This window comes from Microbacterium paraoxydans (genome assembly GCF_019056515.1).
In the GTDB taxonomy this organism is placed as follows: domain Bacteria; phylum Actinomycetota; class Actinomycetes; order Actinomycetales; family Microbacteriaceae; genus Microbacterium.
Window position 1 is genome coordinate 1,636,038 of the sequence record NZ_CP064873.1, and the last position, 54,337, is coordinate 1,690,374.

Here is a 54,337-nt window from a genome sequence, read left to right on the forward strand (position 1 = left end):
CGCCGCGGCCGCACGCGAGGGTGCGCGCGGGGACGGCCTCAAGGGCCTCCGTGTCGGCGTCATCCGCGAGCTTCCCGACAGCGGCTTCCAGCCGGGGGTTGCGGCCTCCTTCCGCAGCGCCCTGGCCCTGCTGGAAGCGCAGGGTGCGGAGATCGTCGAGATCGGTGCACCGCACTTCGAGTACGGCGTCGCCGCCTACTACCTGATCCTCCCGGCCGAGGCCTCGAGCAACCTGGCCAAGTTCGACTCGGTCCGCTTCGGTCTCCGGGTCACCCCGGCGGGCAACCCCACGGTGGAGGACGTGATGTCCGCCACGCGCGACGCCGGTTTCGGCGACGAGGTCAAGCGCCGCATCATCCTCGGCACCTACGCGCTGTCGGCGGGATACTACGACGCGTACTACGGCAGCGCGCAGAAGGTCCGCACGCTGATCCAGCAGGACTTCGCCGCGGCCTTCGCCGATGTCGACGTCATCGCCACGCCGTCGGCCCCGACCACGGCCTTCAAGCTCGGCGAGAAGATCGACGACCCGCTGCAGATGTACCTGAACGACATCACGACGATCCCGGCGAACCTCGCCGGCGTCCCCGGCATCTCGATCCCCAGCGGTCTCTCGGACGACGACGGGCTGCCCGTCGGCATCCAGTTCCTCGCGCCGGCGCGGGAGGACGCCCGCCTCTACCGGGTGGGTGCCGCCCTCGAGACGCTGCTCGTGGATTCCTGGGGCGCGCCGCTGCTGTCCCGTGCCCCCCAGCTGGAAGGAGGCGCGCGCTGATGGCCGCCGCCACGCTCATGGACTTCGACAAGGCGCTCGAGCTGTTCGAGCCCGTCCTCGGTTTCGAGGTGCACGTCGAGCTCAACACGAACACGAAGATGTTCTCCGACGCTCCCAACCCCGCGAACGAGGCGTACCACGCGGCGGAGCCGAACACGCTGATCGCCCCGGTCGACCTGGGACTGCCCGGTGCCCTGCCGGTCGTCAACGAGACGGCCATCCGCTCGTCGATCAGCCTCGGCCTCGCGCTCGGCTGCTCAATCGCGGAGTCCAGCCGGTTCGCCCGGAAGAACTACTTCTACCCGGACCTGGGCAAGAACTACCAGATCTCCCAGTACGACGAGCCGATCGCCTTCGAGGGGTCGGTCGAGGTGGAGCTCGAGGACGGCACCATGGTGACGATCCCGATCGAGCGCGCACACATGGAGGAGGACGCCGGCAAGCTCACGCACATGGGCGGCTCGACCGGCCGGATCCAGGGCGCCGAGTACTCGCTCGTCGACTACAACCGCGCCGGCGTCCCGCTCGTCGAGATCGTGACGAAGACGATATTCGGCACCGATCACCGGGCTCCCGAGGTCGCCAAGGCGTACGTCGCCGCGATCCGCGACATCGTCCGCGGACTCGGCATCTCCGAGGCTCGGCTGGAGCGCGGCAACCTGCGGTGCGACGCCAACGTCTCGCTCCGTCGTCGGGGTGAGGAGAAGCTCGGCACGCGCACCGAGACGAAGAACGTCAACTCCATGCGATCGGTGGAGCGCGCGGTGCGGTACGAGATCCAGCGTCAGGCGCAGATCCTCGCCGACGGCGGCACCATCATCCAGGAGACCCGGCACTGGCACGAGGACACCGGGACGACCTCTCCCGGACGTCCGAAGTCGGACGCCGACGACTACCGGTACTTCCCCGAGCCGGATCTGCTTCCGGTGCAGCCGCCGCGCGAGCTGATCGAGGAGCTGCGCGCCGCCCTGCCCGAGCAGCCCGTCGCCCGTCGGCGCCGGCTCATGGACGAGTGGGGCTTCACCCCGCTGGAGTTCCAGGACGTGCGCAACGGCGGTCTGCTCGACGTCGTCGAGGCCACGATCGCCGCCGGGGCCACGCCGGCCGCGGCACGGAAGTGGTGGACGGGGGAGATCACCCGCCTCGCCAATGCGCAGGAGAAGGACGCGGTCGACCTCGTCAGCCCGGAGAACGTCGCGGCGCTGCAGCAGCTCGTCGACGCCGGGACGCTGACCGACAAGCTCGCACGCCAGGTGCTGGAGGGCGTGATCGCCGGGGAGGGCACGCCGCAGGAGGTCGTCGACGCGCGCGGTCTGGCCGTGGTCTCGGACGACGGTGCGCTCATCGCGGCGATCGATGAGGCCCTCGCGGCGCAGCCCGATGTGATGGCCAAGATCCAGGACGGCAAGGTCCAGGCCGCGGGTGCCATCATCGGGGCGGTCATGAAGGCCATGAAGGGCCAGGCCGACGCCGCCCGCGTCCGCGAACTCATCCTCGAGCGCGCCGCGCAGTGATTCGTTTCCCTGGGCCTCGATGTCGGAGGCCCAGGGGACAATGGGCTCATGGGACACGGTGATGGCAGAGGCCGCATGGTGTCCTCGGCCGATGCCGACGACTCCGGGACGCGCATCCTCCACGTCGACATGGACGCGTTCTATGCGGCCGTCGAAGTGCTGGACGATCCGAGTCTGCGCGGGCTGCCGCTGATCATCGGGGCTCCGGATGGCCGCTCCGTGGTCTCCAGCGCCTCCTACGAGGCACGGCGCTACGGCGTGCGCTCCGCGATGCCCGTTTCGCAGGCCGTGCGGCTGTGCCCGACGGCACGTATCGTCCCGCCGCACTTCCACCGGTACCAAGAGGTCTCGCGGCAGGTGATGGCGATCTTCGAGTCGTTCACGCCGCTCGTGGAGCCGCTGTCGGTGGACGAGGCGTTCCTCGACGTACAGGGTGTGCGCCGGCTCTGGGGGAGCCCCGCCCGGATCGCGACCCAGATCCGTGAGCGCGTCCTCGCCGAGGTCGGCATCACGTGCAGCGTCGGAGTGGCCGCGACCAAGCATGTGGCGAAGATGGCGTCGACCATGGCCAAGCCGGACGGGATGCTCGTGGTCGCGGAACACGACACTCTCGCCTTCCTCGCGCCGCGCCCCGTGCGAGCGCTGTGGGGCGTGGGGCCGAAGGCGGCGGAGGCCCTGGAGGCCCGCGGCCTCCGCACGATCGGCGACCTCCGCACCGCATCGCCCGAGATGCTGGACCGCGCCGTGGGGCCGGCGCTGAGCGCGAGGCTCGCGCAGCTGGCGCGGGGGGAGGACGCGCGTGCGGTCGACACGGAGCGCGTGGAGAAGAGCATCGGACACGAGGAGACCTTCGACCACGACGTCGCGGATCGTGCCTTCCTCCGCGCGGAGCTGCTGCGGCTGGCCGATCGCGTGGGCGCGCGCCTGCGCCGGGCCGGGTGGGAGACCTCCACGGTCGCGATCAAGATCCGCTTCGACGACTTCCGGACCGTCACCCGCTCCCAGACGCTGCCGGAGCCGACCGCGGTCGGCCAGCGCATCGGCGAGGCGGCCCAGAGCCTGTTCGCGCTCGTCGAGCGTCGAGATCCGGTCCGCCTCGTGGGCGTCCGGGCGGAGAACCTCCGGCCGGCGGGAGGTGGCGCGCTGGCGCTGTGGGACGAGGACGAGGACTGGCGCAAGGTCGAAGGGGCCGTCGACGAGGCCATGGCGCGCTTCGGTTCGGCGACGATCAGCAGGGCGCGCCACATCGGACGCGGTGAAGGACGGGGCGCCGCGCGGCATCCGAAGGACCACGGCGTCGATTGACCGCGCGCCGCAGGCCGCCGTCGGCTACCGTGGGAACATGCCGAACATTGCACTGGAACTCGGGAATCAGGTCGCGTCCTTCGGCGTGAAGAGCGCGTACGGAGAACCGCAGGAGATCGATGGCGTCACCGTCACTCCGGTGGCGTTCACCTACGCGGGCTTCGGCGGAGCCAGCGGGGACGGCGGAGAAGGCGGCGGAGGTGGCGGCGTCTCGGTGCCGGTGGGCGTCTACGTCCAGCGCGAGGAGGGCCTGCGCTTCGAGCCGAACATCGTGACGCTCCTCGTCGTGGCCGTGCCCTTCGTCTGGGTCACCGGTCGGGCCCTCACGCGCATCATCCGTGCCCTCAAGAAGTGACGACGCGGTCGCAGCGGCGCTCTCGCACGCGGCGACGCTGATCGCGGAAGACGTCCGCGCACTCGCGGCCTCCAACCCCGTCGTGCTGATCGACGGGGGGAGCGGCGCAGGCAAGACCTCTCTGGCCGCGCGCGTAGCGCGAGCCTGGCCGGTCACCGGACGCGTGCAGGTCATCGCCTTGGACTCCCTCTATCCCGGCTGGGACGGCCTCGACGACGGGGCGGAGCGCGCGCTCGATGGCATCCTCCGTCCCCATGGACGCGGGCTTCTCGGGGCGTGGCGTCGCTGGGACTGGGAGCACGGCGAGGAGGCGGAGACCCACGCCGTCGATCCGGCCCTCGGCGTCATCGTCGAGGGCAGCGGGATCCTGCAACCCTCGACGGCACGCCTGGCCGACATTCGGATCTGGGTGGAGTCCGGCGAGTCATCGCGGAAGGCCCGTGCGCTGGCGCGGGATGGCGACACCTACCGCCCGCACTGGGACCGGTGGGCGGCGCAGGAGCGCCGTCACCTCGAGCGAGACCGTCCGAGGGAACTCGCCACCCGCGTGATCGAGGTCCCCTGATTCCGCTCAGCGGAGGGCGTCGGCGTCGCTCTCGTCGACGGCCTCGATGAGCAGCTCGAGACGGTATCCCAGCCAGTCGTACACGGCCTGGCCGTCACCGCCGACGTCGGGTTCGTCGTCAGTGATGCCGAGCCGCGTGGCGATGACGAGCCGGATGGCGGTGAGGGTGCGGAGCCACGCGTCCACGTCCTCGCGCCGTACGAGGACGTCGCGGGGAACGCGGGCGCCCTCATCGGTCACCTCGGCGTCGGGGTTGAACACCTGCAGCGCCGTGCGCATGACCCGCGCATCGTGCAGCCGTCGGTCCAGGAGGTCCGCGCGGGTTGCCGAGGCGAACGCCGCCGCGGCGTCGTCGTCGTCCGGATAGGCGTTCGGCGTCAACCGGGCCACGCCCGGGTCGTCGCCTTCGGAATCCCGGAGCAGGTCCATGAAGTCATCGACGAGCCGGGCCAGGTGCATGCCCTCGATCGTGGCGACCGAGACGGTGATCGGTGGGGTGTTCATGCGGCCTTCCTGACGGTGGCCCAGAGCCCGTAGTCGTGCATCGCCTGTGCGTGCACCTCCATGGTCTCGCGGGGTCCGGTGGCGACGATCGCGTGTCCGTCGTGGTGGACGGCGAGCATGAGGCGGGTGGCATGCTCGCGGGTGTAGCCGAAGTAGGTGCGGAAGACACGGACGACGTAGCTCATCAGATTCACCGGATCGTTCCACACGACGACCTCCCAGGGCTCCAGGGGCGCAGCGGAGAGATCGGTGGCTTCATCGATCTCGGGAAGAGCAGTCGACACGGTCAGGCCCATCCGAGCTCGTGCAGGTGGGCGTCGTCGATGCCATGGAAGTGCGCGATCTCGTGGACGAGGGTGGTGTGGATCTCGTCGCGGAGTTCGTCGATGTCCTCACACTGCGCGAGATGCGGTTCCCGGTAGACGATGATGCGATCGGGCAGCTCACCCATCCCGTACTGCGTGCGCTCCGGCAACGCGAGGCCGTCGTACAGGCCGAGCAGATCGAGGCTGCCGTCCTCGGGACGATCCTCCACCACGAAGACGACGTTCTCGAGCTGCTCGACCATCTCGTCGGGCAGCTGGTCGAGTTCGTCGATCACGAGGGCCTCGAAGGCCGCGGCGTCCATGTCCATCCCCTCCAGCCTACGGGGACGGCGACGGGTTCCTCAGTGCAGGAGGACGAGCAGCGCCGCGACGCCGATGAAGAGGGTTCCGAACACGGTGTTGAGGATCCGCTGGCCGTGCGGAGAGCGGGTGAGGCGGCGGAAGGGGCGTGCGGCCGTGGCGAAGAATCCCCACATGACGAGCACGTCGACGACCACGACGGTCGCGACGAGGGCCAGGTACTGGGGGAGCGGAGGCTGGTCCAGCCGGATGAACTGCGGGATGAACGCGAGGAAGAAGACGATCGCCTTGGGATTCAGCAGGTTGACCCAGAAGCCTCGGCGCATCATCGACCAGTGGCTCTCCCGAGCATCCACGGGATCCGGCGCGTCATCGAGCGCCGGAGCGGGGCGGGTCAGGATCAAACGGATGCCGAGGTACACCAGGTAGGCGGCGCCGGCGTATCGGATGAGGTTGAACAGGACGTCCGAGCGCGAGACGAGGAGCCCGACGCCGGCAGCCACGATCACGACATGCACGATGAGCGCGATCTGCTGGCCGATGATTCCCCAGATCGAGCGCTTCCAGCCCTGCGTGAGGGAGTTGGACATCGTGTTGATCGCGCCGGCCCCCGGCGTGAAGCTGATCACCACGGATGCGGTGAGAAGAGAGAACCAGACCGCCAGTGACACCAGGACAGTCTAGGGCCCGCGTGAGAGGCGAAGAGGCTCGGACCGAACCGGTCCGAGCCTCTTCGAGCTGGGGTGAGTAACGGGGCTTGAACCCGCGACCTCCTGGACCACAACCAGGCGCTCTACCAACTGAGCTATACCCACCATGCGCCCGTCGAAACAGGCAACCCCACGAGTCTATTACATGTTCGGGGCGAACTCCGACACCGTGCGCGCGGCGATCTCCTTGGCGTCGTCGCTGGAAGGGCCCGGCTCGTCCACGAAGACGGCCTCCCGGTAGTAGCGGAGCTCGCGGATCGACTCCAGGATGTCGGCCAGCGCGCGGTGGCCCCCGTCCTTCGCCGGAGCCTGGAAGAACACGCGGGGGTACCAGCGACGGGAGAGCTCCTTGATGCTGGAGACATCGACGTTGCGGTAGTGGAGCCACTGGTCGACCTGAGGCATGTACTTCGCGAGGAACATCCGGTCGGTGCCGATCGTGTTGCCGGCGAGAGGGGCGCGGCGCTCGAGGGGGACGAAGCGGCGGATGTACGCCAGCGTCTGCTCCTCCGCCTCCTCGAGGGTGACTCCGTGCGGGATCTCGTCGATGAGCCCCGAGGTCTCGTGCATGGCGGTGACGAAGTCGTTCATGTTCGCGAGCGCGTCCGCGCTCGGACGGATGACGACCTGGAATCCGGGGTCGAGCGGACGGAGCTCGAAGTCGGTGACCACCACCGCGATCTCGACGAGCTCGTCGACGGCGAGATCGAGCCCCGTCATCTCGCAGTCGATCCAGACGAGGCGGTCGTTCTCCGAAGCAGTCACCATGTCGCCATCCTATCGACGGCCCCGACATCGACCCGCGGGGCGCGGTACGGTAGAGACGTCCGCCTCCGTAGCTCAGGGGATAGAGCAGGAGCCTTCTAATCTCTTGGTCGCAGGTTCGAATCCTGCCGGGGGCGCCACTGATCGCCCGTCAGATCGACGGGTCTCAGCAGTGCCGCAGCGCGTCGACCGCGTCGTCTGCGCGCCAGAACTCGCCGATCAGCCGGAAGCCGCCCGTCGCCAGATGGAGCCGCTCCGCGCGGTAGCGGACGCCGAGGGGATCGGCCACCGCGCGGAGGTGACCGAGGACATGCTCGCGGCTGTCCTGGACACGCCACAGGTGATCGGCGGCACGGACGAGGTGCTCTCGACGGGACGCGAGCGGCGGGGCTGCAAGCGGGACTCCGGGAGCGGGGGTCGAGGTGGTGGTGGCGGTCATGGTCTCTCCTTCCATGGTTCGAACATACGACCGGCCACCGACATTCGTCCGGGTGTCGATATCCGGCGGTGACCGGGCCTCTTCTGCACGGATCCTCTCCGCTGTCGACCTTCCACAGAACGCGCGATCGCGCCCTCGCGCACCCGTCGGCGCGGTGCACGCTGGAGGTCATCCGGCCGCCGAGCCGGCACCGAGAGGACGAACACATGATCGACACCGTGACCATCGTGGGCAGAGTCGCGACGGACCCCACCCCCGGGCGGACGAGCGCCGGAGTGCCCGTCACGAACTTCCGGCTGGCGAGCACGCACCGGCGCTTCGACCCGGCGAGCGGGACCTGGGTGGATGCGGGGACCAACTGGTTCTCGATCGCCGCCTTCCGACGGCTGGCGGAGCACGCGCGGGCATCGCTGCGAGTGGGCGACAGCGTCATCGTCTCCGGGCGACTCCGGGTGCGTCCGTGGGAGAGCAACGGCAAGCAGGGGACGAGCGTCGACATCGACGCGGACACCATCGGACACGATCTGCGGTGGGGGACCACGGCATATCGGCCGAGCTCCCGGCCGTCATCCGGGGAGGCGGGGGAGAGCGCTGATCTCTCGACGGTGGATGACGAGGCGCACGACGCGTGGGATCAGCCTGCAGAGACCGAGGCGGCCTAGACTCTGCTCGTGCTCCGATCGGTCCTCCCGTCCCGCGCTGCGGCGCTCGTGCTCGTCGCCGGTGTCTCGGCCGCCGTCCTCGCCGGATGCGCGCCGGAGCCCACGGCGACGCCGACTCCCACGGCGACAGCCACCGCTGATCCGACGCCGTCCGCCGCTCCTGCTCTGGTGCCGGACGGGAGCGCCGAGGACAACCTCCCCGTCTTCACGGCGGTGGCGGAGCAGGTCTGGGGGACGGAGCAACGCGGGGAGGGGCGCGCGTACGTCGACGGTCTCGTCGCGGCGGGATTCGATCGGGACGCCATGCAGCTCACGCCGGACCAGTCCACGGTCGGGAACCCGGCGGAGAGCATCCAGTTCTCGGTCCGCTGGGGCGAGGAGGAGTGCCTGATCGGACAGGTCGGTCCGTCCACCGGTGCCGTCGTGACCACGGTCATGCCCCAGCTCGCCGGCGGGCGGTGCCTGGTGGGCGCGACGCGGCCGATCGACTGGTGACTCGCGTACACAGATAAGCCCACTCGCGGCCGGTAGGCTGGAGTGTCGATCTTCGACGCCAACAGAAGGAGCGGTTTTCGGTGGCTGAGTACATCTACTCCATGGTTCGTGCCCGCAAGGCGGTGGGTGAGAAGCTCATCCTGGACGACGTCACGATGGCGTTCCTGCCGGGCGCGAAGATCGGCATGGTCGGCCCCAACGGCGCCGGAAAGTCGACGATCCTCAAGATCATGGCCGGGCTCGACACCCCGTCCAACGGTGAGGCCAAGCTCTCGCCGGGGTACTCCGTCGGCATCCTCATGCAGGAGCCGGAGCTCGACGAGTCGAAGACGGTCCTCGAGAACATCCAGGACGGCATCGCCATCAAGGCCAAGGTCGACCGGTTCAACGAGATCTCCGCGCTGATGGCCGATCCGGACGCCGACTTCGACGCGCTCCTCGCGGAGATGGGGACGCTGCAGGAGGAGATCGACGCGGCGGACGGCTGGGATCTCGATTCCCAGCTCGAGCAGGCGATGGACGCCCTCCGCACCCCGCCCGGCGACGCGGCCATCGCTCCGCTCTCCGGTGGTGAGAAGCGCCGTGTGGCGCTGGCCAAGCTGCTGCTGCAGAAGCCCGACCTGCTGCTCCTCGACGAGCCCACCAACCACCTCGACGCGGAGAGCGTGCTCTGGCTCGAGCAGCACCTCCAGTCGTACAAGGGCGCCGTGATCGCCATCACCCACGACCGGTACTTCCTCGACCACGTGGCCGAGTGGATCGCCGAGGTCGACCGCGGACGCCTCATCGGCTACGAGGGCAACTACTCGACGTACTTGGAGAAGAAGGCGGAGCGCCTCGACATCCAGGGCAAGAAGGATGCCAAGCTCGCCAAGCGCCTGAAGGACGAGCTCGACTGGGTCCGCTCCAGCGCGAAGGGCCGTCAGACGAAGTCGAAGGCGCGTCTGGCACGGTACGAGGAGATGGCGGCCGAGGCGGAGCGCACCAGGAAGCTGGACTTCGAGGAGATCCAGATCCCCGCCGGTCCTCGACTCGGCAACGTCGTCATCGAGGCCAAGAACCTCAAGAAGGGCTTCGACGGCCGCTCGCTCATCGACGGCCTGAGCTTCAGCCTCCCGCCGAACGGCATCGTCGGCGTCATCGGCCCGAACGGCGTCGGAAAGACGACCCTGTTCAAGACCATCGTCGGGCTGGAGCCGCTGGACGGCGGCGACCTCAAGATCGGCGAGACCGTCAAGATCAGCTACGTCGACCAGTCGCGGTCGTCGATCGACCCGAACAAGACCCTGTGGGAGGTCGTCTCCGACGGCCTGGACTTCATCACGGTGGGCAAGACCGAGATCCCGTCCCGTGCCTACGTTTCGAAGTTCGGGTTCAAGGGCCCGGACCAGCAGAAGAAGGCCGGCGTGCTCTCCGGTGGTGAGCGCAACCGTCTGAACCTCGCGCTCACCCTCAAGGAGGGTGGCAACCTGCTCCTCCTCGACGAGCCGACCAACGACCTCGACGTCGAGACGCTGAGCTCCCTGGAGAACGCGCTGCTCGAGTTCCCCGGCTGTGCGGTGGTCATCACCCACGACCGGTGGTTCCTCGACCGGATCGCGACGCACATCCTCGCCTACGAGGGCACGGACGAGAAGCCCGACCAGTGGTACTGGTTCGAGGGCAACTTCGAGGCCTACGAGCAGAACAAGATCGAGCGTCTCGGCCCGGATGCGGCGAAGCCCCACCGGTCGACGCACCGCAAGCTCACCCGCGACTGAGGCGGCCATGAGCACCGACTCGCCGGGTTCCCGCCTGCACATCCCGATCCACCTCCGTTGGGGCGATCTGGATGCGTTCAACCACGTCAACAACACCTCGATGCTCAAGCTGCTCGAGGAGGCGCGCGTCCGCGCGTTCTGGCGTGCGGGACCCGGCGAGGAGGCGCCGTCCACCGCCGTCCTCGACTCCGGGATCGAGGAGGGCATCCTGACGCTCATCGCGCGGCAGGAGATCGAGTACCTCGCTCCGGTTCCGTACCAGCGGCGCCCGCTCGAGGTGCAGATGTGGTTCGGGAAGCTCGGCGGGTCCAGCGTCGAGGTCTGCTACGAGGTGCACAACGACCCGGCCGCCGAGCCGCGTGAGCTCTACGCGCGATCCACGGCCATCATCGTGCTCGTCGACGCGGGCACGGGACGGCCGACACGCCTGACAGCGGAGATGCGCGAGGCGTGGGAGCCGTACGTCGGTCCCTCCATCGAGTACGCACACCGCTGAGCGCAGCGTCAGCGATCCTCGGGAACCCGGATCATGATCTCCTGAGCGACGCTCGCCACGAGCGTGCCCTCTCGGGTGTACACGCGCCCCGTGGCCAGACCGCGACCGCCGCGGGCGCTCGGCGACTCCTGCACATAGAGGAGCCACTCGTCCACGCGCGCCGGGCGGTGCCACCACATCGCGTGGTCCAGGCTCGCGACCTTCAGGCCGGGAAGTGACCAGGAGACCCCGTGAGCGCGCAGGATCGACTCCTGGATCGTCATGTCGCTGAGGTAGGCCAGGGCGGCCCGGTGCAGCCGCTGGTCGTCGGGGAGCGGGGCGCGCAGTCGCATCCACACCGCCTGCCGGGGGACCCGTTCGTCATCGTTCGGAAGGTAGAGGGGGGAGTCGACGTGCCGGATGTCCGCCGCACGCTCGCTCAGCATGCGTCGCGCACCTCCGGCGAGTCCGGGCACACGGTCCTCATCGGGGGCGAGGTCTTCCGGGACGGGCACACCGGCGGGCATGGGCTCCGCGTGCTCTACCCCGGGGTCGGCATCCTGGAACGAGGCGATCATCGAGAAGATCGGCACGCCGTTCTGGTACGCCTGGGTGCGGCGAGTGGAGAATGAACGTCCGTCGTGGATCCGGTCGACGGCGATGGTGATCCCCTGGCTCGCATCGCCGGGACGGAGGAAGTAGCCGTGCATCGAGTGGACGGCGCGGTCCTCCGGCAGCGTGCGCTCGGCGGCCACGAGGGTCTGCGCGAGCACCTGTCCGCCGTAGATGCGGCCGCTCGGCATCGGGTGCGACGAGCCCGTGAAGATGTCCTCGGTGGTCCGCGCCTGGGTGGCGTCAAGGTCGAGGACGTCGAGAAGACGCTCCACGGTCTGGATGGCGTGCTCGTCGGCGCTCATGTGTTCCCCTCCGCGGCCCGGGGTCGCCGCTCGTTGGTAGTTTAGAACGCGTGACCCCTCAGCTCCTGCTCGCCGATCCGGACACGGCGAAGGATGTCCTCACGTTCACGGGCCGCGCGGCCCGGGTGTCCGACGAGGGTGTGCGTCTCCAGGCTCATCAGGGCGTCCTGGCGCTCACCACGGCGGTCCTCGCGCCTCAGGGGCTCTTCGATCAGACGCCGACGATCCTTGCCATGCGCATCGTCCGTGCCGACCCGGAACTCGAGTGCGACCTCGTGATCGACGCCCTGAGGTCGACGGACGACCCGCAGCGCCTCGCTCTGCCGGAGACCGCTCTCTCGCCCGCGTGGGCCGGTGTCGCGCCCCCACGACAGGGGTGGGCGCTGGAGTCGACCCTTCCCGCCTCCGTCATCGCGCAGCGCGCGCAGTGGGGCATCTCCGCGGTCGCGCACGGCGCGGGACCGGGATCCGGCGAAGAGGCAGTGCGTGCGCTCCGCGCGGCGATCTGGGGCGAGCCGGACGACGACCTCGGCGGCCTGCCGCGCGGCGTCGCTTTCGCGGCAGACGCGCTCGGCTTCATCTCCGGCGAAGAGGACGTGCCCGTGACGCGTTCCGGTCGTTGGACGCGGCTCGCGTTCCGCCGCGGCCACGTGCTCGCCCGCGGTCCCGTGGCCTCCGGGCTGACCAGCGTGCGAGCCACCGGCACCCGGGCCTGACGGGACCACGGGACCGGCGGGCAGCTCCGGATCAGCCGAGGGCAGCCGCTGCGAGTCCGGCCTGACGGCCGGAGAACAGGCACCCGCCGAGGAACGTGCCCTCCAGGGCTCGGTAGCCGTGCGCGCCTCCGCCGCCGAAGCCGCTGGCCTCGCCCGCGGCGAAGAGACCGGGAATCGGCGCGCCGCTTCCATCCAGGGCGCGACCGTCGAGATCCGTGTTGATCCCCCCGAGGGACTTCCTGGTGAGCACGTGCAGCTTGACGGCGATCAGCGGCCCGGCGGCGGGGTCCTGGAGCCGATGCGGGGCCGCGGTGCGGATGAGCTTGTCCCCGCGATAGGCCCGCATCGAGCGCAGCATGCCGATCTGCGGGTCCTTGCTGAAGTCGTTGGCCATCTCCCGGTCGCGGGCGACCACCTCGCGGCGCACGGCCTCGATGTCCAGGAGCTCGCCCCCGGGGTGGGCCGCCATCTGCTCCAGCAAGGACTCCAGGTCGTTCTCGACGATGAAGTCCTCGCCCTCGTCGAGGAACGACTGCACGGGTCCGGTCGGCCCTTTCGCGAGGCGGGACTTGAGGAGCAGCGCCACGTCCTTGCCGGTGAGATCCGGGTTCTGCTCGCTGCCGGACAGCGCGAACTCCTTCTCCACGATCTGCCGCGAGGTCACGAACCAGGAGTGGTCGTGGCCCGTCCGCCGCAGGTACTCGAGCGTGCCGAGGGTGTCGAAGCCGGGGAAGAGCGGAACGGGGAGCCGGTGTCCGGTCGCGTCGAGCCACAGCGACGAGGGGCCGGGCAGGATGCGGATGCCGTGCTGCGGCCACACCGGGTCCCAGTTGGTGATGCCTTCCACGTAGTGCCACATCCGGTCGCCGTTGATGAGGCGGGCTCCGGCGGCGGCGCTCACGCTCTGCATCGAGCCGTCGACATAGGCGGGCACGCCGGAGAGCATGTGCGCCGGGGGAGTGCCGAGGCGCGAGGGCCAGGCCGCGCGGACGAGGTCATGGTTTCCGCCGATGCCCCCGGAGGCCACGATCGTCGCCGTCGCGTCGATCTCGAACGCGCCGATCACGTCTCGGGACGAGGGGACGCCCCGGGCGGCACCGTCCGACGCCAGCACGCTCCCGCGGGCACCGGTCACGCGCCCGCCGGTGAGGACGAGTTCCTCGACGCGGTGTCGGGCGAGGACGGTGAGCCGTCCCTCGCGCTCTCCCTGCTCGACGGCGGCCGCGAACGGGGCGACGATCCCCGGCCCGGTGCCCCAGGTGATGTGGAAGCGAGGGACCGAGTTCCCCGGACCGAGGGCGCCGTAGCCGCCCCGCTCGGCCCAGCCGACAACCGGGAAGAAGCCGACGCCGCGGGCGCGGAGCCACGAGCGCTTCTCGCCGGCCGCGAACTGCAGATAGGCCTCTGCCCAGCGCCGGGGCCACTCGTCCTCGGGGCGGTCGAATCCGGCGGTGCCGAACCAGTCCTGGGTCGCGAGCTCGAGCGAGTCGGTGATGCCGAGGCGGCGCTGTTCCGGAGAATCCACGAGGAACAGCCCGCCGAAGGACCACCACGCCTGCCCGCCCAGGTTCGTCCGCGGTTCCTGGTCCACGATGACGACCCGACGTCCGGCCTCGAGGGCTTCCGCGGCGGCGACGAGACCGGCCAACCCCCAACCGATCACCAGGACGTCTGCGGTCGGGGGTGTGGTCGTCATGGGGTCTCCGTTGATTCCTGACGGGAGCGGGTCTCCAGGGTCGTGCGCCCCTGGGGTGCCGTGCCGATGCCGGACGGCTCGAATGTGTTCACCATGGCATAGGCGGCGCGCTCCAGGTAGTCCCAGAGAGTGGTTTCGTGCAACGGGGACAATTGCGCCTCGTCCACGGCCGTGCGCATATGACGAAGCCAACGATCCCGGGCGTCGGGGTCGACCCGGAAGGGCATGTGACGCATCCGCAGGCGGGGATGGCCGCGGGTCTCGCCGTAGGTGCTCGGGCCGCCCCAGTACTGCTCGAGGAACAGGAGCAGGCGCTCCTCGGCCGGACCGAGGTCCTCCTCCGGATACATCGGCTTGAGCACGGGGTCGAGGGCCACCTCGCGATAGAACACCGAGACGATCTTCGCGAACGTCTCGCGCCCACCGACCTCGTCGTAGAACGTCACTTGTCTGCACTCCCGTCGCCGCCGGTGTTCTTCTTGCGCCGCCAGATGCCGCGATCCGGGATGACGGGCACCCCGGTGACGGCGTTGGGGCGCGTCTTCGGCGGGTTGGCGCCCCGGACGCGGCGCGCACCCTCCAATCCGGTGGGCACGACGTCCGCGAGACGCGGCACGTCGATCTCCTTCTCCAGCAGAGCGGCTCGGAGACGGCGTCGGAGCTCCTGCGCCACGTCGTCGCGCGCGTTCGCCCTGGTCTTGATGACGGCGCGCACCACGAGGGCGTCGCCGTCCACCGACTCCAGGCCCCACAGCTCCGGCTTCTCCACGATGCGGGTGCGCCACTTCGGGTCTTTCGCCAGGCCCTGCGCCGTCTCCAGCAGGATGTGCTCGACCTGTTCGAGGTCGGAATCCGGCGCCACACCGATGTCGACGATCGCGCGCGCCCAGCCCTGCGACATGTTCCCGATCCGGGTCACTTCGCCGTTGCGCACGTACCAGAGGGTCCCGTTCACGTCCCGCACCTGGGTCACGCGCACACTGACGTACTCGACGACGCCGCTCGCCAGCCCGAGGTCGACGACGTCGCCGATGCCGATCTGGTCCTCGGCGACGAGGAAGATGCCGTTCAGCACGTCTTTGACGATGTTCTGGGCACCGAAACCGAGGCCGGCACCGACCGCCGCCGTGAGAAGGGTGAGCGATCCGAGGAGAGCATTGTCGATCGCGTTGACGATGAGGATGATCGCGATGATCACGAGCATCACGTTGACGATGTTCTGCAGGATGGTGCCGAGTGTGCGTGTGCGCTGGACCAGTCGCATGTCGGCCAGCGGGGAGCGTTCGAGTGCCTGGGTGTCGTCGACGGCGGCCTTGTTCTTGGCGGTGTCGACGATGCGGTGCACGACCCGCCTGATCACCCGGCGCAGTACGAGCGCGATGAGGACGCAGGCGCCGATGATCAGGGCGATCTGCAGGAGCTTGCCGCCGACCGTGGTCAGCAGCGTGAGCATGTCCTCCACCCATGGGGGGAGCTCGGTCGGCGTCGGCGTGGGGGTCGTCTCAGCGGAAATCAGCATCGTCTCGATGGTACCGAGAGGGCCTCTGCGCCGGCTGGAAGAGCGGCGGCAGAGGCCCGTGTCGGTGTCAGCGGTGGAGGGTCAGTCCTCGGCGTCGCGGGACTGCGCGGCGAGGGCGCGCTCCACGTCCGCGAGGTTCTCCAGCACGAGACGGCGCAGAGCGGGCGGCGCGTCCTGGTGCTCGGAGAGCCAGCCCCGCGTCGCGTCGCGCAGCGCGACGTCGGCGAGAGCGGTGGGAAAGAGCCCGACGATCAGGTACTGCGCGATCTGGTAGGTCCGCGACTCCCACACCGGCAGGAGCATGTCGAAGTACTGCGGCACGAAGGCGCCCAGCACCTCCGCACCCGCCGGGTGGACGAAGCCGAGCGCCGCCGAGCGGACAATCGTGTTCGGGGCGTCGTCGCGCGCGATCAGCGCATCCCAGGCCTCCTGCTTCGCGGCCGCGTCCGGAAGAGCGGCGCGCGCCTGCGCGGCGAACTCCGCACCCTTCGCGGTGTTATCGGCGGCGAGCGCGGCGTCGATGGCCCCGGCGTCGGTCGCACCGATCGTCGCGAGGCCGACGAGCAGCTGCCAGCCCAGGTCGGCGTCCACGTCGAGCCCGGGGAGCGTCTCCTCACCCGAGCGCAGACGCCCGACGATGCCGGCGTGCTCCGGTGTCACCAGGTTGTTCGCGAAGGCGGTGACGAACTGGAGCTGGCTGTCGCTGCCGGCCTCCGCCGACTCGGCGAGTGCCCAGAGGCCATCCGCCACCTTCAGCCGTGCGGCTTCGCGCTCCGCCGGGGCGACATACAGGGTCGCGGCCGTGCGCAGCTGCGCGAGGGTGGTGCGGACCGTGGTGGACTCGGTCTCCCGGCCGATGTTGCCGAGAACGAGGTCGATGTAGTCGGACGCCGCCGTCTCCGCGTCGCGGGTCTGGTCCCAGGCTGCTCCCCAGACGAGCGAGCGGGCGAGGGGATCGTGGATGTCGGCGAGGTGGGCGATCGCGGTCGCGAGCGACTTCTCGTCGAGACGGATCTTCGCGTACGCGAGGTCGTCGTCGTTGAGGAGGATGAGGTCGGGACGGTCGAGGCCCTGGAGCTCGGGGACCTCGGTGCGGTCGCCGTCCACGTCGACCTCGATGTGATGGGTGCGCGTGAGCGCGCCGTCCTGCAGCGAGTAGAAGCCGATGCCGAGACGGTGCGGACGGATGGTCGGGTAGTCGGCCGGAGCCGTCTGGGTGATGGCGAAGCGCGAGATCCTGCCGTTGTCGTCCTCGGCCACGACGGGCTCGAGGGTGTTCACCCCGGCCGTCTCCAGCCACTTCTTCGACCAGGTGCCGAGATCGCGGCCGCTCGTGGCCTCCAGCTCCGTCAGGAGGTCGCTGAGCTCGGTGTTGCCCCAGGAGTGCTTCTGGAAGTACTGCGAGACACCGGCGAAGAACGCCTCGATGCCGACCCACGCGGCGAGCTGCTTGAGGACCGAGCCGCCCTTGGCGTAGGTGATGCCGTCGAAGTTGACCTGCACGTCCTCGAGGTCGTTGATCTCGGCGACGATCGGGTGCGTGGAGGGGAGCTGGTCCTGGCGGTAGGCCCAGGTCTTCTCCATCGCGTTGAAGGTGGTCCAGGCCTCGGTCCACTCGGTCGCCTCGGCCGTCGCGATGGTGGACGCCCACTCCGCGAACGACTCGTTGAGCCAGAGGTCGTTCCACCACTTCATGGTGACGAGATCGCCGAACCACATGTGGGCGAGCTCGTGCAGGATCGTCACGACGCGACGCTCCTTGACGGCGTCGGTGACCTTGCTGCGGAAGACATACGTCTCGGTGAACGTCACCGCTCCCGCGTTCTCCATCGCGCCGGCGTTGAACTCGGGCACGAAGAGCTGGTCGTACTTGGCGAACGGGTACGGCACGCCGAACTTCGACTCGAAGTAGGCGAAGCCCTCACGGGTCTTGTCGAAGATGTAGTCGGCGTCCAGGTGCTGCCAGAGGCTCTTGCGTCCGTAGACGCCGAGCGGGATCACGCGGCCCGAGGCGCTGGTGAGCTCCGAGAAGGTGGCCTCGTACGGTCCGGCGACGAGGGCCGTGATGTAGGAGGAGATCCGGGGCGTGGGCTCGAAGCCCCAGGTGGCCGAGACCCCGTCGTCGTGGACGATGGGCTCCGGGGTGGGGGAGTTGGAGACGACCTTCCACTCCGCAGGGGCGGTCACCGTGAACTGGAAGGTGGCCTTGAGGTCGGGCTGCTCGAAGACGGCGAACACGCGACGGGAGTCGGGCACCTCGAACTGCGAGTAGAGGTACACCTCGCCGTCCACCGGGTCGACGAAGCGGTGCAGACCCTCGCCGGTGTTGGTGTACAGGCAGTCGGCGTCGACGACGAGGACGTTCTCCTCCTGCAGCCCGGCGAGTGCGATCCGGGAGTCGGCGAAGACCTCGCGCGGGTCGAGCTGCTCTCCGTTGAGCGAGATCTCGCGCACGTCGCGGGCGATGAGGTCGATGAAGGTGAAGCTGTCGGGGGACGCGGAGAAGCGCACGACGCTCCGGGAGCCGAAGACCTCGGCGCCCTTGGTCAGATCGAGGGCGACCTCATAGGAGTGCGTGTCGACGACGTCGCGGCGCTCCTGCGCTTCGATTCGGGTGAGGTTCTCTCCAGGCAAAGCTGTACTCCCAGGGGTGAGGGGATGTAACCGGGGGTCGGCGCAGTTGGCGCCGACGGCAACCATGACAGCCTACGCCAGAGCGACGCGCGCGCCGTCGATCCTCACGAACCGGGGATAGTCACGGTCGTGCGGACGCTCGTCGTCCGCGGAGATGGGAAGATGGAGGGGTGACCGCGATCGAGCCGAATGTCGTTCCCTTTGCCTCGCCCGCCGCTGCCGGCGGCGACCCCTATGTGACCACGCCCGTCGCCTACGACGCCATCCTCTTGGCGAGCTTCGGCGGCCCGGAGGGCCAGGAGGACGTGATCCCCTTCCTCCGGAACGTGACGCGTGGTCGGGGCATCCCGGACGAGCGGCTGGAGGAGGTCGCGCACCACTACCGTCACTTCGGCGGCGTGAGCCCGATCAACGGCCAGAACCGCGTGCTCAAGGAGGCGCTGGAGAAGGCGCTCGTGGCCCGGGGGATCGACCTCCCGGTGTACTGGGGCAACCGCAACTGGGGTCCGTACCTCGAGGACGTGCTCCCCGAGGCGTCGGCCAACGGCCACACCACCCTCCTCGCCTTCGCAACGAGCGCCTACAGTTCGTTCTCCAGTTGCCGCCAGTACCGCGAGGACTTCGCCCGCGTGCTGACCGACACCGGCCTCGGCGAGACGGTCACCATCGACAAGATCCGTCCCTTCTACGACCACCCCGGCTTCGTCGAGGCCTTCGAGGCGGGCGTGCGGGAGTCGGTGCAGGGCTACCTCGACCAGGGGTTCGCGCCGACCGAGATCCAGGTCCTCTTCTCCACGCACAGCATCCCGACCGCCGACGCCGAGCGCTCCGGCGCCCGCGACATCGACTGGGGCGAGGGCGGGGCCTACGCCGCCCAGCACCTCGCCGTGTCGGAATGGACGATGGAGCAGGTGCGGGCCGCCGTCCCGGGAGCCGCCGACGTGCCCTGGGAGCTGGTCTACCAGTCGCGTTCCGGCCCCGCGTCGCAGCCCTGGCTGGAGCCCGACGTCTGCGACGTGATCGCGGAGCTCCCGGCGCGCGGTCGCAAGGCGGTCATCGTGGTCCCCGTCGGCTTCATGAGCGACCACATGGAGGTCCTCTGGGATCTCGACACCGAGGCCGCCGAGGCCGCGGAGGAGGCGGGCCTCGCCTTCGTCCGCACGCCGACGCCCGGTGTCCGCGAGGCTTTCGTTGAGGGCATCGTCGACCTCATCGAGGAGCGCCTGCAGGGTCGCCCGAACGCGGAGCGTCCGCACGTCACTGATCTGCCCGGTGCGTTCGACGTCTGCCGTCCCGGGTGCTGCGAGAACGTGCGCGCGGGGTTCAAGCCCGCGGCTGCCGGCATCGCCCCCTGAGTCGCGGACGGAGCGGATCCTAGGATGGAGAACATGCGCATCCACATCGCCACCGATCACGCCGGACTCGAGTTCTCGACCCAGCTGCAGGAGCATCTCCGCGCCGCGGGGCACGAGGTGATCGACCACGGTCCGGTGGAGTACGACGCGCTCGACGACTACCCGGCCTTCTGCATCCGGGCGGCGCAGGCCGTCGTCGTCGATCAGGCGACAGGGGTGCCGGCGCTCGGGGTCGTCTTCGGGGGCTCGGGCAACGGCGAGCAGATCGCCGCGAACAAGGTCGCCGGGGTCCGCGCAGCGCTCGTCTGGAACCTCTCCACGGCCGAGCTCGCGCGGGAGCACAACGACGCGAACGTCATCTCCATCGGAGCTCGTCAGCACACCTACGACGAGGTCACGGCGTTCATCGACCGGTTCATCGCCACGCCGTTCTCCGGCGACGAGCGGCACGTCCGGCGCATCGGACAGATCGCCGACTTCGAGCGCGACGGCTCGCTCCTCCCGGACCCCCGAGCCTGACATGCCCGAGGGACATTCCGTCCACCGCATCGCGCGGCAGTTCGATCGCAACTTCGTCGGCAAGACGATGAGCGCCTCCAGCCCGCAGGGACGCTTCGCCGAGGGCGCCGCGGTGCTCGACGGACGCCAGGCCGTGAGCGTGCAGGCCGTGGGCAAGCAGATGTTCCTCGAGGCGGAGGGTGACCTCTGGCTGCGCGTGCATCTCGGTCTCTACGGTGCCTGGGATTTCGCGGGGGAGATCCTCGTCGACCCCACCATCGCGTCGGCCAACGGCAGGATGGGCCAGACCAATCAGCGCGGCACCACTCTCGACGAGGCGATCCTCGACGACGCGGGGGAGAACTCCCTCGCCTCGATCGGGGCGCCGCGGCGCGCCAGGGTCCACGTGCGGATGTCCGAGCAGACCAAGGGGCTGACCGACGAGGTCGACGAATGGCCGCCGCCCGTGGTGGGTCAGGTGCGGCTGCGCCTCATGACCGACATCACGGTGGCCGACCTGCGCGGTCCCACCGCCTGCGTGTTGCAGACTCCCGAGGAGATGCTGGCGACGGTGGCCAAGCTCGGTCCCGATCCGCTCGTCGGCGATCCGGCGGAGAACGAGGAGCGGTTCGTCCGCGCCGTGCGGAAGAAGCCGACCCCGATCGCGCTGCTGCTGATGGACCAGGCGGTCGTCAGCGGCATCGGCAACGTGTACCGCGCCGAGATGCTCTACCGGCAGCGGCTGAACCCGCACACGCCCGGCCGCGACGTCCCGGAGGATGTCGTCAGGGCGCTCTGGCATGACTGGGTGCGACTGCTGGCCATCGGCGTGGAGACGGGTCAGATGATGACCATGGACGGGCTGTCTCCCGAGCAGTACCGCGCCGCGATGGCGAGCCGCGACGATCGTCACTGGGTCTACCACCGGGCCGGCCTGCCGTGCCGGGTCTGCGGGACCGAGATCGCGCTGGAGGAGATCGGCGCCCGCAAGCTGTACTGGTGCCCGCGCTGTCAGGCCTGAGGGCGGGATCCCCGGGGCTCCCGCCGCTCTAGGCTGGGATCCATGCGACAGAATCCGAGCTTCACGCTCGCCGATGTGGCCGAGATCCGCCGCGTCATCGACGCCAACCCGTGGGCGACGGTGGTGAGTGCGCCTGAGGACGGTCTGGTCGCCTCGCACTATGCCGTCCTCCTCGACGACGACCGCGATGATCTGACGGTCGTGGGGCACGTGGGCCGCCCGGACGACGCCATCCACGGCCTGGGGGAGCGGGAGATCCTGCTCGCCTTCCAGGGGCCGCACGGGTACGTCTCCCCGGGCTGGTACGGCGACGTTCCCGCGGTCCCGACCTGGAACTACACCGCGGTGCACCTGTCGGGCGTTCCCGAGATCCTCAGCACCGCGGAGAACCTCCGTGTGCTCGATGCCCTGGTCGCGCGGTTCGAGTCGCGGCTGCCCGACCCGCGCCTGATGTGGGAGCGTCCGAACGACGCGGCCTTCATCGAAAGACTCGAATCCGGAACGGTCGGCTTCCGCCTCACCCCGACGAAGGTCGTCGCCAAGCGGAAGCTGAGCCAGAACAAGCCCGCGGAGACCATCGAGGCGGTGATCGCGGCGCTGCATGCCGAAGGGCCGTATGCGAACGCCGCCCTCGCCGCGGAGATGCGTCGTGCACAGGACGCACGGACGGGTGGAAGGGCGTGAGCGCCCTCGGAGTCGAGGTCGGAACGGTCCGTGCCGTCCGCCCCGTCGGTCCGGGGCGGGAGTTCCTGCTGGATGATGAGCCGGTCGACCTCCACCTCGCCGACGGACGCATCGTCGACATCGCGCCGACCGGGGCCCTGCCGGCGCGCGGCGAGGTCATCGAGGCCGACGGTGCCTGGGCGGTGCCGGGGCTCTGGGACAACCATGTGCACACTGTGCAGTGGGCCCTCGCCGCGGAGCGCGTGCCGCTCGGCGCGGCGGACTCGGCCGCCGGGGCCGCGAGGTTGATGCGCGACGCGCCCGTGCTGCCGGACGGCCGACGGATCGGCACGGGGTTCCGGGACGCGCTGTGGCCGGATCGGCCATCCGTGGCCGCGCTCGATGCCGAGACGGGCGTCGTGCCCACCTACCTGATCAATGCGGACGTGCACAGCGTCTGGCTGAACTCGGCGGCCCTGGCGCGCGAAGGCTTCCGCGGAGACGACGGTCTGCTCCGCGAGGAGGACGCGTTCGAGATCTCCCGGCGGCTCAATGCCGTCGATCCTGCCCACAGCGATGAGGCGGTCATCCGCGCGGGGGCGGCCGCCGCGGCACGGGGCGTGACCGGTCTGGTCGACTTCGACATGGCGTGGAACGCCGATGCCTGGCCGCGACGGATCCTCGCGGGCTTCGCCGCGCACCGTGTCGAGTTCGCGTTCTACCCGGCGGATCTCGATCGGGCGATCGCCGCGGGCCTCCGCACGGGGGAGCGCCTTGCGGTGACGGATCCGACCGGGCTTGTCGGGTCCCTCGTGCGGGTCGGGTCGTTGAAGGTGATCAGCGACGGCTCGCTCGGCACCCGTACGGCGGCGTGCTCACACTCCTACCCCGGCGACCCCGCGAACTTCGGGGTGCTGACGGTGCCTCCGGACGAGCTCACGGCGCTGCTGACCACTGCGGCGGGAGCGGGGATCGAGGTCGCCGTGCACGCGATCGGCGATCGCGCCGTGACGGCGGCCCTCGACGCGTTCGGCGCTTCCGGTGCCACGGGGTCGATGGAGCACGCGCAACTGGTGCGGCACGCCGACCTCGCCCGATTCGGCCGGCTCGGGGTGCGCGCGAGCGTCCAACCCCAGCATGCGGTGGACGACCGCGACCTCGTCGAGCACCACTGGGCGGAGCAGACCGCGATCGGCTACCCGCTCGCCTCGCTGCTGTCGGCGGGTGCGGAGGTGCGCTTCGGCTCCGATGCGCCGGTCGCGCCGCTCGACCCCTGGCATTCGATCGCCGCGGCGGTCTGGCGGACCGACGACGACAGGGCCGCCTGGCATCCGGAGGAGCGGGTGACGCTGGATCAGGCCCTCGAAGCGAGTGTCCGCACGTCGCTCCGTCCCGGTCAGAGCGCAGACATCGTGCTCCTCGGGAGTGATCCTCGCACCGCTGACGCGGCGGGGCTCCGGACGATGCCCGTCACCACCACGCTGCTCGGCGGTCGCCTCACGCACCTCGCCTGAGGCAGCGCGCACACGACGAAGGGCGGCCCCGTAGGGAGCCGCCCTTCGTCGTGTACGTGGTGTCAGGCCGCGATGTGCGACACGAGGAACCAGCGGTCCTTCTCCAGCCCGCGCTGGATCTCGATCGCCACGTCCTGACTCGTGAGGTCGACCTCGTCGAGGCCCTCCACGGCCGCCTTCACATCGACGAGGATCGCGTCGATGTCGGCGATCACGGCGCGGATCAGCTCGTCCGACTGCGCGAAGCCGGCCGGAACGCCGGTGGCGCCTGCCTTCTCGGCGACGGCGTTCACGCGCGCGTCGATCGGAAGGCCCAGAGCGACGATGCGCTCGGCGGCAGTGTCGGCGAAGTCTCCGGCGTGGGCGACGATCGTGTCGAGCAGCTCGTGCACGCCGACGAAGTTGGCGCCGCGGACGTGCCAGTGCGCCTGCTTGCCGTTGACGGTCAGCGCCTGGAGGCCGAGGACGACGGGGGAGAGGAACTGCGCCGCACCGGCGGCCACAGTCGGGTCGATGGCGGTGGTGGAAACGGTCTGGGCCTTGCTCATCTTCTTGCTCCTCCGAATGAAGTTCTCTGTCTGACGAGTACAACGTTACTCAGGCTCAGGCATTCCGCAAGGAAGCTGAGGCTCCACTCACTTCCGCGTGATTCCGGGGGAGTGAGGGTAGTCTCGCCTCATGAGCATCGCTGCCGGAGCCTCCGTCCTCGCCCTCCCGGATCGCACCCCCGAGCTCGACGACACCGCCTTCGTCGCTGATGGCGCGCGCATCGTCGGCGCGGTGTCTCTCGGAGCCGGTGCCAGCATCTGGTACAACGCGGTGCTCCGCGGTGACTCCTCGCCGATCGTCATCGGACCGGGCAGCAACGTGCAGGACAACGTGTCGATCCACGTCGACGCCGGGCATCCCGTCCTCGTCGGGTCACGGGTGTCGATCGGGCACAACGCTGTCGTGCACGGCTGCACGATCGGTGACGGCTCTCTCATCGGGATGGGGGCCGTCGTCCTCAGCGGCGCCGTGATCGGAGAGGGCTGCCTGATCGCCGGCGGTGCCGTCGTGCTGGGTGGGACCGAGGTGCCGCCGGGTTCCCTCGTGGCAGGCGTGCCGGCGAAGGTGCGCAGGGCGCTCTCCGACGACGAACGCGCCGCGCTGCTGGCGAATGCCGCGATCTACCTGGAACACGTGGCCACGCACACGCAGGCGAGCGAGGCGTGAGACCTCCCCCCGCTAGGCTGGGCGGTACGGGGCGGTGGCCAAGCTGGTTAAGGCAGTGGGCTCATAACCCAACGATCGTCGGTTCAAGTCCGACCCGCCCTACTCCCTGGCCTCGTCTGTCGTAATCGTCGCGGCGCTCTCCTGTCTCTTCTCTGGAGGTCTCGACGCCCGTCAGCCTCCGGATCGGAGCAGGAGCCATGTCGACCACGAGTGTGCCGAACGCGGGGACGCGTCGTCGGATCGAGGATGTGGGGCAGTTCGCGTTGCGTCTCGCGATCGCGGCGAGTTTCGCCCTCGCCGTCGCCGACCGTTTCGGCGTCCTCGGCGGCCCGGGGGCAGATGGTGTGTCGTGGGGCTCGTGGACGATCTTCCGTGCGTACACCGCGCAGCTCGTCCCTGTCCCCGTCGACGTGGTGGTGGACACGGCGGCCGTGCTGGCGACGGCTCTGGAGACCATCCTCGCCCTGCTTCTGGCCGTCGGGCTGTGGACCCGGATCGCGGCGGGAGTCGCTGCGCTGCTCACGGCGACGTTCGGGGTGACGATGCTCGTCTTCCTCGGACCGCTTGCGTCGTTCCGGTACCCGGTCTTCGTCTTCACAGCCGCCGCGATCCTGCTCGCGGGGCTGAAGCGCTACCGGTGGAGCATCGATGCGCTGCGAAAGGAGGTGCCGGGAGCGGGGAGAGACAACGATGCCCCCGGCACCAGGTAGACGGCGAATGCCTCTACAGACGGACGGACGCGTCGGAAGGGGAAGCGATCCGTCACGGGAGAGATGACGAGGTGACCGTTTCATGACGCCGTTTTCCGCAGGATCACGGCATATTGCGTGTGCCGCGAGAAACCCGTTCGGCCGAACCGCGTAACAGAACGCGCCGTTCTGCATCCCTTCCTGGGGACATCACTCGCGCGGAAGAAGCCAAATGCGCGAGTTCATCGATCATCTGGGGAGTCGAAAGTGCCAGTCATTAAGCATGCAATCAGATCGGGCGCGCGGGGAACGCGCCTGACGACGTTCGTGGGTGCTCTGCTCGCGATCTGTCTGGCGGCCCTGGCGGCCGTCATCGCGACGCCGGCCACGGCCCGCGCTGCGGAGGTGGCGGGGATCACCTCGTTGACCATCACCGAACCCACCGACCAGATCAAGGTCTGGGACCGGATCGCGTTCGAAGCGACCTGGGCAGTGCCGGACACGGCGACCGCGGGGGACACGTTCCGCCTCGCCTTTCCGACGAGCCCGAGCCTGACCGGGGTGCGGGATTCCTTCGCCCTGACGGCTCCGGATGGCCAGACCATCGGAATGTGCGAGGTGTCGACCGGTGAGCTCGTGTGCACGCTCACGGACTACGTCGACAGCCACACCGACGTCAGCGGCACACTGCACTTCCGTGCCAGGGCCGACGAGGAGACCACACTGACGGAGATCCCGTTCACCACGGGCGGCGGAACCGTCGTCCCGGTCGACGTCCCGGGCGGGATCGGACCGGTCCCGGAGTTCCCGGCGCCGACGACCCCGACCAAGTGGGGCGACGTGACGCTCGACGGTCGGAACATCGCGTGGGGCGTGAACATCCCGTCCTCCGCGCTGGCCGGGGAGGCTCCGACGCTCACCGACACGTTCACGGCCGGCCTCGTGCTCGATCCCGCGTCCGTCACCGTGGCGTACGTGCTCGCGAAGGACTGGGCGGGAGGCAAGTACACCGTGTCGACGGGGCTACAGTCGGGCAGCGATTTCACCGTCACGGAGGTCAGCTCCGAGTCGTTCACGGTGACAGTGAACGCGCCGATCGTCGCCGACGCGATCTACGTGCTCCGCTACAAGACGGCTCTGCCCACCGACGTCCGTCCCGGTGATGCGTTCCACAACACCGTGACCGGTTCCCGCTGGGTCACCGAGAGCACACCGGTCATCTACTCCCAGGGCGGGGGCGATGGCGAAGGGGTGCTCCCGGTCGGCGGATTCACCGTGACCAAGGAGGTCAGCGGTGCCGGCGCGGCTCTGGTGCCCGACGACCGCGAGTTCCGGGTGGCCTACTCCTATCAGCGTGCCGGACAGACGGTGGAGGGCGAGCTCGCCCTGCGGTCCGGCCAGACCGATGGCCTGAAGGATCTGCCGGTGGGCACGGTCGTCACCCTATCTGAGGTCACGCCGGCGGACGTCGACGGCGTGACCTGGCAGGCGCCGGTCTTCTCCGGCACCGGTGTGGCGATCACCGATGGCGGCGCGACCGTCACCATCGCACGGGGGGCGACGGTCGCGGTGACGCTCACCAACCCGACGACGGTCACGCCGCCGCCGGTCGGGGGCTTCACGGTGACCAAGAACGTCACGGGCCCGGGGACGTCGCTGGTCCCTGCGGACCAGACGTTCACGGTGGAGTACTCGTACGAGCTCGCGGGACAGCCCGTCACCGGTGAACTCGCGCTCCGCGCTGGGAAGAGCGACGGACTCGCGGATCTGCCGGCGGGAACGGTCGTCACGCTCCGCGAGAAGGCGCCGAGCTCCGTGGAGGGCGTCACGTGGAAGAGCCCGCGCTTCACCGGCGCGGGAGTCGACGTCGGCGACGGCGGTGCCACGCTCACGATCTCCGAAGACGCGACGGTCGCGGTCGTGCTCACCAACGGGACCGCGGTCACTCCTCCGCCCACGCCGGGCGGTGAGCTCGCCCTGACCGGGGCCGAGGGGCCGACCGGCCCGATCCTCCTGGGAGCGCTGCTGCTGCTCGCCGGAGTCGTGGCGCTCGGCGTCCGTCACCGGGTCTCGGGTTCGCGCACCGGCGACTGAGGGCCGGGAGGGGCCACGCCGATCGATCACGCAACGACTTCACCGTCGTCGCGTGATCGATCGCGCCGTTCAGCGTCCTGTCGTCGTCGAGGGGCTCTCCCTCGACGACGACGTCGACGCCGCAGCGCGTCGGAGAAAGGCACCTCTCATGACCAAGACGCTCCTCGCCCGTACCTCGGCCACCCTCGGCGTGGCCGCCGCTCTCTCGCTCGGCAGGGCGGTGCTCGCTTCCGCCGCTCACGCCGAGTCGACGCCCGCGGATCCGACGGCGTCGAGTACGCATAGCACGGGCGTTCTCACGCAGCGCGTCGGGGCGGCGTGTCTCTTCTTCCAGTACACGTTCAACATGAGTCCGACCGATCCCCAGGTGGGGGACACCGTGACGTACACCATGCAGTTCCTCAACAACGGCGAGGTCGACTCGACGAAGAGCGCGCTCACGTTCCGCCTGGACGGCCTCCTCGACGACTCGACCTGGGCAGCGTCGGCCCTGGAGGCGACCTCCGGTCGCGCTTCCGTCGCGGGGAATGCCGTCACGTGGAACGGGCCGCTCGATGCCGGAGACAGCGTCGTGCTGCGCTTCACCGGCGTGTGGACCGGCGACGGCGATGGGCTCGCGTTCCCGCGGGTCGAGTCGTACGGCTACGTGAGGTGAAGGGCGGCCGCGCGCCGCGGCCTCGTTTTCCACGGTATCCGCGGCGGCGTGGCGCGCTCGTCGTCGAGAGGCTGAACGGACACCGACCGAAAGGCAGTCATGCAGCTCTCCACGGACTCCGAAGTCATCGTCCGCGCCACCGCCGGCGTCGTCGCCGCACACGCCGACGAGATCACCGCCCTGTTCTACCGGCGGATGTTCGAGGCCCATCCTGAGCTGTTGAACGTCTTCAACCGCGCGCATCAGGTCCAAGGCGATCAACCCAAGGCGCTGGCGGCGTCCGTCGTGGCGTTCGCGGTGCACCTCATCGATCCGGACGCGCCGGACTTCTCCCCGGTGATGCGACGCATCGCCCACCGCCACGTCTCCTTGGGTATCTCGGCGCGCCAGTACACGATCGTGGGCCGCTATCTCCTGGCCGCGGTCGATGACGTACTCGGCGACGCGATCACGCCGGCAGTGCATGCGGCGTGGGACGAGGTGTACTGGCTCTTCGGCTGCTCCCTCATCGCCGAGGAGGCGCGGCTCTACGCGGACGCCGGCACGGACCCGGACAACCCGTGGCGACCGCACCGGGTCGTCGACCGCGTGGAGGAGGCTCGCGACGTCATCTCCCTCAGCCTGGAGCCGGTGGACGGTCGCCGAGCGCCCCATCGCATCGGGCAGTACGTGGCCGTCGCCGTCGACCTCCCTGACGGCACGCGCCAGCCCCGGCAGTACACGATCTCCTCGTCGACGCCCGAGGCCTCACTGCGCGTCACCGTGAAGCGCGTGCGCGGCGCGGACGGCGCACCAGACGGGCAGGTGTCGACCTGGCTGCACGAGAACGCCCACGTCGGAACGGTGCTCGACGTCTCCCAGCCTGCCGGGGACCTGCTCCTCGATGACTCCGATGATGCGCTGGTCCTCATCTCGGCGGGAATCGGCATCACGCCCGTCGCAGCGATGGTGGGCGACCTCGCGCGACGGCGTCCCGACCGGCCGGTGCACCTGTTCCACGTGGACCGCGAGCCGGAGACCCACGCCCTCGTCTCGGACGTGCGCGCCCACGCGCAGCGGTTGAACGACGTCCGCACCCTGACCTGGTACACCGAGGGCGCAGCGGAGTGGCCGGCGGTGCGTTCCGGCCGGATGGATCTCGCCGGCATCGACCTCCCGCCGACGGCGCGCGTGTTCCTGTGCGGGCCGCTGCCGTTCATGCAGGCGATCCGAAGCGCTCTGACGGCACGCGGCATCGCGCCGGAGCGCATCGAGTACGAGGTCTTCGGTCCGGATCTCTGGGCTCGTCAGCCGAAGACCGCCGCGGCCTGACCCCACTGCGAAAGACCTGCGTGCAGCCGTGTCAAGCCCCTCCTCGAGGCCGCCGCGAACTGACATGCTCCCCGAGAGCGGCACCGCGCCGCGAGAACGGGAGAGACTATGAGCATCGGCAGCGGAATCGCGCTCTTCGTCATCGGAGCGATCCTCGTGTTCGCGATCAACGTCGACGTGCCGTGGGTCGACCTGGACATGGTCGGCTACATCCTCATGGGTGCCGGCGTGATCATCTTCCTCATCGGCATCGTGCTTCTCGCGCGTCGGCGTCGCACGGAGACGGTGTCGCGCACGTACGTCGACCCGGCGACGGGTGAGCCCACGACCCGGCGTTCCGTCAGCTCGAGCTCCGACGACGGGCTCTGAGCGCACGCAGACGGAAAGGAGAAGGGCCGCGGGAGAACCCGCGGCCCTTCTCGTCAGGTGACGTCCGCGCCTTCGAGGTGCTCCTCGACGAGGGTGATGCCTCCGCTCGAGTTCGCGGAGTGCGCGAGTTCCTCGATCCAGCGCCGGCTCAGCTCGGGTGTCTCGGCCTCCTCGAAGACGAAACGGAGGGGGATGGAGGGGTGCAGCCAGAGTGTGGAGCGGCCGGGGGCATCGCCCTCGGGGTGGCGCCAGGAGAGCGTGAAGCTCTCGTTCCGGCGCAGCTTCGTGGCGATGACCACCTTGAGGTGAGCGAGCGCACGGTCTTCGATCTGGATCGGCGTCTGGGTGTCGCCGTAATACAGGCTGCCCATGGTCAGCCGACCTTCGCGGCGGGGGCTGCGGGAATGTTCATGGCGCTCCTTGGGAACGTGGGGGGAAGACGGCAGACCGCTCCCGGGGATACTTGGACTCTAGCCAATTTGCGCACGACATCGTGCGCATCAGGGCGACGCGCCGTCTGCTGCGAACAGAGTATGCGCGCGGTGTCAGTCTCCCGTCACATAGCGGTGAGAGCGGGCGGATTCCCGTACGTTTCGCGATAGGCCACGGCGAACCGGGAGACGTTGCTGAACCCCCACCGGCGCGCGATCGCGGACACCGATGCGCCCTTGCCGTGTCGCAGATCGCGGTGCGCGCCGTCGAGCCGGGCGCGCCGCAGGGCCTCGTTCGGTGTCATGTCGAGCGCGCGGCGGAACGCGTACTGCAGGCCTCGGGTGGACATGAAAGCCGCCGCCGCGACGTCGTCCACCGTGATGGGCAGGTGTGCGTTGTCCTCGATGAACGCGAGGGCGCGACGCACCGAGGCCGGCGCCGCGGAGCGTTGGGCCGGACGGTGCAGCGACTCGCTGAAGGTGGTGGGGAACGCCGACATGGTCAGCAGCAGGGCGTGGCGCTCGAGCTCGGCGGCGATGAGGGGGTCGGCGCCATCCGGACCGAACGAGCCGTCGATGTAGGAGAACATCCGCTCCCACCGTGCCCCGTCCTCCCGCGTGTGCGGAGCGAGTCCGGTGGCGCGGAGCTCGAGGCGGTCGTCGCCGGTGATCTGCCTGATCGAGTCACGCGCCGCCGCGCGATCGAACACGAGAGCACGGACGCGGGCGACCTGGTTCCACTTCGCCTCGACCCGGACGCCGTCCGTGAGCCACGGCTGACCGGCGTCGAGTCCTTGCCGGCCCGACCAGATCCGGGCGTCGGCGGCATCGACGCGACACACCAGCAGCTGATCCTCCGGTTCGGCGCGGGAGTGCACCTGGGCCGCGAGCTGGTAGCGGACGAGCGACATGGACGCCGCCTCCACCGAGCGCCAGTCGAAGCGGAACCGGCGGGGGTCCACGTCCTGGAGGGTCGCCGAGGGCACGAACTGCTGCCAGGTGGACTCCACCTGCTCGATGTCCGTGGATGTGAACTGCACCGACACTCCTTGCTGCGCCTCGTCCGGGTGGCCGGGGCTTCTTGGACACTAACCCACGCCACTGACAAGACGGTGGGGACGCCCCGGGGGTATCCGTCGGGAAGGCGGGAGTGCAGAGGCCTCGTAGACTCGGACCATGAGTGTGCCTTCCCCGTATGCGGAGCGATTGAGCCGGATTCCGGTGCAGCGCCAGGAGGTGGAGGTGCGCGGGGGAACGACGGCGTACTGGGTCTACGGTCCGGACGACGCCGAGACGACCGTCATCGCGGTTCACGGCTTCCGAGGCGAGCACCACGGCCTCGAGTCGGTCCTCGCCTTTCTTCCGGAGCTCCGCGTGCTCGCGCCTGATCTGCCCGGGTTCGGGGAGTCCGCACCGCTGCCCGGTCGTCGCCACGACCTTCAGGAGTACGCGGGGTGGTTGACCGACTTCGCCGCGGCCACAGCGCCGGGGGCGGTCATCCTCGGCCATTCCTTCGGCTCCATCGTGGCCGCCGCCGCTGTGGCCGGAGGGCTCGAGACGCCGCGGCTGATCCTCGTGAACCCCATCGGCGCACCGGCGCTGGAGGGTCCGAAGGGCGTCATGACCCGACTCGCAGTGCTGTACTACGCGCTCGGCGCCAAGCTCCCGCCGCGGATCGGGACCGCGCTGCTGCGGAATCGGGTGATCGTCCGCGTGATGAGCATGACCATGGCGAAGACGCGGGACCCCGAGTTGCGGCGCTTCATCCACGACCAGCACGACACCTACTTCTCGCGGTTCTCCGATCGCGACGTGCTGCACGACGCCTTCGTCGCGAGCGTCTCGCACGACGTCAGGGAGTTCGCCCCCGCGATCGACGTGCCCACGCTCCTCATCGCCGCACAGCGCGACGACATCACCCCGATCGAGGCGGAACGGAAGCTGGTGACGCTCTTCCCCGACGCGTCTCTCGTCGAGATCGCCCAGGTGGGTCACCTGATCCACTATGAGACGCCGGCGGAAGCGGCCGGCGCAATCCGTCGGTTCCTCAGGATTCCCGTCGCGCGAGGCCGATGAGCCCGGCCACTCGGAACGGGATCACCTCACCCATGGCGAGCGAGGTCTCGGTCCGCTCCACACCCTCGATCGAGAGGATCCGGGCGTCCGTGTCGAACAGATGACGGGCGTCGCGGCACGCCACGCGCGCCAGCAGGTCGATGGAGCCGCTCAGACCGTGTGCCTGGACGACCTCCGGGATGCGCGCCAGCTCGTTGATGATGCGGGGGAGCTCGGTCTGGCGGACGCCGATGCTGACGAACGCCTGCAGCGGGAACCCGAGGACGTCGGGGGAGAAGGCGCGCTCGTAGGAGAGGAAGACGCCGCTCTGCTCCAGCCGGGCCATCCGCGCCTGGATGGTGTTGCGCGACAGGCTCATGCGCTCGGCGAGAGCGACGATCGTCACGCGCGGGTCGTCGGCGAGGGCGGCGAGAAGCTCCAGGTCGATCCGGTCCAGTCCAGGCATAGTGCCAAACCCTAGCAGCACGGCATCGGAGAAAAATGAGCAACATGCTCAATCGGCGTTGAGTTGCTTGAGCGAGGTGTTGACCAGACGTACCCTCAGACCATGCCGGTGATGACGCCGGCTCCATTGTGCGTCGCCCCACGAGGGCCGCCAGGGACGAGGAGGACGATGATGTCGCCGCAGACCACCCCCATCGCGGACACCGCCCAGGATCTCGAGCTGTCGGAGCGGATCCTCGCTCCGGACGGGACCCGCGTCGCGAACGCCCGCCTCGACCCATTCGTCGCCGATGTCGACGCCGCGCAGCTGCGCGCCCTGCATCGCGACATGGTCATCCTCCGCCGGATCGACGCCGAAGGTGTCGCCCTGCAGCGCCAGGGGCAGCTCGGTCTCTGGGCGCCGTGCCAGGGGCAGGAGGCCACGCAGATCGGCACCGCCCGGGCCCTCGATCCGCAGGACTACGTCTTCCCGAGCTACCGTGAGACCGGCGTGATCTACGCCCGCGGCGCCCAGCCGGGGGACTACGTGCGCATGTGGCGCGGCGAGGAGGGTGCCGCCTACGATCCCGCGGTCCTGCGGGTCGCTCCGCTGCAGATCATCATCGGCGCCCAGACCCTGCACGCGGTCGGGTACGCCCTCGGCATCCGGCACGAGAAGGCCCCGGAGGTCGCCGTGACCTACTTCGGAGACGGGGCCACCAGTCAGGGGGACGTGAACGAGGCGATGATCTTCGCCGCGTCCTACCAGGTGCCGGTCGTGTTCGTCTGCCAGAACAACCACTGGGCCATCTCCGAGCCGGTCGCGGTGCAGTCGCAGTACCCGATCGCGGGACGCGCCCCCGGATTCGGGATCCCGAGCCTCCGCGTGGACGGCAACGACGTCCTCGCGTGCCTGGCGGCGATGCGCTGGGCGCTGGAGCACGCACGCTCCGGGAAGGGGCCGGCCTACATCGAGGCGGTGACCTACCGGATGGGTCCGCACACCACCGCGGACGACCCCACCAGGTACCGGGACGAGGCCGAGCTGGAGTCGTGGCGGCGCCGCGACCCCATCGCGCGCATCGAGGCGTACCTCCGCGCGACCGGCGACCTCACCGCGGAGCACGTCGCCGAGACGCAGGCGGCTGCGGACGCCATCGCCAAGGAGATGCGCGCGACCTGCCTGGGCATGGTCACCCGTCCGCCGCTGGCGGTCTTCGACGGCGTCTACGCCGAGCCGCACACGGGTCTGGAGCGGCAGCGCGACGAGTACGCCGCCTATCTGGCGTCGTTCGAGGGTGAGGCGTGACCATGACCGAGCTCACTCTCGGCAAGGCGCTCGGCGCCGGCCTGCGTCAGGCGATGCGCGACGACGAGAAGGTGGTGCTCCTGGGGGAGGACATCGGCAAGCTCGGCGGCGTCTTCCGGATCACGGACGGCCTCCTCGACGAGTTCGGGGCGGCCCGGGTCATCGACACCCCCCTCGCGGAGTCCGGGATCGTCGGCACGGCCGTCGGCCTCGCCTTCCGCGGATACCGCCCGGTCGTCGAGATCCAGTTCGACGGGTTCGTCTACCCGGCCTTCGACCAGATCGTCTCCCAGGTCGCGAAGCTCCACTACCGCACCCAGGGGCGGGTGAAGATGCCGATCACCATCCGGATCCCCTGGGCCGGCGGCATCGGTGCCGCGGAGCATCATTCCGAGTCTCCGGAGGCGTACTTCGCGCACACGGCCGGCCTTCGGGTGGTCGCCGTGTCGAACCCGGAGGACGCCTACCGGAGTCTTCGCCAGGCGATCGCCTCGGACGACCCCGTCGTGTTCTTCGAGCCCAAGCGCCTCTATCACCACAAGGGGGAGGTCGACCTGGAGGCCCCGCTCGCGGATGCCCCGCCGATGGGTGTCGCGCGGGTGGTGCGCCCGGGCACCGACGTCACCGTCCTCACCTACGGGGCCATGGTGAGCACCGCGCTGCAGGCGGCCGAAGCCGCGGAGGACGAGGGCATCGCCCTGGAGGTGATCGACCTGCGGTCGCTCTCGCCGGTGGACTACGACTCCGTCGCCGCCTCGGTGCGCAAGACCGGGCGTGTGGTCGTGGCGCACGAGGCCTCCCGGGAAGCCGGACTCGCCGCAGAGGTCATCGCGAGCGTGACGGAGCGCTGCTTCGAGTACCTGGAGTCCGCTCCGCTGCGGGTCACCGGCCACGACGTGCCCTACCCGCCGGCCAAGCTCGAGAAGTACCACCTGCCGGACCTCGACCGGATCCTCGATGCGGTCGACCGCGTGATGGATCGCCCGCACAGCCTGACGGGAGCAGACGCATGATCGCCGAATTCCGTCTCCCCGACCTCGGCGAAGGACTCACCGAGGCCGAGGTGGTGCAGTGGCTCGTCGCGCCCGGCGACAGCGTCGCGCTGAACCAGACCCTCGCGGAGGTCGAGACGGCCAAGGCCGTCGTCGAGCTGCCGTCGCCATACGAGGGCACGGTGTCGACCCTGCACGCGGACGCGGGAGAGACCGTCGCCGTGGGAGCGCCGCTGATCGCCTTCGACATCGAGGGGGACGACCCTCCGGCGGCGCCGTCCGGTGGCGAGCAGGAGTCCTCCGCGGAGAAGGCGCAGCCGAACCTCGTGGGCTACGGGGCCGCCCCGACCTCGAGCGGACGCCCCGCGCGCCGGGCGCGGCGCCGGAGTGCCGCCCCGGTGGCCTCGGCGGCCGACACGGCCGTTCTCGAGGCGGCTCCGCACGACGCGACGCCATCGGTCGCGGTCGAGCCCGTTCTGGAGCGACCACGGTCCACCCCTCCGGTGCGCGCCTACGCCAAACGACGGGGCGTCGACCTCGTCCTCGTCGCCGCGGAAGTCGGTGACCGCGTGATCACGAGGGCAGACGTGGATGCGTACGCGGAGCGCATCGGAGCGGAGCCGGCACGGCCCGCCGGGACGCCCGAGCGCGAGACCACCCCGATCTCCGGAACTCTCCCGCGCGCGGAGGAGAGGCCGCGGGAGACGCGCATCCCGATCCGCGGGGTCCGCAAGCACACGGCGGCGGCGATGGTGCAGAGCGCCTTCACCGCCCCGCACGTCACGGTGTTCCACACGGTCGATGTGACCGCGACCATGGAGATGCTGGCACGTCTCCGCGACGACCGAGCGCTCTCGGAGCATCGGATCGGCCCGCTCGCCGTCGTCGCGAAGGCGGTCTGCCTCGCCCTGCGCCGTGCTCCGGGCCTGAACGCGCGATGGGACGAGGAGTCCGGGGAGATCGTCGAGTACGGCTTCGTCGACCTGGGCATCGCCGCCGCGACCGAGCGTGGTCTCATCGTGCCGATGATCCGGGACGCGGAGCGGATGAATCTGGTGGAGCTGTCCGCAGCGATCCGTGCCCTCGCGGAGACCGCGCGTGCGGGGAAGACCTCGCCGGCCGAACTCGCCGGAGGTACGTTCTCGCTGTCGAACATCGGGGTGTTCGGGGTGGACGCCGGAACACCGATCCTCCCGCCGGGGCAGTCCGGAATCCTCGCGGTCGGCGCCGTGCGTCGGCAGCCGTGGGAGTACCGCGGGGAGATCGCGCTGCGTCAGCTCATGACGCTGAGCCTGTCCTTCGACCACCGCCTCGTGGACGGGGCCGAGGGCGCGACGTTCCTCAAGGACGTGGCGGACATCCTCGAGGACCCGGGGCGGGCGATGCTGCTCAGCTAGCGGCGCGCAGCGCGGCCTCGGCCATCGCGACCAGCACGGTCGCGGTGGCCGCGTGCCGTCTCGTCGCGGCGCGGGTGCTGTGCGGGGTGGAGTTGATGAGACCGAAGCACGCCTGCACGCGCAGCCGCAGCTCGTCGCGGTCCAGGGACTCCGGACGATCCAGGGCGGCGAGCGCATCCATCCAGAGCTCGATGTAGGCGCGCTGCAGGCGACGGACCTCGGCGCGGTCGTCGTCGTCGAGGAAGGCGAGGTCCCGGTCCTGCACCTGGATCACCTCGGCGTTGCCGAGCGCGAACTCGACGTGGAAGCGGATGAGTCCGCGCATCCGCTCGTCGGCTGCCGTCGTCTCCGCGGACACGCGTCGTCCGCCCGCGACGAGATCCTGGCTGACCTTGACCAGGACCGCGCCGAGAAGGGCCTGCTTCCCGGCGAAGTGGCGGTACACGGCAGGCCCGGACACGCCGACGGCGGCGCCGATGTCCTCCAGGCTCACGCCGCTGTACCCGCGCGCGGCGAAGAGCCGTGCCGCGGCATGCAGAAGCGCGTCGGAGCGTTCCGCCTTGGCGCGGTCGCGGGCGGTGGCGGGGCTTGTCATCTCAGTTAATCCTCGCTAACCTGAATCAACGGGTTAGTGAACACTAACCGAGAATGCATGCAGCGCGCCAGGCTCCCACCCGGCGCGACGTGGGTCGAGGAGGACGTCACGATGCCGGCAACCCAGGAAGCGCTCGCCCAGCAGCTCCGCGACCGTCTCGCCGCGGCAGCGCAGGGCGGGCCGGCCGCCTCGCGTGAGCGACACGTGGCCCGCGGCAAACTGCTTCCTCGCGACAGGGTGGCGCGCCTCCTCGACGAGGACAGCCCGTTCCTCGAGGTCGCGCCGCTCGCGGCCGACGGCCTGTACGGCGGCGAGGCGCCCGGGGCCGGTGTCATCGCCGGCATCGGCCTGGTCCACGGCCGGCACGTCATGGTGGTCTGCAACGACGCCACCGTGAAGGGCGGGACCTACTATCCGCTCACCGTGAAGAAGCATCTGCGCGCGCAGGAGATCGCCCTCGAGAACCGCCTGCCCTGCCTCTACCTCGTCGACTCGGGCGGCGCCTTCCTTCCCCGCCAGGATGAGGTGTTCCCGGATCGGGAGCACTTCGGACGCATCTTCTTCAACCAGGCGCGGCTGTCCGCGCAGGGAATCCCGCAGCTCGCAGCGGTCCTCGGCTCGTGCACAGCCGGGGGCGCCTACGTTCCGGCGATGAGCGACGAGACCGTCATCGTCCGGGGACAGGGCACGATCTTCCTGGGCGGGCCGCCGCTGGTGAAGGCGGCGATCGGCGAGGTGGTCACGGCGGAGGAGCTCGGGGGAGGGGAGCTGCACGCCCGTCGCAGCGGCGTCGTGGATCACCTGGCCGACGACGACGAGCACGCCCTGGAGATCCTCCGCGACATCGTCGCCACGCTGCCGCCGCCGCTCGCCCCGGCCTGGGACGTCGGCGACAGTCGACCGCCCGCGGAGGTCGGCTCCCTGTATGACGTCGTTCCGGTGGACGTCAACGCCTCCTACGACGTGCGCGAGGTCATCGCACGCCTCGTCGACGGCGACACCTTCCATGAGTTCAAGGCCGAGTACGGCACCACACTGGTGACGGGTTTCGCGCGGCTGCACGGCCACCCCGTCGGCATCGTCGCGAACAACGGCGTGCTGTTCAGCGAGTCCGCGCTCAAGGGCGCGCACTTCATCGAGCTCTGCGATCAGCGGGGCATCCCCCTGCTCTTCCTGCAGAACATCACCGGGTTCATGGTCGGCTCCGATGCGGAGGCCGGTGGCATCGCGAAAGACGGGGCGAAGATGGTCACGGCCGTCGCGACCACCCGCGTCCCGAAGCTCACCGTCATCATCGGGGGCTCCTTCGGAGCGGGCAACTACTCGATGTGCGGACGTGCCTACTCTCCGCGGTTCCTCTGGACCTGGCCCGCGAGCCGGATCTCGGTCATGGGCGGACCCCAGGCCGCCTCGGTGCTGGCCACCGTGAAGGACGACCAGCTCTCGGCGCGAGGGGAGTCGTGGACCGCGGAGGAGCGTGCGGCGTTCGAGGAGCCGATCAGGGCGCAGTACGAAGAGCAGGGCGAGCCGTACTACGCCACCGCACGGCTCTGGGACGACGGCATCGTCGATCCGGAGCAGACCCGTGACCTCCTCGGACTCGCCCTGGACGTCGTCGCCCGCTGCCCTCTGCCCGAGCCGCGCTTCGGCGTCTTCCGGATGTGAGCCCCATGTCGCCTTCACCCGAACTCTCGTTCTCCTCGGTCCTCGTCGCGAACCGCGGCGAGATCGCGCGCCGGATCATCCGGACCCTCCGCGAGCTCGGCATCCGCAGCATCGCGGTCTACAGCGACGCGGACGCGGACTCGCCGCACGTCCGCGAGGCGGATGCCGCCGTGCGGATCGGTCCGGCACCGGCCGCGGAGTCGTACCTCGACATCGATGCCGTCATCGCGGCGGCTCGTGCCTCCGGAGCGGAGGCCATCCATCCCGGCTACGGATTCCTCTCCGAGAGCGTCGGGCTCGCGGAGGCGTGTGCGGAGAGCGGCATCGTCTTCATCGGTCCCACGGTCGAGGCGCTGCAGATCATGGGGGACAAGGCGCGAGCCCGTGAGCACGTGAGCCGCAGCGGCGTGCCCGTGGTGCCGGGGTTCGACGCGCGCGGGCTGTCCGACGCGGAGATCCGCGAGGAGGCGGAGGCTGTCGGATTCCCGCTCCTCGTGAAGCCGAGCGCGGGCGGCGGGGGGAAGGGCATGGAGGTCGTCGCCGACAGCACGGGTCTGGCGAGCGCGCTCAGCTCCGCCCGACGGGTCGCGGCATCCGCCTTCGGCGACGACGCGCTCATCTTGGAACGTCTCATCCGTCGACCGCGACACATCGAGGTGCAGGTGTTCGGCGACGTCCACGGCACCGTCGTGGCGCTCGGCGAGCGGGAGTGCACGCTCCAGCGTCGTCATCAGAAGGTGATCGAGGAGGCGCCGTCCGCCGGGATCCCGTCCGCGACCCGCGACCGGCTGCTCGCGGCGGCGGTGCGGGCAGCGGAGAGCGTCGCCTACGTCGGGGCCGGCACCGTGGAGTTCCTCGTCGACGCTGACGCCCCGGAAGACGTCTTCTTCATCGAGATGAACACCCGGCTGCAGGTGGAGCATCCGGTGACCGAGGAGGTCACCGGACTCGACCTCGTCGCGCTGCAGCTCCGCATGGCCGATGGACAGAAGCTCGACGTCGAGCCCCGCACGACCGGCCATGCCGTGGAGGCGCGGGTGTACGCCGAGTCGCCGGAACGGGGGTTCCTGCCCTCGACGGGGACCGTGCTGCTCTTCGAGGCGCCTCCGGGCGTCCGGGTGGATGCCGCCGTCGAGTCCGGGAGTGTGGTGAGCGGGTTCTACGACCCGATGATCGCGAAGGTCATCGCGTGGGCGGAGGACAGGGAGACGGCGCTGCAGCGCCTGGACGACGCCCTTGCCCGCACCGTGGTGTTGGGCGTGGAGACGAACATCGCGTTCCTGCGCCAGCTGCTTCAGGACCGCCGTGTGCGCGAGGGAGACCTCGACACCGGCCTCATCGAGACCCTGCTCCCGCTCGCACCGGTGCCCCCGTCGGCGGCGCAGCTCGCGGCGGCCGCCGGCGTCGTGCAGACCCGCTCCGCGACGGTCACCGCGCGAGAGGGCGCCGGCCCGCTGTGGCACAGCCTCCCGGGATGGCGTCTCGGAGCGGCGCCGTGCGCCCTCGAACCCGTCGCCCTGCTCACGGACGACGAAGAGATCGTGCGCGCGACGCCACCCCTGGTGCGCGCCGACCGGGTGCACGTGGCCCGCGACGCCGAGGGCGCGGTATGGGTCAGCGAGGAAGGGCGGACGCTCCGGCTGCGTCCCCTGGACCGCCGCGGCCGGATGCGCAGGCGCCTCGCCGCCGCGGAACGCGAAGCCAGGGCCACGGAGCCCGAGGCTCGCGCCCCGATGCCCGGCGGGGTCGTGGCTGTTCACGTCGAGGACGGGGCGGCGGTCCGCGCGGGAGCGCCCCTCGTATCGATCGAGGCGATGAAGATGGAGCACCCCGTGCTCGCGCCGCACGACGGCGTGGTGCGGCTGCTGGTCGCGGTCGGCGACCAGGTGCGGCGCGACCAACCGGTCGCCCGCGTGACGATGACGGAGGAGGACCGATGATGCACGATCTCACCGAGGAGGAGCGCGAGCTCGCCGCGATGGTACGCGAGTTCGCCGACACGGTCGTCGCGCCGCAGGCGTACGAGGCGGATCGCACGCACACGCTCTCCATGGACGTCGTGCGGCAGATGGGGGAGCTCGGTCTCTTCGGACTCCCCTTCCCCGAGGAGTACGGCGGGCAGGGCGGCGACTACATGGCGCTCGGCCTCGCCATCGAGGCTCTGGGACGGGTCGACCAGTCGATCGCGATCACCCTCGAGGCCGGGGTGAGCCTCGGGGCGATGCCCGTCTTCCGCTTCGGCACCGAGGAGCAGAAGCGCGAGCTGCTGCCGGATCTCCTCGCCGGTCGTGCCCTCGCCGGGTTCGGGCTCACCGAGCCCGAGGCCGGGAGCGACGCCGGGGCGACGCGCACGACGGCGCGGCTCGACGGCGACGAGTGGGTGATCGACGGCTCCAAGCAGTTCATCACCAACTCGGGCACTCCGATCACCCGTTTCGTCACGGTCACCGCGGTCACCGGCCAGAGCGAGGGACGCAAGGAGATCTCGACGATCATCGTCCCGAACGGTACGCCGGGATTCACGGTCGAGCCGCCCTACGACAAGGTGGGGTGGAACGCGTCGGACACCCATCCGCTGACGTTCGACGGAGCGCGGGTGCCGGCGGGCAATCTCCTCGGCGAGCGGGGGAGCGGGTTCCGCAACTTCCTCAGCATCCTGGACGAGGGCCGCATCGCGATCGCCGCCCTGTCGACCGGCGCGGCGGAGGGGTGCCTGGAGGCGGCGGTCGAGTACGCCAAGAGCCGCACCATCTTCGGCAGCCCCCTCAGCACGCGGCAGAACGCCCAGTTCACGCTGGCGCGGATGAGGGCGCGCGTGCATACCGCACGGCTCGCCTGGCACCACGCCGCACGCCTCCGTGACGCGGGAGAGGCGTTCGCCGAGCAGGCGGCCATCGCGAAGCTCGTCGCGGGCGAGGCCGCGATGGACAACGCCCGCGATGCGACGCAGATCTTCGGCGGCAACGGCTTCATGAACGAATTCGCGGTGGCGCGCCACTACCGTGACTCCAAGATCCTCGAGATCGGCGAGGGGACCACCGAGGTCCAGCTCCTCGTGATCGCCAGGGCGCTCGGACTCGCCCGGTAGCGTGGAGGCATGACCATGCGCGAGGTCGTGCAGCGCGGCCTGTACTACGAGGAGTTCGAGACCGACGTCCGGTACGTGCACCGCCCCGGTCGCACGGCTACGGAGGCGGACAACGTCCTCTTCACGACGCTGACGATGAACACCCAGGCGCTGCATCTGGACGCGGCGTTCGCGGATGCCCAGGAGCCTTTCCACGCGCGCCTCATGAACTCCATGTGGACGCTGTCGACGATGGTGGGCTCCTCGGTCGCCCAGCTCACGCAGGGGACGCTGGTGGCGCAGCTCGGCCTCGGCGACATCGCCTTCCCGCATCCGCTGTTCGCCGGGGACACGCTCACGACCGAGAGCGTCGTCGTCGACAAGCGGCTCTCGTCGTCCCGTCCCGGCCAGGGCGTCGTGCAGATCGCGCACACCGGACGCAATCAGGACGGCACGGTGGTCGCGACGGCCGTCCGGACGGTGCTGGTGCGCTGCCGGCCGGAGGAGGACGCCGCATGACCTTCGAACTCGGCCCTGCCCTGCTGTTCTGCCCGGCGGACCGCCCGGAACGCTTCGCGAAGGCCCAGGAGCGGGCGGATGCCGTGATCCTCGATCTGGAGGACGCCGTGTTGCCGGAGGCGAAGAGCGAGGCCCGCGAGAACATCGTCGCCGCGGACCTCGACCCCGCGCGCGTCATCGTACGGGTGAATGCGCCGGACTCCGCGGCGTTCGCGGACGACCTCAAGGCCCTGGCTCGCTCGCCGTTCCGGACCGTGATGGTGGCGAAGACGGAGAGCGCGGAGGGCCTGGACGCCTTCGACGCGGGCTTCACCCTCCTCGCGCTGTGCGAGACGGCGCGTGGAATCCATGCGGCGCCCGAGATCGCCGCGCACCCGGCGGTCGCCGGACTGATGTGGGGCGCGGAGGATCTGGTGGCCTCCCTCGGCGGCACCTCGTCCCGCAACACGGAGGGCGGCTACCGCGACATCGCGCGCTACGCCCGCTCCCGGGTGCTCCTGGAGGCCGGTGCGCACGGCAAGGCGGCGATCGACGCGGTGCACGTCGACATCGGCGATACCGCGGGGCTGGAGCGGGAGGCGAACGATGCGGCGGCGTCGGGGTTCCGCGCGACGGCATGCATCCATCCGAGTCAGGTCGCGGTCATCCGGGCGGCATATGCCCCGGACGCCGAGACCGTGGCATGGGCGCGCGAGGTGCTCGCCGCTGCGGCGCAGGAGCGCGGTGTGTTCCGCTTCCGGGGGCGCATGGTGGACGAGCCCGTCCTGCGCCACGCGCGCGCCGTGGTCTCCCGCGCCGGCTGACCGTCCCGTCAGAGGACGGGCGTCTCCTCGAGCAGCCGGAGGTAGCCGGGTGCCGCGACGAACCGGTGCGCGGAGCCGTTGCGCAGCACCTCGCCGTCCCGGGGGAGCGTACCGCCGGAGACATGGTCGATGACGGCGCGGATGACTCCGCCGTGGGTCACCACGAGCACCGACTCCGCCTGCGGCGCCGACCTCCGCCGGGCGTCGCGCGCGATGCGGTGGAGCGCCGCGATGGCGCGGACGCCGACCTCGTGCAGCGATTCCGCGCCGGGGACCTCCGCGTGCCAGTCGCCGTAGGTCGAGATGTAGTCGGGGACGAGCATGCCCTCGCCCTCGCCGAACTCCCGCTCCCGGATGTCGGGGACCACGCCGGCGATCTCCAAGCCCAGGCGCTCCGCGATGATGCCGGCGGTCTCGCTCGCCCGCACGAGCGGGCTCGTGTAGACGGCATGGTGCGTCGTGCCGGCGAGTTTCTCTGCCGCCCACCGCGCGTCCTCGCGGCCCGTCTCGTTCAACGGGATGTCGGTCGACCCCTGGATGCGGCGGGCGAGGTTCCAGTCGGTCTGACCGTGGCGGATGAGGGTGAGATAGGTCACGACAGCATCTCCTGCAGGGCGGGGAGCACGTCGCTGGTGCCGGCGGCGATGGTGACATCGGCCCAGGCGTCCGCGCGGGTCGGCTCGCGATTGACGATGATCAGAGGGATGCCGCGTCGACGTGCCCGGTTCACGAGGCGCACGCCGGAGTTCACGACGAGAGAGGAGCCGGCCACGATGAGCGCGTCGCTGGAGCGCAGCAACGATTCGGCGGCACGGAAGCGGTCCTGCGGCACATACTCTCCGAAGAACACCACGTCGGGTTTGAGCATGCCCGCGCACACGGTGCAGGTCGGGACCACGAAGCCCTCGGTGCTCTCCGGGAGCACGTCGCCGTCCGGAGCCAGCGCCACGCTCTCCGGGACGGTGATCCAGGGGTTGCGCTCCTCGATCTGCACGGCGATGTCGCGACGGTCGAACACCTGACCACAGTGCAGGCAGAGCACGCGGCGCATGGTCCCGTGCACCTCGATGACGTGCGAGCTGCCAGCGCGGAGGTGCAGTCCGTCGACGTTCTGGGTGATGACACCCGAGACCACGCCCCTGGACTCCATCTCCGCGAGTGCACGGTGGCCGGGATTCGGGGCGGCCCGGGCGAAGGCACGCCAGCCGAGGTGACCGCCGACCCAGTAGCGGCGCCGGGCGGCCTCGTCGCCGAGGTAGGTCTGGATCGTCATGGGGTCGCTGCGGGTGCGCGCCCCCTCGCCGCGGTAGGCGGGGATGCCCGAGTCGGTCGAGATGCCGGCGCCGGTGAGAAGGGCGATCCGCTTGCCGCGCAGCAGGTCGGCGGCGTGGGAGAGCTCGGCCGACGGCTCGGCGGTGTTCGTCGCGCTCACAGGACCTCCTCGATCGAGTCTACGGGGCGCGGGGTGGACGAGAACCGGGATGGCAGAGTGGAGCGGTGTACCTCCAGCATGTGACCGACATCGACGACGCGCGGCTGGACGACTACCGCGGCCTCACCGACACCGCCCTCCGCGCCGTCCGCGAGCCCGCGGAGGGACTCTACATCGCCGAGACCACCAAGGTGATCGAGCGCGCGCTGGCCGCCGGGCACGAACCCCGATCGGTGCTGGCCTCGGCCCGGCGCGTCGACGAGGTGCGGCGCATCCTGGGGGAGCGCGCCGTTCCGGTGCTCGTGGTCCCGGACGAGGTCGCGGAACAGGTCACCGGCTATCAGGTCCACCGCGGAGCCCTCGCCGCCATGCGCCGTCCGTCTCTGGCGCCGGTCGCCGACGTGGTGCGCGACGCGCGGCTGGTGCTGGTGCTGGAGAACCTGGGCGATCACACCAACGTCGGCGCCGCCTTCCGCGCCGCCGCCGGCCTGGGGGCGGATGCGGTGCTCGTGTCGGCGCGCTGTGCCGACCCGCTCTACCGTCGCAGCGTCCGGGTGAGCATGGGCACGGTGTTCCAGGTGCCCTGGACCCGGATCGACGAGTGGTCGTCGGCGGTCTCGGATCTCCGTGAGGAGGGCTTCGACATCGCTGCCCTCGCGCTCAGCGACACAGCCGTGGATCTCCGGATGTATGCGGCACGGCGGCCCGAGAAGGTGGCGCTGCTCTTCGGAGCCGAAGGCGACGGTCTCACGCGGACCGCGCTCGACAGCGCGGACACCGTGGTCACCATTCCGATGGCCGGCGGCGTGGATTCGCTCAACGTCGCCTCGGCCGCCGCCGTGGCGCTGTGGGCACTCGCTCCCGCGGAGTGAGAGCGCGCGTCACTCCTTGCCGGGGAGGATGACCGGGGAGGGCTCGGGGCGCTTGGCAGCGATGTGGTCGCCGGAGGACTGGTGGCGCAGCCGGCGGAGCACCCAGGGCACGAGGTGCTCCCGGGCCCAGCCGAGGTCTTCGCTGCGGGCGGCACGCCAGGTCCGCAGCGGCAGCGGCTCGGGCTGCATGGCCTCGAGGTCGTTCGGAACGTTGAGGGCGCGGAGCACCATCCGCGCGACCTCGTGATGGCCGAGGGCGTTGTAGTGCAGCCGATCGTCGTCGAAGAATCGCGCATCCTGCACGACCTTCAGTGCCCACTGGTCCGCGACGATGCAGTCGTGGCGCTCGGCGATCGCGCGGACGTTCTCGTTGTAGATCGCGACCTTGCCGCGGAAGGGACGGAACACCGGCGTGAAACCCGTGTCGATGCCGGTGAACACGACCACGGCCGCGCCGGTGGACGACAGGCGCGCCACCGCGTCCTCCAGCTGTGCGGCGATGGCATCCGGATCGGTGCCGGGGCGGATGACGTCGTTGCCGCCGGCGCAGATCGAGATGAGGTCGGGGCGCAGCGCGACGGCGGGCTCCACCTGATCGGCGACGATCTGCGCGATGAGCTTTCCTCGGACGGCGAGGTTGGCATAGGCGAAGTCGTCGACCTGCTGGGCGAGCACCTCGGCGACGCGATCGGCCCAGCCGCGGTGACCCCCGGGGGCCGCCGGGTCCGGGTCGCCGATGCCCTCGGTGAACGAGTCGCCGATCGCGACGAACCGGCGCCACGGGTGCGGAGTCTCGTTCGCGACGTACGGGGTCCTGGTCGATTCCTGATCGCTCATCCGGCTCTCCTTCGCGAAGGCGTGCGCGCACGATGGTGACCGCCGCGCAGTGACCGAGCCTACCCGTGCCGGTGCCTTCGAGGGGGGACGCGCGCGGCACCCCCGCGGATGCCGCGGTGTCCGTGGCAGCGATTATCGTGGAGTCGATGCTCTCTCCGTCCTTCCCTCAGCGCGCCCCGTGGGGAACGGCGAACAAGCTGCGGGCATGGCAGCAGGAGGCTCTGGACGCGTACTTCCAGGCCGACCAGCGTGACTTCCTCGTGGCCGCCACACCGGGCGCCGGCAAGACCACGTTCGCGCTCACCCTCGCGGTCGAGCTCATGCGCATGGGCGAGGTGAACCGGGTCATCGTCGTGGCACCCACGGAGCACCTGAAGACCCAGTGGGCCGACGCCGCCGCCCGCGTCCACATCCGGCTCGACCCGCGCTTCCGCAACAGCGACTGGGCACCGGCGCGGCACTATCACGGCGTCGTGGTCACGTATGCGCAGGTCGCCGCGAAGTCGTCGGTGCACCGTCACCTGACGGAGGACGCGAAGACCCTGGTCATCCTCGATGAGGTGCACCACGGCGGCGACGCCTTGAGCTGGGGCGACGCGATCCGCGATGCTTACGGACCTGCGAAACGCCGACTGCTGCTCTCGGGGACCCCGTTCCGGAGCGACACCGCACCGATCCCGTTCGTGGAGTACCTCCCGGACGAGACCGGAGCCCGGGTCTCCAGCACCGACTACGCCTACGGGTACGGCCGCGCTCTCGCGGACGGCGTCGTCCGTCCCGTGCTCTTCCACATGTATGCCGGGAAGATGCGGTGGCGGACGAGTGCCGGCGACGAACTCGAGACCCATCTGGGACAGGACAACACGAAGGACGTCACCTCGCAGGCCTGGCGAACGGCCCTCGACCCCGAGGGCGACTGGATGCCTGCTGTGCTCTCCGCGGCGGATCGCCGTCTGACCGAGATCCGGCACCACATCCCCGATGCTGGCGGACTCGTGCTGGCGACGGATCAGACCGTCGCCCGGGCCTACGCCAAGATCCTGCACAGCATCACCCGCGAGCAGCCGACGATCGTGCTGTCCGACGACGCCACCGCCTCCGAGCGTATCGAGAAGTTCTCGGAGGGCACCGCCCGGTGGATGGTCGCGGTGCGCATGGTCTCGGAGGGCGTCGACGTGCCGCGGCTCGCGGTGGGCGTGTACGCGACGTCGTCGTCCACCCCGCTGTTCTTCGCTCAGGCCATCGGCCGCTTCGTGCGGGCGCGTCGTCGAGGCGAGGCGGCGAGCGTCTTCCTCCCGCACGTCCCCGTGCTGATGAAGCTCGCGAACGAGATGGAGAAGCAGCGCGATCACGCGCTCGACCGTCAGTCGAAGGACGACGACGGCCTCGAGGACTCGCTGCTGGAGAGCGCGAACCGCGAGGACGAGGCCTCCGACGCGCTGACCCAGGAGTTCAGCTACCAGGCCATCTCCTCCGTCGCCCACTTCGACCGCATGGTGTTCGACGGGAAGGAGTTCGGCCAGCTCGCCGAGCCGAACACGCCCGAGGAGGAGGAGTTCATCGGCTTCCCCGGTCTGCTCGAGCCCGAGCACGTGCACGAGCTCCTGATGCAGCGGCAGGCCCGCCAGTCCCGGCACCGCGAGGTCCGGGAAGCCCAGGCCGACCCGACGCAGACGACGACACTGCCGGCGCCGCTGCATCGCACCCTGCGCGAGCAGCGCCAGCTGCTGAACAGCCTGGTGGGCCTCTACGCCCGGCAGTCGGGCCAGCCGCACGGCGCCGTGCATGCCGAGCTCCGTCGTATCTGCGGCGGTCCGGCGGTGGCGCAGGCGACCGTGACGCAGTTGCAGTCCCGCATCGAGGTGCTGCGCAAGCGCGTCCGCTCCTGAGCACTTTCCGGTCGCTGCTTCGGATCCCCGAAATGCTGGCAATCCGTGCCAGGACGCGGCCGGGGCGGCACCGCGCGGATAGCGTGGAACGGTTGCCCGGATGCCGGGCACCGTGACACCTGGAGGTTCCATGACAGCCCCTGCCGCAGCCGATTCCACGGCCGCCGATCGACGGCGCTGGGCTCGCTATCTCGTTGAGGAACGGGCGGAGGGCGCCGTCTATCAGCGCCTCGCGGCCCGCCGGTCGGGGGAGGAGCGGGCGATCCTGCTCGGGCTCGCCGAGGCCGAGCGCCGCCACGAGAAGCACTGGCTCGACCTGCTGGGCGGCGAACCGACGCGCCTGCCGCGGGCCGGGGTCCGTTCCCGCCTCCTGGGGTGGATGGCCGGCCGTTTCGGCTCGATCTTCGTCCTCGCCCTCGCCCAGAGCGCCGAGGCCCGCTCCCCGTACGACGCCGAGCGCTGGGCCACCCCGGCCATGCGCGCCGACGAGAAGGTCCACCACGAGGTCGTCCGCGGTCTCGCCGCGCGCGGCCGCCGGCGCCTCTCCGGCTCCTTCCGCGCGGCCGTCTTCGGCGCGAACGACGGCCTCGTCAGCAACCTCGCCCTCGTGCTCGGCATCGGCGCCACCGGCGTGAGCTCGGGTTTCGTCCTGTTCAGCGGCATCGCGGGTCTCCTCGCGGGCGCACTGTCGATGGGCGCGGGGGAGTTCGTGTCCGTGCGGTCGCAGCGGGAGCTCCTCACGGCCACCGAGGCGAACGAGGATGCCGCGGCGGCCGCGGCCGACCTCGACATCGACGAGAACGAGCTCGCGCTCGTGTACCGCGCCCGCGGCATGGATCAGGGCGAGTCGCTGGCCCGGGCCCGTCGCATCGTCCAGGCGGCCCAGGAAGGCGTCCGGCGTGCGGCCACGGGGCCGGTGGCCGTCCAAGGCGGCGACGCCCACGAGGTCGTCGGAAACGACTGGACGGCGGCCATCTCCAGTTTCCTCCTCTTCGCCTCCGGCGCGATCGTGCCCGTCCTGCCCTGGATCTTCGGCATGGAGGGCACCGCGGCGATCGTGCTCGCGCTCGTGCTGGTCGGCATCGCGCTGCTCAGCACCGGTGCGATGGTCGGCGTCCTCTCCGGAGGACCGCCGCTCCGGCGGGCCCTGCGGCAGCTCGCCATCGGGTTCGGCGCGGCTGCGGTGACCTACGCGCTGGGTCTGCTCTTCGGCGTCGGCGCGGTGTGACGGTCCTGCGGTCCCGCTCGCGCGGGACCGCAGCGCACCGCCATGACCGCACCGGAAACCACGAAGGCCCCGGATCCGTGGATCCGGGGCCTTCGCTCTCTGTGCGCGGAGGGGGACTTGAACCCCCACGCCCTATCGGGCACTAGCACCTCAAGCTAGCGCGTCTACCATTCCGCCACCCGCGCAGGTGTTGGATTTGATCGTTGCCGACCGAAGAATGAGATTAGCACGTTCTCGGAGGCGTCTCGAACCGAGCGTGACGCCCGGGCGTGGCACGCGGTTTCGATAGCCTGAGTCCATGACCGATTCTTCCCTGCCGGAGGTCGCCCGCGTCGCGAGCGACCTCATCCGCATCGACACCTCCAACTACGGCGGCGGCAACGCGAAAGGGGAGCGGGAGGCGGCCGAGTACGTCGGGGCGTACCTGGAGGAGCTGGGACTCGAGGTCGAGTACTACGAGCCCATCCCGCGGCGCACGAACGTCATGGCGCGGGTCCCGGGCCGCAACCGCACCAAGCCGGCTCTCGTCGTGCACGGCCACCTGGACGTCGTGCCCGCGGTCGCCGAGGACTGGACGGTGGATCCGTTCGCCGGCACCGTGCAGGACGGCATGCTGTGGGGTCGCGGCGCGGTCGACATGAAGAACATGGACGCGATGATCCTCACCGCCGTGGCCGACATCCTGCGCGCGGGGGAGCAGCCGGAGCGCGACCTCGTCCTGGCGTTCTTCGCCGATGAGGAGAACGGCGGGGTCGAGGGCTCCGCGCTCGTCGTGAAGGATCGGCCGGAGTGGTTCGCCGGGGCGACGGCCGCGATCAGCGAGGTCGGCGGCTACTCCATCTCGGTGGACGACCGTCGGGCGTACCTGCTGCAGGTGGGGGAGAAGGCGCTGATCTGGATCCGCCTCGTCGCCACCGGCCGGGCGGGGCACGGCAGCCGCCTGCACGAGGACAACGCCGTCACGAAGCTCGCCGAGGCCGTCGCCGCCATCGGCCGCACGCGGTGGCCGGTCCGGCTCACGCCGACGACGGAGGCGCTGCTCGAGGGCCTGAGCGCGCTGAGCGGCCGGAGCGCCGACGACCCCGACGCCCTCGCCGCCGCGGCCGGCCCGGCTGAGGCCTTCCTGCGGTCGACGTTCCGCACGACGACCAACCCGACGGCCCTCACCGCCGGCTACAAGCACAACGTCATCCCGGAGCGCGCCGAGGCGCTGATCGACGTCCGCGTGATCCCGGGGACCGAGGACGACGTGCTCGCGGAGCTCCAGCGCATCGTGGGCGACGACATCCGGATCGAGACCGTGGTCCGTGACATCGGCATGGAGACGCCGTTCACAGGTGAGCTCGTCGAGGCGATGGTGGCGGCGCTGGGGCGGCACGACCCCGGTGTCCCTGTCATCCCGTACCTCCTGGGCGCGGGAACCGACAACAAGGCGCTGGCCACGCTCGGCATCACCGGCTACGGCTTCGCCCCGCTGCGCCTGCCGGCCGATCTCGACTTCACCGGGATGTTCCACGGAGTCGACGAGCGGGTGCCCGTAGACTCACTTGTCTTCGGTCAGCGGGTGCTGGCCGATCTGCTGCGCACGTACTGAGCGGCGTCCACGCGCTCCGTGCCGCCCCGAAAGACGAAGGCCTCTCCATGCACCTGCTCGAAGCTCTGATCCTGGGAATCGTCCAGGGTCTCACCGAGTTCCTGCCGATCTCCTCCAGCGCCCATCTGCGGGTCGTGGGGACGTTCCTGCCCTCAGGGGAAGACCCGGGCGCGGCGTTCACCGCCATCACGCAGATCGGCACCGAGGCCGCCGTCGTCGTGTTCTTCTGGCGCGACATCGTCCGCATCATCTCCCAGTGGTTCCGGTCCCTCGCCGGAAAGGTGCCGCGGAACGACCCGGACGCGCGCATGGGGTGGCTCATCATCATCGGCAGCATCCCGATCGTGCTGCTCGGACTCCTGTTCCAGGACCAGATCGAGACCGTCTTCCGCTCGCTCTGGATCGTGGCGATCATGCTCATCGTGTTCGGCATCCTCCTGGGCATCGCCGACCACGTCGGAGCCAAGCGCCGCGCGCTCGACGATCTGACCTACCCGCACGGCATCGCCTTCGGACTCGCCCAGGCACTCGCACTCATCCCCGGCGTCTCGCGGTCCGGCGGCACGATCACCATGGGGCTGTTCCTCGGCTACGAGCGCGCCGCCGCCGCCCGCTACGCGTTCCTGCTGGCGATCCCGGCCGTGTTCGGCAGCGGCTTCTACCAGCTGTTCAAGAGCTGGGGCGAGCCGTCCTTCTTCTCGCTCGGCGACACGATGGCCGCGACAGGGGTCGCCTTCGTCGTCGCGCTCGGCGTGATCGCGTTCTTCATGAACTGGATCTCGAAGCGCAGCTTCCTGCCGTTCGTGATCTACCGGATCCTGCTCGGCGGCGTGCTGCTCGTGCTGCTCGCGATGGGCGTGATCCCGGCCTCGGCCTGAGCCGGACGCCTGATCAGCGCTTGCGGTCGCCGCGGCCGTCGTCGCGGCGCCGCAGGTAGCGCTCGAAGGCCTGGGCGATCGCGTCTCCCGACGCATCGGGGGAGTCCCATGTGTCCCGCGTGCGCTCCAGCTGCCGGATGTACTCCGCCATGTCCTCGTCCTCGGATGCGGCGGCATCGATCGACGCCTCCCAGGCCGCGGCTTCCGTGCGGAGGTGCCGGCGGTCGACATCCACCCCGGTCAGCTCCTCGAGACGGTCGAGGAGGGCCAGGGTGACCTTCGGCGAAGGGGCGGCAGAGGCGACGTAGTGCGGGACGCTCGCCCAGAGGCTCACGGAGGGGATGCCCGCGTTCTCGGCGAAGTGCTCGAGAACGGTGAGGATGCCGACCGGGCCCTCGTACACCGACCGCTCCAGCGCATGCGCCTCCCGGACCTGCTCGTTCTGGCTCGACGCGAAGATCGAGATCGGGCGAGTGTGCGGCACGTCGGAGAGCATGGCGCCGAGGGTCACGAAGCCGGTGATGTCGTCGCGCAGGGCGACGTCGATGAACTCGGACGCGAACGCCTGCCAGGTGCGCGCGGGCTCGGCACCGGTGAGGAGCCAGAACTCGGGGCCGGGTCCTGGCTCGCGCGGACGCCACAGCCCCGCCTCCGGCCACGTCATCTGACGGCGGCCCTCGGCGTCGAGCCGGGTGGCGGGTCGCGTGTACTGGTAGTCGAAGTAGAGTTCCGGGTCGACCGAGTGCACGAGGTCGTAGCCGCCCGCCGCCTGCAGCGCGCCGACGGCTCCGGTCGCGGCCTCACCGGCGTCGTTCCAGCCGTCGAAGGCGGCGATGATGATGCGCGAACCGAGAACGTCCATGCCGTGCTCCCTTCGAGGTCGTGGCTCCGTCCCCCCAGGCTAGCCCGCGTCGAGGGGATGTGGGCGGGCCCGGCTAGCATGGGTTCAGTGAGCAACAAGCCCCGCGCGGTCCTCTGGGACATGGATGGAACACTCGTCGACACCGAGCCGTACTGGATGGCGGCCGAGACCGCACTGGTGGAGTCGTTCGGGGGCACCTGGTCCCATGAGGACGCCCTGCAGCTCGTGGGCAGCGGCCTCATCGACAGCGCGATCATCCTCCAGGGCGCGGGGGTCGACATGGCTCCGGAGGCGATCGTCTCCCACCTCACGACGGCCGTGCAGGAGTCGCTGCGGGCCCAGGGCGTCCCCTTCCGGCCGGGCGCCCAGGAGCTTCTCCGCGATCTCCGTGCCGCCGGGATCCCGACCGGTCTGGTGACGATGTCGCTGCGCCGGATGGCTCTCGACGTGGTCGGGCTGATCGAGTTCGAGGCCTTCGACATCGTCGTCGCCGGAGACGACGTCGACAACCCCAAGCCGCACCCGGAGCCGTACCTCCAGGCCGCCGCGCTCCTCGACGTCGACATCGCCGAGGTCGTGGTCATCGAGGATTCCCCGACCGGTCTCCGCGCGGGCCTCGCCTCCGGCGCCCTGACGCTCGGCGTGCCCCACATCGTCCCGCTCGACGGCCTCGGCGCCCACGAGCTGTGGCCGACCCTCGACGGCCGCGGTGCCGCCGACCTCGTGGAGCTCTTCGGCTCCCGCGCTGCGATCACGGAGGCCACCCGATGACCACCACGTCCGCCCCGCGCCCCAGCGGCCCCTTCCGGGAGGGCGACCGCGTACAGCTCACCGGTCCGAAGGGTCGCCTGCACACCGTGACGCTCCGCGAGGACGGCGAGCTGCACACGCACCACGGGGTCCTCCGGCACCGCGACCTCATCGGGCTCCCCGATGGCTCGGTCGTGGCGAACAGCTCCGGGCACGAGTACCTGGCGCTGCGGCCGCTGCTGCGGGACTTCGCGATGTCGATGCCCCGCGGTGCCGCGATCGTGTACCCGAAGGACGCGGCGCAGATCGTCATGCAGGCCGACATCTTCCCGGGCGCCACCGTCGTCGAGGCCGGTGTCGGGTCCGGTGCTCTGTCGCTCTCGCTCCTCCGGGCCGTGGGCTCCACGGGGCGCCTGCTCTCCTTCGAGCGCCGCGAGGACTTCGCGGAAGTGGCCCAGGCGAATGTCGAGACCTTCTTCGGGGAGCGCCCCGACTCCTGGCGCGTCGTCGTCGGAGACCTCGTCGCCGCGCTGCCCGTGGAAGTCGAGCCCGGCACCGTCGACCGGGTGGTGCTCGACATGCTCGCGCCCTGGGAGTGCATCGAGGCGGTCGCGGAGGCGCTGACCCCCGGCGGTGTCGTGCTCTGCTACATCGCCACCGCCACGCAGCTCTCCCGCGTCGCCGAGTTCATCCGCGGCACCGGGCTTTTCACCGACCCCGAGGCGTCGGAGACCATGGTCCGCGGGTGGCACGTGGAGGGGCTGGCTGTCCGGCCGGACCACCGCATGGTCGCGCACACCGGGTTCCTCCTCACGGCTCGCCGGCTCGCCCCGGGCGCCGTGGCCCCGTCTGTGAAGCGTCGGGCCTCGAAAAGCAGCTACAGCGACGAGGACGTCGAGCTG

The 54,337-nt window shown here is 70.3% G+C and carries 57 protein-coding genes, 4 tRNA genes and 1 pseudogene (2 of these 62 only partly in view); 40 read left to right on the forward strand and 22 right to left on the reverse strand.

Going from position 1 to position 54,337, the window contains the following annotated elements; genetic code table 11:
• The 5 genes in view from gatA to IZR02_RS07755 are tightly spaced (at most 48 nt apart) and all read left to right on the forward strand, a layout consistent with a single transcriptional unit that may run on beyond the window.
• Positions 1-775, forward strand: partial view of an Asp-tRNA(Asn)/Glu-tRNA(Gln) amidotransferase subunit GatA gene (gene gatA / locus IZR02_RS07735; protein ID WP_025103378.1) — the 3' portion only. It extends 743 nt beyond the left edge of the window; the window shows 775 of its 1,518 coding nt (coding positions 744-1,518); its start codon lies beyond the left edge, outside the window; it ends in the stop codon at positions 773-775.
• Positions 775-2,289, forward strand: coding sequence for an Asp-tRNA(Asn)/Glu-tRNA(Gln) amidotransferase subunit GatB (gene gatB, locus IZR02_RS07740; RefSeq protein WP_025103379.1), 1,515 nt, complete (start codon positions 775-777; stop codon positions 2,287-2,289). The genes gatA and gatB overlap by 1 nt, the downstream gene beginning before the upstream one ends.
• A 48-nt stretch (positions 2,290-2,337) precedes the next feature.
• Positions 2,338-3,594 carry a DNA polymerase IV gene (locus tag IZR02_RS07745; RefSeq protein ID WP_025103380.1) on the forward strand — a complete coding sequence of 419 codons (1,257 nt, stop codon included), beginning with the start codon at positions 2,338-2,340 and terminating at the stop codon, positions 3,592-3,594.
• 37 nt (positions 3,595-3,631) lie between these two features.
• Positions 3,632-3,949 (forward strand): hypothetical protein, encoded by a 318-nt coding sequence (locus IZR02_RS07750; RefSeq protein ID WP_025103381.1) that lies wholly within the window; start codon positions 3,632-3,634, stop codon positions 3,947-3,949.
• On the forward strand, positions 3,933-4,514 hold the full coding sequence (locus IZR02_RS07755; protein WP_025103382.1) for an aminobenzoate synthetase: 582 nt from the start codon (positions 3,933-3,935) through the stop codon (positions 4,512-4,514). The genes IZR02_RS07750 and IZR02_RS07755 overlap by 17 nt, the downstream gene beginning before the upstream one ends.
• Positions 4,515-4,520: 6 nt before the next feature.
• Here the strand turns inward: IZR02_RS07755 and IZR02_RS07760 are convergent, their stop codons facing one another.
• The 6 genes from IZR02_RS07760 to orn form a co-directional block, all read right to left on the reverse strand.
• Positions 4,521-5,018: a DUF2017 family protein gene (locus IZR02_RS07760; RefSeq protein ID WP_025103383.1), complete on the reverse strand. Its 498-nt coding sequence runs from the start codon at positions 5,016-5,018 to the stop codon at positions 4,521-4,523.
• Positions 5,015-5,314 (reverse strand): ATP-dependent Clp protease adapter ClpS, encoded by a 300-nt coding sequence (clpS, locus tag IZR02_RS07765; RefSeq protein WP_025103384.1) that lies wholly within the window; start codon positions 5,312-5,314, stop codon positions 5,015-5,017. Before clpS ends, IZR02_RS07760 begins: the two co-directional genes overlap by 4 nt.
• Positions 5,305-5,652: a metallopeptidase family protein gene (locus tag IZR02_RS07770; protein WP_025103385.1), complete on the reverse strand. Its 348-nt coding sequence runs from the start codon at positions 5,650-5,652 to the stop codon at positions 5,305-5,307. The genes clpS and IZR02_RS07770 overlap by 10 nt, the downstream gene beginning before the upstream one ends.
• Positions 5,653-5,685: 33 nt before the next feature.
• Positions 5,686-6,315, reverse strand: a complete 630-nt coding sequence (locus IZR02_RS07775) for a LysE family transporter (protein WP_025103386.1) — start codon at positions 6,313-6,315, stop codon at positions 5,686-5,688.
• Positions 6,316-6,383: 68 nt separating this feature from the next.
• A tRNA-His gene (locus IZR02_RS07780) sits at positions 6,384-6,459 on the reverse strand.
• A gap of 36 nt (positions 6,460-6,495) precedes the next feature.
• Complete coding sequence (gene orn / locus IZR02_RS07785) at positions 6,496-7,122, reverse strand: oligoribonuclease (protein ID WP_025103387.1); 627 nt, start codon at positions 7,120-7,122, stop codon at positions 6,496-6,498.
• 61 nt (positions 7,123-7,183) lie between these two features.
• Here orn and IZR02_RS07790 point away from each other — a divergent pair.
• Positions 7,184-7,259, forward strand: a tRNA-Arg gene (locus IZR02_RS07790).
• Between the two features lie 26 nt (positions 7,260-7,285).
• Here the strand turns inward: IZR02_RS07790 and IZR02_RS07795 are convergent.
• Complete coding sequence (locus tag IZR02_RS07795; RefSeq protein ID WP_025103388.1) at positions 7,286-7,558, reverse strand: hypothetical protein; 273 nt, start codon at positions 7,556-7,558, stop codon at positions 7,286-7,288.
• Positions 7,559-7,764: 206 nt separating this feature from the next.
• Here IZR02_RS07795 and IZR02_RS07800 point away from each other — a divergent pair, with 206 nt between their 5' ends.
• The 4 genes from IZR02_RS07800 to IZR02_RS07815 all read left to right on the forward strand — a co-directional run bounded on the left by IZR02_RS07800 (position 7,765) and on the right by IZR02_RS07815 (position 10,971).
• A complete protein-coding gene (locus tag IZR02_RS07800; protein ID WP_025103389.1) occupies positions 7,765-8,220 on the forward strand; it encodes a single-stranded DNA-binding protein in 456 nt (151 codons plus the stop codon).
• A 9-nt stretch (positions 8,221-8,229) separates the two neighbouring features.
• Positions 8,230-8,715 (forward strand): DUF6993 domain-containing protein, encoded by a 486-nt coding sequence (locus tag IZR02_RS07805; RefSeq protein WP_025103390.1) that lies wholly within the window; start codon positions 8,230-8,232, stop codon positions 8,713-8,715.
• An 80-nt stretch (positions 8,716-8,795) separates the two neighbouring features.
• Positions 8,796-10,475 (forward strand): energy-dependent translational throttle protein EttA, encoded by a 1,680-nt coding sequence (gene ettA, locus IZR02_RS07810; protein ID WP_025103391.1) that lies wholly within the window; start codon positions 8,796-8,798, stop codon positions 10,473-10,475.
• A 7-nt stretch (positions 10,476-10,482) separates the two neighbouring features.
• Entirely contained in the window at positions 10,483-10,971 is a 489-nt protein-coding gene (locus IZR02_RS07815) for an acyl-CoA thioesterase (RefSeq protein ID WP_025103392.1), read from the forward strand.
• A gap of 8 nt (positions 10,972-10,979) precedes the next feature.
• Here the strand turns inward: IZR02_RS07815 and IZR02_RS07820 are convergent, their stop codons facing one another.
• Positions 10,980-11,867, reverse strand: coding sequence for an acyl-CoA thioesterase (locus tag IZR02_RS07820; RefSeq protein ID WP_025103393.1), 888 nt, complete (start codon positions 11,865-11,867; stop codon positions 10,980-10,982).
• 50 nt (positions 11,868-11,917) lie between these two features.
• Here IZR02_RS07820 and IZR02_RS07825 point away from each other — a divergent pair, with 50 nt between their 5' ends.
• Positions 11,918-12,583: a hypothetical protein gene (locus IZR02_RS07825; protein WP_025103394.1), complete on the forward strand. Its 666-nt coding sequence runs from the start codon at positions 11,918-11,920 to the stop codon at positions 12,581-12,583.
• Between the two features lie 31 nt (positions 12,584-12,614).
• Here IZR02_RS07825 and IZR02_RS07830 read toward each other — a convergent pair whose 3' ends face one another.
• From IZR02_RS07830 to pepN, 4 genes are all read right to left on the reverse strand, one after another.
• Positions 12,615-14,279, reverse strand: coding sequence for an FAD-binding dehydrogenase (locus IZR02_RS07830; RefSeq protein WP_025103395.1), 1,665 nt, complete (start codon positions 14,277-14,279; stop codon positions 12,615-12,617).
• Entirely contained in the window at positions 14,276-14,725 is a 450-nt protein-coding gene (locus IZR02_RS07835) for a globin (RefSeq protein WP_025103396.1), read from the reverse strand. The genes IZR02_RS07830 and IZR02_RS07835 overlap by 4 nt, the downstream gene beginning before the upstream one ends.
• Complete coding sequence (locus IZR02_RS07840; RefSeq protein WP_025103397.1) at positions 14,722-15,798, reverse strand: mechanosensitive ion channel family protein; 1,077 nt, start codon at positions 15,796-15,798, stop codon at positions 14,722-14,724. The genes IZR02_RS07835 and IZR02_RS07840 overlap by 4 nt, the downstream gene beginning before the upstream one ends.
• An 81-nt stretch (positions 15,799-15,879) precedes the next feature.
• Complete coding sequence (gene pepN / locus IZR02_RS07845; protein WP_025103398.1) at positions 15,880-18,432, reverse strand: aminopeptidase N; 2,553 nt, start codon at positions 18,430-18,432, stop codon at positions 15,880-15,882.
• A gap of 170 nt (positions 18,433-18,602) precedes the next feature.
• On the opposite strand from pepN, the gene IZR02_RS07850 reads away from it, so the two are divergent.
• From IZR02_RS07850 to IZR02_RS07870, 5 genes are read left to right on the forward strand one after another with little or no spacing between them, the layout of a single operon-like run.
• Complete coding sequence (locus IZR02_RS07850; protein WP_025103399.1) at positions 18,603-19,787, forward strand: ferrochelatase; 1,185 nt, start codon at positions 18,603-18,605, stop codon at positions 19,785-19,787.
• A gap of 33 nt (positions 19,788-19,820) precedes the next feature.
• Positions 19,821-20,306 carry a ribose-5-phosphate isomerase gene (locus IZR02_RS07855; protein ID WP_025103400.1) on the forward strand — a complete coding sequence of 162 codons (486 nt, stop codon included), beginning with the start codon at positions 19,821-19,823 and terminating at the stop codon, positions 20,304-20,306.
• 1 nt (position 20,307) lies between these two features.
• On the forward strand, positions 20,308-21,306 hold the full coding sequence (locus IZR02_RS07860; RefSeq protein WP_025103401.1) for an Fpg/Nei family DNA glycosylase: 999 nt from the start codon (positions 20,308-20,310) through the stop codon (positions 21,304-21,306).
• A gap of 42 nt (positions 21,307-21,348) precedes the next feature.
• Positions 21,349-21,990 (forward strand): FMN-binding negative transcriptional regulator, encoded by a 642-nt coding sequence (locus tag IZR02_RS07865; protein ID WP_025103402.1) that lies wholly within the window; start codon positions 21,349-21,351, stop codon positions 21,988-21,990.
• Positions 21,987-23,483, forward strand: coding sequence for an amidohydrolase (locus IZR02_RS07870; protein WP_025103403.1), 1,497 nt, complete (start codon positions 21,987-21,989; stop codon positions 23,481-23,483). The genes IZR02_RS07865 and IZR02_RS07870 overlap by 4 nt, the downstream gene beginning before the upstream one ends.
• Positions 23,484-23,545: 62 nt before the next feature.
• Here the strand turns inward: IZR02_RS07870 and IZR02_RS07875 are convergent, their stop codons facing one another.
• The gene (locus IZR02_RS07875) at positions 23,546-24,031 is read right to left on the reverse strand and encodes a Dps family protein (RefSeq protein WP_025103404.1); all 486 of its coding nucleotides are present in this window, start codon (positions 24,029-24,031) and stop codon (positions 23,546-23,548) included.
• 130 nt (positions 24,032-24,161) lie between these two features.
• Here IZR02_RS07875 and IZR02_RS07880 point away from each other — a divergent pair, with 130 nt between their 5' ends.
• The 8 genes and pseudogenes from IZR02_RS07880 to IZR02_RS07910 all read left to right on the forward strand — a co-directional run bounded on the left by IZR02_RS07880 (position 24,162) and on the right by IZR02_RS07910 (position 29,816).
• A complete protein-coding gene (locus IZR02_RS07880) occupies positions 24,162-24,698 on the forward strand; it encodes a gamma carbonic anhydrase family protein (protein ID WP_025103405.1) in 537 nt (178 codons plus the stop codon).
• A 28-nt stretch (positions 24,699-24,726) separates the two neighbouring features.
• A tRNA-Ile gene (locus IZR02_RS07885) sits at positions 24,727-24,800 on the forward strand.
• 95 nt (positions 24,801-24,895) lie between these two features.
• Positions 24,896-25,408, forward strand: a complete 513-nt coding sequence (locus IZR02_RS07890) for a DoxX family membrane protein (RefSeq protein ID WP_025103406.1) — start codon at positions 24,896-24,898, stop codon at positions 25,406-25,408.
• A gap of 306 nt (positions 25,409-25,714) precedes the next feature.
• Complete coding sequence (locus IZR02_RS07895; RefSeq protein ID WP_025103407.1) at positions 25,715-27,481, forward strand: DUF5979 domain-containing protein; 1,767 nt, start codon at positions 25,715-25,717, stop codon at positions 27,479-27,481.
• Between the two features lie 148 nt (positions 27,482-27,629).
• The gene (locus tag IZR02_RS07900) at positions 27,630-28,136 is read left to right on the forward strand and encodes a DUF11 domain-containing protein (protein ID WP_217316591.1); all 507 of its coding nucleotides are present in this window, start codon (positions 27,630-27,632) and stop codon (positions 28,134-28,136) included.
• Between the two features lie 96 nt (positions 28,137-28,232).
• Positions 28,233-28,610, forward strand: a pseudogene (locus IZR02_RS18090) (globin domain-containing protein); the annotation flags it as partial.
• Positions 28,611-28,724: 114 nt separating this feature from the next.
• Positions 28,725-29,447 (forward strand): FAD-binding oxidoreductase, encoded by a 723-nt coding sequence (locus IZR02_RS18095; RefSeq protein ID WP_345817878.1) that lies wholly within the window; start codon positions 28,725-28,727, stop codon positions 29,445-29,447.
• Positions 29,448-29,555: 108 nt separating this feature from the next.
• A complete protein-coding gene (locus tag IZR02_RS07910; RefSeq protein ID WP_025103410.1) occupies positions 29,556-29,816 on the forward strand; it encodes a DUF6458 family protein in 261 nt (86 codons plus the stop codon).
• Between the two features lie 53 nt (positions 29,817-29,869).
• Here IZR02_RS07910 and IZR02_RS07915 read toward each other — a convergent pair whose 3' ends face one another.
• Both IZR02_RS07915 and IZR02_RS07920 read right to left on the reverse strand, forming a co-directional pair.
• A complete protein-coding gene (locus tag IZR02_RS07915) occupies positions 29,870-30,187 on the reverse strand; it encodes a DUF7882 family protein (RefSeq protein ID WP_025103411.1) in 318 nt (105 codons plus the stop codon).
• Positions 30,188-30,372: 185 nt separating this feature from the next.
• Complete coding sequence (locus tag IZR02_RS07920; RefSeq protein ID WP_025103412.1) at positions 30,373-31,287, reverse strand: helix-turn-helix transcriptional regulator; 915 nt, start codon at positions 31,285-31,287, stop codon at positions 30,373-30,375.
• Positions 31,288-31,423: 136 nt separating this feature from the next.
• On the opposite strand from IZR02_RS07920, the gene IZR02_RS07925 reads away from it, so the two are divergent.
• Positions 31,424-32,323 carry an alpha/beta fold hydrolase gene (locus IZR02_RS07925; RefSeq protein ID WP_025103413.1) on the forward strand — a complete coding sequence of 300 codons (900 nt, stop codon included), beginning with the start codon at positions 31,424-31,426 and terminating at the stop codon, positions 32,321-32,323.
• Here the strand turns inward: IZR02_RS07925 and IZR02_RS07930 are convergent.
• Positions 32,295-32,768 (reverse strand): Lrp/AsnC family transcriptional regulator, encoded by a 474-nt coding sequence (locus IZR02_RS07930; protein ID WP_025103414.1) that lies wholly within the window; start codon positions 32,766-32,768, stop codon positions 32,295-32,297. The genes IZR02_RS07925 and IZR02_RS07930 overlap by 29 nt on opposite strands.
• 171 nt (positions 32,769-32,939) lie before the next feature.
• Between IZR02_RS07930 and pdhA the strand changes: the two genes are divergently transcribed.
• The 3 genes from pdhA to IZR02_RS07945 are packed head-to-tail and all read left to right on the forward strand — an operon-like array spanning position 32,940 to position 36,444.
• Positions 32,940-34,055, forward strand: coding sequence for a pyruvate dehydrogenase (acetyl-transferring) E1 component subunit alpha (gene pdhA / locus IZR02_RS07935; protein ID WP_025103415.1), 1,116 nt, complete (start codon positions 32,940-32,942; stop codon positions 34,053-34,055).
• Between the two features lie 2 nt (positions 34,056-34,057).
• Positions 34,058-35,068 carry an alpha-ketoacid dehydrogenase subunit beta gene (locus IZR02_RS07940; protein ID WP_025103416.1) on the forward strand — a complete coding sequence of 337 codons (1,011 nt, stop codon included), beginning with the start codon at positions 34,058-34,060 and terminating at the stop codon, positions 35,066-35,068.
• Positions 35,065-36,444: a dihydrolipoamide acetyltransferase family protein gene (locus IZR02_RS07945; RefSeq protein ID WP_025103417.1), complete on the forward strand. Its 1,380-nt coding sequence runs from the start codon at positions 35,065-35,067 to the stop codon at positions 36,442-36,444. Before IZR02_RS07940 ends, IZR02_RS07945 begins: the two co-directional genes overlap by 4 nt.
• Here the strand turns inward: IZR02_RS07945 and IZR02_RS07950 are convergent.
• Positions 36,437-37,039 carry a TetR/AcrR family transcriptional regulator gene (locus tag IZR02_RS07950; RefSeq protein ID WP_025103418.1) on the reverse strand — a complete coding sequence of 201 codons (603 nt, stop codon included), beginning with the start codon at positions 37,037-37,039 and terminating at the stop codon, positions 36,437-36,439. The genes IZR02_RS07945 and IZR02_RS07950 overlap by 8 nt on opposite strands.
• A 111-nt stretch (positions 37,040-37,150) precedes the next feature.
• Here IZR02_RS07950 and IZR02_RS07955 point away from each other — a divergent pair, with 111 nt between their 5' ends.
• The 5 genes from IZR02_RS07955 to IZR02_RS07975 are packed head-to-tail and all read left to right on the forward strand — an operon-like array spanning position 37,151 to position 43,093.
• Positions 37,151-38,704: a carboxyl transferase domain-containing protein gene (locus IZR02_RS07955; protein WP_051582212.1), complete on the forward strand. Its 1,554-nt coding sequence runs from the start codon at positions 37,151-37,153 to the stop codon at positions 38,702-38,704.
• A 5-nt stretch (positions 38,705-38,709) separates the two neighbouring features.
• A complete protein-coding gene (locus tag IZR02_RS07960) occupies positions 38,710-40,644 on the forward strand; it encodes an acetyl/propionyl/methylcrotonyl-CoA carboxylase subunit alpha (RefSeq protein ID WP_025103420.1) in 1,935 nt (644 codons plus the stop codon).
• The gene (locus IZR02_RS07965) at positions 40,644-41,792 is read left to right on the forward strand and encodes an acyl-CoA dehydrogenase family protein (protein WP_025103421.1); all 1,149 of its coding nucleotides are present in this window, start codon (positions 40,644-40,646) and stop codon (positions 41,790-41,792) included. Before IZR02_RS07960 ends, IZR02_RS07965 begins: the two co-directional genes overlap by 1 nt.
• Positions 41,793-41,807: 15 nt before the next feature.
• A complete protein-coding gene (locus IZR02_RS07970; RefSeq protein ID WP_371512203.1) occupies positions 41,808-42,290 on the forward strand; it encodes a MaoC family dehydratase in 483 nt (160 codons plus the stop codon).
• The gene (locus tag IZR02_RS07975; RefSeq protein WP_025103423.1) at positions 42,287-43,093 is read left to right on the forward strand and encodes an HpcH/HpaI aldolase/citrate lyase family protein; all 807 of its coding nucleotides are present in this window, start codon (positions 42,287-42,289) and stop codon (positions 43,091-43,093) included. Before IZR02_RS07970 ends, IZR02_RS07975 begins: the two co-directional genes overlap by 4 nt.
• 8 nt (positions 43,094-43,101) lie before the next feature.
• On the opposite strand, the gene IZR02_RS07980 is transcribed toward IZR02_RS07975, so the two are convergent.
• A complete protein-coding gene (locus tag IZR02_RS07980) occupies positions 43,102-43,689 on the reverse strand; it encodes a histidine phosphatase family protein (protein WP_025103424.1) in 588 nt (195 codons plus the stop codon).
• The gene (locus IZR02_RS07985) at positions 43,686-44,525 is read right to left on the reverse strand and encodes a Sir2 family NAD-dependent protein deacetylase (protein WP_025103425.1); all 840 of its coding nucleotides are present in this window, start codon (positions 44,523-44,525) and stop codon (positions 43,686-43,688) included. Before IZR02_RS07985 ends, IZR02_RS07980 begins: the two co-directional genes overlap by 4 nt.
• 65 nt (positions 44,526-44,590) lie before the next feature.
• On the opposite strand from IZR02_RS07985, the gene IZR02_RS07990 reads away from it, so the two are divergent.
• Complete coding sequence (locus IZR02_RS07990) at positions 44,591-45,397, forward strand: TrmH family RNA methyltransferase (protein WP_025103426.1); 807 nt, start codon at positions 44,591-44,593, stop codon at positions 45,395-45,397.
• A 9-nt stretch (positions 45,398-45,406) separates the two neighbouring features.
• On the opposite strand, the gene IZR02_RS07995 is transcribed toward IZR02_RS07990, so the two are convergent.
• Complete coding sequence (locus IZR02_RS07995) at positions 45,407-46,234, reverse strand: SGNH/GDSL hydrolase family protein (protein ID WP_025103427.1); 828 nt, start codon at positions 46,232-46,234, stop codon at positions 45,407-45,409.
• Between the two features lie 146 nt (positions 46,235-46,380).
• On the opposite strand from IZR02_RS07995, the gene IZR02_RS08000 reads away from it, so the two are divergent.
• Entirely contained in the window at positions 46,381-48,123 is a 1,743-nt protein-coding gene (locus tag IZR02_RS08000) for a DEAD/DEAH box helicase (RefSeq protein ID WP_029989244.1), read from the forward strand.
• Between the two features lie 130 nt (positions 48,124-48,253).
• On the forward strand, positions 48,254-49,351 hold the full coding sequence (locus IZR02_RS08005) for a VIT1/CCC1 transporter family protein (RefSeq protein ID WP_025103429.1): 1,098 nt from the start codon (positions 48,254-48,256) through the stop codon (positions 49,349-49,351).
• A gap of 102 nt (positions 49,352-49,453) precedes the next feature.
• Here IZR02_RS08005 and IZR02_RS08010 read toward each other — a convergent pair.
• Positions 49,454-49,536: transfer RNA gene (locus tag IZR02_RS08010), tRNA-Leu, on the reverse strand.
• Between the two features lie 113 nt (positions 49,537-49,649).
• Here IZR02_RS08010 and IZR02_RS08015 point away from each other — a divergent pair.
• A complete protein-coding gene (locus IZR02_RS08015; protein ID WP_025103430.1) occupies positions 49,650-50,945 on the forward strand; it encodes a M20/M25/M40 family metallo-hydrolase in 1,296 nt (431 codons plus the stop codon).
• Between the two features lie 47 nt (positions 50,946-50,992).
• Positions 50,993-51,823 (forward strand): undecaprenyl-diphosphate phosphatase, encoded by an 831-nt coding sequence (locus IZR02_RS08020; RefSeq protein WP_025103431.1) that lies wholly within the window; start codon positions 50,993-50,995, stop codon positions 51,821-51,823.
• A 13-nt stretch (positions 51,824-51,836) separates the two neighbouring features.
• Here IZR02_RS08020 and IZR02_RS08025 read toward each other — a convergent pair whose 3' ends face one another.
• Positions 51,837-52,685: a PAC2 family protein gene (locus tag IZR02_RS08025; protein ID WP_025103432.1), complete on the reverse strand. Its 849-nt coding sequence runs from the start codon at positions 52,683-52,685 to the stop codon at positions 51,837-51,839.
• A gap of 87 nt (positions 52,686-52,772) precedes the next feature.
• Here IZR02_RS08025 and IZR02_RS08030 point away from each other — a divergent pair, with 87 nt between their 5' ends.
• Together IZR02_RS08030 and IZR02_RS08035 are read left to right on the forward strand one after the other, a co-directional pair.
• Positions 52,773-53,456, forward strand: coding sequence for an HAD family hydrolase (locus IZR02_RS08030; protein ID WP_025103433.1), 684 nt, complete (start codon positions 52,773-52,775; stop codon positions 53,454-53,456).
• Positions 53,453-54,337, forward strand: the 5' portion of a protein-coding gene (locus IZR02_RS08035; protein WP_025103434.1) for a tRNA (adenine-N1)-methyltransferase. The gene runs 135 nt beyond the window's last position; only the first 885 of its 1,020 coding nucleotides appear in the window; the start codon lies at positions 53,453-53,455; its stop codon lies off the right edge, out of view. Before IZR02_RS08030 ends, IZR02_RS08035 begins: the two co-directional genes overlap by 4 nt.

Coding starts and splice junctions, on each gene's coding strand:
- IZR02_RS07915 (WP_025103411.1), bottom strand. CDS start 30,187: ATGGGCAGCCTGTATTACGGCGACACCCAGACGCCGATCCAGATCGAA.
- pdhA (WP_025103415.1), top strand. CDS start 32,940: ATGTCGCCGCAGACCACCCCCATCGCGGACACCGCCCAGGATCTCGAG.
- clpS (WP_025103384.1), bottom strand. CDS start 5,314: ATGGGCCTGACCGTGTCGACTGCTCTTCCCGAGATCGATGAAGCCACC.
- IZR02_RS07795 (WP_025103388.1), bottom strand. CDS start 7,558: ATGACCGCCACCACCACCTCGACCCCCGCTCCCGGAGTCCCGCTTGCA.
- IZR02_RS07955 (WP_051582212.1), top strand. CDS start 37,151: ATGCCGGCAACCCAGGAAGCGCTCGCCCAGCAGCTCCGCGACCGTCTC.
- IZR02_RS08000 (WP_029989244.1), top strand. CDS start 46,381: ATGCTCTCTCCGTCCTTCCCTCAGCGCGCCCCGTGGGGAACGGCGAAC.
- IZR02_RS08005 (WP_025103429.1), top strand. CDS start 48,254: ATGACAGCCCCTGCCGCAGCCGATTCCACGGCCGCCGATCGACGGCGC.
- IZR02_RS07930 (WP_025103414.1), bottom strand. CDS start 32,768: ATGCCTGGACTGGACCGGATCGACCTGGAGCTTCTCGCCGCCCTCGCC.
- IZR02_RS08020 (WP_025103431.1), top strand. CDS start 50,993: ATGCACCTGCTCGAAGCTCTGATCCTGGGAATCGTCCAGGGTCTCACC.
- IZR02_RS07900 (WP_217316591.1), top strand. CDS start 27,630: ATGACCAAGACGCTCCTCGCCCGTACCTCGGCCACCCTCGGCGTGGCC.
- IZR02_RS08015 (WP_025103430.1), top strand. CDS start 49,650: ATGACCGATTCTTCCCTGCCGGAGGTCGCCCGCGTCGCGAGCGACCTC.
- IZR02_RS07925 (WP_025103413.1), top strand. CDS start 31,424: ATGAGTGTGCCTTCCCCGTATGCGGAGCGATTGAGCCGGATTCCGGTG.
- gatB (WP_025103379.1), top strand. CDS start 775: ATGGCCGCCGCCACGCTCATGGACTTCGACAAGGCGCTCGAGCTGTTC.
- IZR02_RS07960 (WP_025103420.1), top strand. CDS start 38,710: ATGTCGCCTTCACCCGAACTCTCGTTCTCCTCGGTCCTCGTCGCGAAC.
- IZR02_RS07800 (WP_025103389.1), top strand. CDS start 7,765: ATGATCGACACCGTGACCATCGTGGGCAGAGTCGCGACGGACCCCACC.
- IZR02_RS07830 (WP_025103395.1), bottom strand. CDS start 14,279: ATGACGACCACACCCCCGACCGCAGACGTCCTGGTGATCGGTTGGGGG.
- IZR02_RS07945 (WP_025103417.1), top strand. CDS start 35,065: ATGATCGCCGAATTCCGTCTCCCCGACCTCGGCGAAGGACTCACCGAG.
- IZR02_RS07745 (WP_025103380.1), top strand. CDS start 2,338: ATGGGACACGGTGATGGCAGAGGCCGCATGGTGTCCTCGGCCGATGCC.
- IZR02_RS07890 (WP_025103406.1), top strand. CDS start 24,896: ATGTCGACCACGAGTGTGCCGAACGCGGGGACGCGTCGTCGGATCGAG.
- IZR02_RS07875 (WP_025103404.1), bottom strand. CDS start 24,031: ATGAGCAAGGCCCAGACCGTTTCCACCACCGCCATCGACCCGACTGTG.
- IZR02_RS07770 (WP_025103385.1), bottom strand. CDS start 5,652: ATGGACATGGACGCCGCGGCCTTCGAGGCCCTCGTGATCGACGAACTC.
- IZR02_RS07995 (WP_025103427.1), bottom strand. CDS start 46,234: ATGAGCGATCAGGAATCGACCAGGACCCCGTACGTCGCGAACGAGACT.
- IZR02_RS07820 (WP_025103393.1), bottom strand. CDS start 11,867: ATGAGCGCCGACGAGCACGCCATCCAGACCGTGGAGCGTCTTCTCGAC.
- IZR02_RS07910 (WP_025103410.1), top strand. CDS start 29,556: ATGAGCATCGGCAGCGGAATCGCGCTCTTCGTCATCGGAGCGATCCTC.
- IZR02_RS08025 (WP_025103432.1), bottom strand. CDS start 52,685: ATGGACGTTCTCGGTTCGCGCATCATCATCGCCGCCTTCGACGGCTGG.
- IZR02_RS07940 (WP_025103416.1), top strand. CDS start 34,058: ATGACCGAGCTCACTCTCGGCAAGGCGCTCGGCGCCGGCCTGCGTCAG.
- orn (WP_025103387.1), bottom strand. CDS start 7,122: ATGGTGACTGCTTCGGAGAACGACCGCCTCGTCTGGATCGACTGCGAG.
- IZR02_RS07815 (WP_025103392.1), top strand. CDS start 10,483: ATGAGCACCGACTCGCCGGGTTCCCGCCTGCACATCCCGATCCACCTC.
- IZR02_RS07880 (WP_025103405.1), top strand. CDS start 24,162: ATGAGCATCGCTGCCGGAGCCTCCGTCCTCGCCCTCCCGGATCGCACC.
- IZR02_RS07855 (WP_025103400.1), top strand. CDS start 19,821: ATGCGCATCCACATCGCCACCGATCACGCCGGACTCGAGTTCTCGACC.
- IZR02_RS07840 (WP_025103397.1), bottom strand. CDS start 15,798: ATGCTGATTTCCGCTGAGACGACCCCCACGCCGACGCCGACCGAGCTC.
- IZR02_RS07860 (WP_025103401.1), top strand. CDS start 20,308: ATGCCCGAGGGACATTCCGTCCACCGCATCGCGCGGCAGTTCGATCGC.
- IZR02_RS07950 (WP_025103418.1), bottom strand. CDS start 37,039: ATGACAAGCCCCGCCACCGCCCGCGACCGCGCCAAGGCGGAACGCTCC.
- IZR02_RS07965 (WP_025103421.1), top strand. CDS start 40,644: ATGCACGATCTCACCGAGGAGGAGCGCGAGCTCGCCGCGATGGTACGC.
- IZR02_RS07970 (WP_371512203.1), top strand. CDS start 41,808: ATGCGCGAGGTCGTGCAGCGCGGCCTGTACTACGAGGAGTTCGAGACC.
- IZR02_RS07750 (WP_025103381.1), top strand. CDS start 3,632: ATGCCGAACATTGCACTGGAACTCGGGAATCAGGTCGCGTCCTTCGGC.
- IZR02_RS07975 (WP_025103423.1), top strand. CDS start 42,287: ATGACCTTCGAACTCGGCCCTGCCCTGCTGTTCTGCCCGGCGGACCGC.
- IZR02_RS07760 (WP_025103383.1), bottom strand. CDS start 5,018: ATGAACACCCCACCGATCACCGTCTCGGTCGCCACGATCGAGGGCATG.
- IZR02_RS07865 (WP_025103402.1), top strand. CDS start 21,349: ATGCGACAGAATCCGAGCTTCACGCTCGCCGATGTGGCCGAGATCCGC.